The organism is Pseudomonas putida (genome assembly GCF_050989985.1).
Lineage (GTDB): Bacteria > Pseudomonadota > Gammaproteobacteria > Pseudomonadales > Pseudomonadaceae > Aquipseudomonas > Aquipseudomonas putida_AI.
Window position 1 is genome coordinate 6,080,001 of record NZ_CP158815.1, and the last position, 55,754, is coordinate 6,135,754.

At 62.2% G+C, this 55,754-nt stretch carries 51 protein-coding genes and 1 pseudogene (1 of these 52 only partly in view); 29 read left to right on the top strand and 23 right to left on the bottom strand.

The window, feature by feature from the left end:
- Positions 1–51 precede the first annotated feature (51 nt).
- Together ABTV29_RS27810 and ABTV29_RS27815 are read right to left on the bottom strand one after the other, a co-directional pair.
- Positions 52–1,545, bottom strand: a complete 1,494-nt coding sequence (locus tag ABTV29_RS27810; protein WP_110966209.1) for a CoA-acylating methylmalonate-semialdehyde dehydrogenase — start codon at positions 1,543–1,545, stop codon at positions 52–54.
- 73 nt (positions 1,546–1,618) lie between these two features.
- A complete protein-coding gene (locus ABTV29_RS27815; RefSeq protein ID WP_433767741.1) occupies positions 1,619–2,968 on the bottom strand; it encodes an aspartate aminotransferase family protein in 1,350 nt (449 codons plus the stop codon).
- 139 nt (positions 2,969–3,107) lie between these two features.
- Here ABTV29_RS27815 and ABTV29_RS27820 point away from each other — a divergent pair, with 139 nt between their 5' ends.
- The 5 genes from ABTV29_RS27820 to ABTV29_RS27840 all read left to right on the top strand — a co-directional run bounded on the left by ABTV29_RS27820 (position 3,108) and on the right by ABTV29_RS27840 (position 8,247).
- Positions 3,108–4,028: a LysR family transcriptional regulator gene (locus ABTV29_RS27820; protein WP_433767742.1), complete on the top strand. Its 921-nt coding sequence runs from the start codon at positions 3,108–3,110 to the stop codon at positions 4,026–4,028.
- Positions 4,029–4,215: 187 nt separating this feature from the next.
- A complete protein-coding gene (locus tag ABTV29_RS27825; protein WP_433767743.1) occupies positions 4,216–4,866 on the top strand; it encodes a TetR/AcrR family transcriptional regulator in 651 nt (216 codons plus the stop codon).
- A gap of 7 nt (positions 4,867–4,873) precedes the next feature.
- The gene (locus ABTV29_RS27830; protein WP_433767744.1) at positions 4,874–5,455 is read left to right on the top strand and encodes an IMPACT family protein; all 582 of its coding nucleotides are present in this window, start codon (positions 4,874–4,876) and stop codon (positions 5,453–5,455) included.
- Positions 5,456–5,930: 475 nt separating this feature from the next.
- A complete protein-coding gene (locus tag ABTV29_RS27835) occupies positions 5,931–6,629 on the top strand; it encodes an SDR family oxidoreductase (protein ID WP_433767745.1) in 699 nt (232 codons plus the stop codon).
- 259 nt (positions 6,630–6,888) lie between these two features.
- Positions 6,889–8,247 carry an 8-oxoguanine deaminase gene (locus ABTV29_RS27840; RefSeq protein ID WP_433767746.1) on the top strand — a complete coding sequence of 453 codons (1,359 nt, stop codon included), beginning with the start codon at positions 6,889–6,891 and terminating at the stop codon, positions 8,245–8,247.
- A gap of 118 nt (positions 8,248–8,365) precedes the next feature.
- On the opposite strand, the gene ABTV29_RS27845 is transcribed toward ABTV29_RS27840, so the two are convergent.
- Positions 8,366–9,457, bottom strand: a complete 1,092-nt coding sequence (locus ABTV29_RS27845) for a calcium:proton antiporter (protein WP_433767747.1) — start codon at positions 9,455–9,457, stop codon at positions 8,366–8,368.
- Between the two features lie 199 nt (positions 9,458–9,656).
- Here ABTV29_RS27845 and ABTV29_RS27850 point away from each other — a divergent pair, with 199 nt between their 5' ends.
- Positions 9,657–10,610: an adenosine deaminase gene (locus ABTV29_RS27850; protein ID WP_433767748.1), complete on the top strand. Its 954-nt coding sequence runs from the start codon at positions 9,657–9,659 to the stop codon at positions 10,608–10,610.
- Between the two features lie 124 nt (positions 10,611–10,734).
- Here ABTV29_RS27850 and ABTV29_RS27855 read toward each other — a convergent pair whose 3' ends face one another.
- Both ABTV29_RS27855 and ABTV29_RS27860 read right to left on the bottom strand, forming a co-directional pair.
- Positions 10,735–11,469 (bottom strand): ArsR/SmtB family transcription factor, encoded by a 735-nt coding sequence (locus ABTV29_RS27855; protein ID WP_433767749.1) that lies wholly within the window; start codon positions 11,467–11,469, stop codon positions 10,735–10,737.
- Positions 11,470–11,783: 314 nt separating this feature from the next.
- Positions 11,784–12,713, bottom strand: coding sequence for a LysR family transcriptional regulator (locus ABTV29_RS27860; RefSeq protein ID WP_433767750.1), 930 nt, complete (start codon positions 12,711–12,713; stop codon positions 11,784–11,786).
- Positions 12,714–12,828: 115 nt separating this feature from the next.
- Between ABTV29_RS27860 and ABTV29_RS27865 the strand changes: the two genes are divergently transcribed.
- Together ABTV29_RS27865 and ABTV29_RS27870 are read left to right on the top strand one after the other, a co-directional pair.
- Positions 12,829–13,842 carry a zinc-binding alcohol dehydrogenase family protein gene (locus tag ABTV29_RS27865; protein ID WP_433767751.1) on the top strand — a complete coding sequence of 338 codons (1,014 nt, stop codon included), beginning with the start codon at positions 12,829–12,831 and terminating at the stop codon, positions 13,840–13,842.
- A 146-nt stretch (positions 13,843–13,988) separates the two neighbouring features.
- Positions 13,989–14,159 carry a hypothetical protein gene (locus tag ABTV29_RS27870; RefSeq protein ID WP_433767752.1) on the top strand — a complete coding sequence of 57 codons (171 nt, stop codon included), beginning with the start codon at positions 13,989–13,991 and terminating at the stop codon, positions 14,157–14,159.
- Positions 14,160–14,167: 8 nt separating this feature from the next.
- Here the strand turns inward: ABTV29_RS27870 and ABTV29_RS27875 are convergent, their stop codons facing one another.
- Positions 14,168–15,364, bottom strand: coding sequence for a multidrug effflux MFS transporter (locus ABTV29_RS27875; RefSeq protein ID WP_433767753.1), 1,197 nt, complete (start codon positions 15,362–15,364; stop codon positions 14,168–14,170).
- Positions 15,365–15,586: 222 nt separating this feature from the next.
- The gene (locus tag ABTV29_RS27880) at positions 15,587–15,784 is read right to left on the bottom strand and encodes a cation transporter (RefSeq protein WP_433767754.1); all 198 of its coding nucleotides are present in this window, start codon (positions 15,782–15,784) and stop codon (positions 15,587–15,589) included.
- Positions 15,785–15,943: 159 nt separating this feature from the next.
- Between ABTV29_RS27880 and ABTV29_RS27885 the strand changes: the two genes are divergently transcribed.
- The 3 genes from ABTV29_RS27885 (at position 15,944) to cueR (ending at position 19,318) form a co-directional block, all read left to right on the top strand.
- Positions 15,944–16,327, top strand: coding sequence for a hypothetical protein (locus tag ABTV29_RS27885; protein ID WP_433767755.1), 384 nt, complete (start codon positions 15,944–15,946; stop codon positions 16,325–16,327).
- Between the two features lie 187 nt (positions 16,328–16,514).
- Positions 16,515–18,908, top strand: a complete 2,394-nt coding sequence (locus ABTV29_RS27890; protein WP_433767756.1) for a heavy metal translocating P-type ATPase — start codon at positions 16,515–16,517, stop codon at positions 18,906–18,908.
- Positions 18,905–19,318, top strand: coding sequence for a Cu(I)-responsive transcriptional regulator (cueR, locus tag ABTV29_RS27895; RefSeq protein WP_433767757.1), 414 nt, complete (start codon positions 18,905–18,907; stop codon positions 19,316–19,318). Before ABTV29_RS27890 ends, cueR begins: the two co-directional genes overlap by 4 nt.
- Before the next feature lie 198 nt (positions 19,319–19,516).
- On the opposite strand, the gene ABTV29_RS27900 is transcribed toward cueR, so the two are convergent.
- Both ABTV29_RS27900 and ABTV29_RS27905 read right to left on the bottom strand, forming a co-directional pair.
- Positions 19,517–20,410 (bottom strand): PA4780 family RIO1-like protein kinase, encoded by an 894-nt coding sequence (locus tag ABTV29_RS27900; RefSeq protein ID WP_433767758.1) that lies wholly within the window; start codon positions 20,408–20,410, stop codon positions 19,517–19,519.
- Positions 20,411–20,451: 41 nt separating this feature from the next.
- Positions 20,452–20,769 carry a hypothetical protein gene (locus ABTV29_RS27905; protein ID WP_433767759.1) on the bottom strand — a complete coding sequence of 106 codons (318 nt, stop codon included), beginning with the start codon at positions 20,767–20,769 and terminating at the stop codon, positions 20,452–20,454.
- A gap of 228 nt (positions 20,770–20,997) precedes the next feature.
- Between ABTV29_RS27905 and ABTV29_RS27910 the strand changes: the two are divergent.
- A pseudogene (locus ABTV29_RS27910) lies at positions 20,998–21,882 on the top strand (HAMP domain-containing protein); the annotation flags it as partial.
- A 201-nt stretch (positions 21,883–22,083) separates the two neighbouring features.
- Positions 22,084–22,788 carry a methyl-accepting chemotaxis protein gene (locus tag ABTV29_RS27915; protein ID WP_433772048.1) on the top strand — a complete coding sequence of 235 codons (705 nt, stop codon included), beginning with the start codon at positions 22,084–22,086 and terminating at the stop codon, positions 22,786–22,788.
- A 102-nt stretch (positions 22,789–22,890) separates the two neighbouring features.
- Here ABTV29_RS27915 and ABTV29_RS27920 read toward each other — a convergent pair whose 3' ends face one another.
- Together ABTV29_RS27920 and ABTV29_RS27925 are read right to left on the bottom strand one after the other, a co-directional pair.
- Positions 22,891–23,682: an AraC family transcriptional regulator gene (locus tag ABTV29_RS27920; protein WP_433767760.1), complete on the bottom strand. Its 792-nt coding sequence runs from the start codon at positions 23,680–23,682 to the stop codon at positions 22,891–22,893.
- Positions 23,683–23,878: 196 nt separating this feature from the next.
- Positions 23,879–25,156, bottom strand: coding sequence for an acetyl-CoA C-acetyltransferase (locus ABTV29_RS27925; protein WP_433767761.1), 1,278 nt, complete (start codon positions 25,154–25,156; stop codon positions 23,879–23,881).
- A 262-nt stretch (positions 25,157–25,418) separates the two neighbouring features.
- Between ABTV29_RS27925 and ABTV29_RS27930 the strand changes: the two genes are divergently transcribed.
- The 4 genes from ABTV29_RS27930 (at position 25,419) to ABTV29_RS27945 (ending at position 31,344) form a co-directional block, all read left to right on the top strand.
- Positions 25,419–26,771: a 3-oxoacyl-ACP reductase gene (locus ABTV29_RS27930; protein WP_433767762.1), complete on the top strand. Its 1,353-nt coding sequence runs from the start codon at positions 25,419–25,421 to the stop codon at positions 26,769–26,771.
- A gap of 2 nt (positions 26,772–26,773) precedes the next feature.
- On the top strand, positions 26,774–27,628 hold the full coding sequence (locus ABTV29_RS27935) for a MaoC family dehydratase (protein ID WP_433767763.1): 855 nt from the start codon (positions 26,774–26,776) through the stop codon (positions 27,626–27,628).
- Between the two features lie 366 nt (positions 27,629–27,994).
- Positions 27,995–29,539 (top strand): collagen-like triple helix repeat-containing protein, encoded by a 1,545-nt coding sequence (locus ABTV29_RS27940; RefSeq protein ID WP_433767764.1) that lies wholly within the window; start codon positions 27,995–27,997, stop codon positions 29,537–29,539.
- Positions 29,540–29,676: 137 nt separating this feature from the next.
- Positions 29,677–31,344, top strand: coding sequence for a ShlB/FhaC/HecB family hemolysin secretion/activation protein (locus tag ABTV29_RS27945; protein ID WP_433767765.1), 1,668 nt, complete (start codon positions 29,677–29,679; stop codon positions 31,342–31,344).
- 688 nt (positions 31,345–32,032) lie between these two features.
- Here the strand turns inward: ABTV29_RS27945 and ABTV29_RS27950 are convergent.
- Entirely contained in the window at positions 32,033–32,446 is a 414-nt protein-coding gene (locus ABTV29_RS27950; RefSeq protein WP_433767766.1) for a response regulator, read from the bottom strand.
- 87 nt (positions 32,447–32,533) lie between these two features.
- Positions 32,534–32,761 (bottom strand): Flp family type IVb pilin, encoded by a 228-nt coding sequence (locus ABTV29_RS27955; RefSeq protein WP_433767767.1) that lies wholly within the window; start codon positions 32,759–32,761, stop codon positions 32,534–32,536.
- Between the two features lie 324 nt (positions 32,762–33,085).
- Here ABTV29_RS27955 and cpaB point away from each other — a divergent pair, with 324 nt between their 5' ends.
- From cpaB to ABTV29_RS27995, 8 genes are read left to right on the top strand one after another with little or no spacing between them, the layout of a single operon-like run.
- A complete protein-coding gene (gene cpaB / locus ABTV29_RS27960; protein ID WP_433767768.1) occupies positions 33,086–34,039 on the top strand; it encodes a Flp pilus assembly protein CpaB in 954 nt (317 codons plus the stop codon).
- A gap of 21 nt (positions 34,040–34,060) precedes the next feature.
- A complete protein-coding gene (locus ABTV29_RS27965; RefSeq protein WP_433767769.1) occupies positions 34,061–35,323 on the top strand; it encodes a type II and III secretion system protein family protein in 1,263 nt (420 codons plus the stop codon).
- Positions 35,320–36,507, top strand: coding sequence for an AAA family ATPase (locus ABTV29_RS27970; RefSeq protein WP_433767770.1), 1,188 nt, complete (start codon positions 35,320–35,322; stop codon positions 36,505–36,507). The genes ABTV29_RS27965 and ABTV29_RS27970 overlap by 4 nt, the downstream gene beginning before the upstream one ends.
- A complete protein-coding gene (locus ABTV29_RS27975; RefSeq protein ID WP_433767771.1) occupies positions 36,504–37,784 on the top strand; it encodes a CpaF family protein in 1,281 nt (426 codons plus the stop codon). The genes ABTV29_RS27970 and ABTV29_RS27975 overlap by 4 nt, the downstream gene beginning before the upstream one ends.
- 10 nt (positions 37,785–37,794) lie before the next feature.
- Positions 37,795–38,679, top strand: coding sequence for a type II secretion system F family protein (locus tag ABTV29_RS27980; RefSeq protein ID WP_433767772.1), 885 nt, complete (start codon positions 37,795–37,797; stop codon positions 38,677–38,679).
- A gap of 8 nt (positions 38,680–38,687) precedes the next feature.
- Entirely contained in the window at positions 38,688–39,566 is an 879-nt protein-coding gene (locus ABTV29_RS27985; protein ID WP_433767773.1) for a type II secretion system F family protein, read from the top strand.
- Positions 39,567–39,576: 10 nt separating this feature from the next.
- Positions 39,577–40,290, top strand: coding sequence for a hypothetical protein (locus ABTV29_RS27990; RefSeq protein ID WP_433767774.1), 714 nt, complete (start codon positions 39,577–39,579; stop codon positions 40,288–40,290).
- Positions 40,291–40,301: 11 nt separating this feature from the next.
- Positions 40,302–40,577, top strand: coding sequence for a DUF3613 domain-containing protein (locus ABTV29_RS27995; RefSeq protein ID WP_433767775.1), 276 nt, complete (start codon positions 40,302–40,304; stop codon positions 40,575–40,577).
- A 627-nt stretch (positions 40,578–41,204) separates the two neighbouring features.
- On the opposite strand, the gene ABTV29_RS28000 is transcribed toward ABTV29_RS27995, so the two are convergent.
- Both ABTV29_RS28000 and ABTV29_RS28005 read right to left on the bottom strand, forming a co-directional pair.
- Positions 41,205–41,987, bottom strand: a complete 783-nt coding sequence (locus ABTV29_RS28000; protein WP_433767776.1) for a response regulator transcription factor — start codon at positions 41,985–41,987, stop codon at positions 41,205–41,207.
- A gap of 93 nt (positions 41,988–42,080) precedes the next feature.
- Entirely contained in the window at positions 42,081–42,557 is a 477-nt protein-coding gene (locus tag ABTV29_RS28005; RefSeq protein WP_433767777.1) for a prepilin peptidase, read from the bottom strand.
- Between the two features lie 75 nt (positions 42,558–42,632).
- Between ABTV29_RS28005 and ABTV29_RS28010 the strand changes: the two genes are divergently transcribed.
- Both ABTV29_RS28010 and ABTV29_RS28015 read left to right on the top strand, forming a co-directional pair.
- Positions 42,633–43,073 carry a TadE/TadG family type IV pilus assembly protein gene (locus ABTV29_RS28010; protein ID WP_433767778.1) on the top strand — a complete coding sequence of 147 codons (441 nt, stop codon included), beginning with the start codon at positions 42,633–42,635 and terminating at the stop codon, positions 43,071–43,073.
- Entirely contained in the window at positions 43,070–45,811 is a 2,742-nt protein-coding gene (locus ABTV29_RS28015) for an ATP-binding protein (protein ID WP_433767779.1), read from the top strand. Before ABTV29_RS28010 ends, ABTV29_RS28015 begins: the two co-directional genes overlap by 4 nt.
- On the opposite strand, the gene ABTV29_RS28020 is transcribed toward ABTV29_RS28015, so the two are convergent.
- The 5 genes from ABTV29_RS28020 to ABTV29_RS28040 form a co-directional block, all read right to left on the bottom strand.
- A complete protein-coding gene (locus ABTV29_RS28020) occupies positions 45,808–47,799 on the bottom strand; it encodes a pilus assembly protein TadG-related protein (RefSeq protein ID WP_433767780.1) in 1,992 nt (663 codons plus the stop codon). The two genes, ABTV29_RS28015 and ABTV29_RS28020, sit on opposite strands and share 4 nt — an antisense overlap.
- A gap of 212 nt (positions 47,800–48,011) precedes the next feature.
- On the bottom strand, positions 48,012–48,572 hold the full coding sequence (locus ABTV29_RS28025; protein WP_433767781.1) for a DUF4136 domain-containing protein: 561 nt from the start codon (positions 48,570–48,572) through the stop codon (positions 48,012–48,014).
- Between the two features lie 55 nt (positions 48,573–48,627).
- Entirely contained in the window at positions 48,628–49,236 is a 609-nt protein-coding gene (locus ABTV29_RS28030) for a DUF4136 domain-containing protein (RefSeq protein ID WP_433767782.1), read from the bottom strand.
- Positions 49,237–49,248: 12 nt separating this feature from the next.
- Positions 49,249–49,998 carry a methyltransferase domain-containing protein gene (locus tag ABTV29_RS28035; protein ID WP_433767783.1) on the bottom strand — a complete coding sequence of 250 codons (750 nt, stop codon included), beginning with the start codon at positions 49,996–49,998 and terminating at the stop codon, positions 49,249–49,251.
- Positions 49,998–50,300 (bottom strand): MazG-like family protein, encoded by a 303-nt coding sequence (locus ABTV29_RS28040; protein ID WP_110966167.1) that lies wholly within the window; start codon positions 50,298–50,300, stop codon positions 49,998–50,000. The genes ABTV29_RS28035 and ABTV29_RS28040 overlap by 1 nt, the downstream gene beginning before the upstream one ends.
- A 268-nt stretch (positions 50,301–50,568) precedes the next feature.
- Here ABTV29_RS28040 and ABTV29_RS28045 point away from each other — a divergent pair, with 268 nt between their 5' ends.
- Together ABTV29_RS28045 and ABTV29_RS28050 are read left to right on the top strand one after the other, a co-directional pair.
- Entirely contained in the window at positions 50,569–50,862 is a 294-nt protein-coding gene (locus tag ABTV29_RS28045; protein WP_110966166.1) for a hypothetical protein, read from the top strand.
- Between the two features lie 166 nt (positions 50,863–51,028).
- On the top strand, positions 51,029–52,375 hold the full coding sequence (locus tag ABTV29_RS28050) for an MATE family efflux transporter (protein ID WP_433767784.1): 1,347 nt from the start codon (positions 51,029–51,031) through the stop codon (positions 52,373–52,375).
- Between the two features lie 11 nt (positions 52,376–52,386).
- On the opposite strand, the gene ABTV29_RS28055 is transcribed toward ABTV29_RS28050, so the two are convergent.
- The 3 genes from ABTV29_RS28055 to speA form a co-directional block, all read right to left on the bottom strand.
- Positions 52,387–53,181: a DUF4123 domain-containing protein gene (locus ABTV29_RS28055; RefSeq protein ID WP_433772050.1), complete on the bottom strand. Its 795-nt coding sequence runs from the start codon at positions 53,179–53,181 to the stop codon at positions 52,387–52,389.
- On the bottom strand, positions 53,178–54,497 hold the full coding sequence (locus ABTV29_RS28060) for a type VI secretion system Vgr family protein (protein ID WP_433767785.1): 1,320 nt from the start codon (positions 54,495–54,497) through the stop codon (positions 53,178–53,180). Before ABTV29_RS28060 ends, ABTV29_RS28055 begins: the two co-directional genes overlap by 4 nt.
- Positions 54,498–54,728: 231 nt before the next feature.
- Positions 54,729–55,754, bottom strand: the 3' portion of a protein-coding gene (speA, locus tag ABTV29_RS28065; RefSeq protein ID WP_433767786.1) for an arginine decarboxylase. 888 nt of this gene lie beyond the right edge of the window; 1,026 of the gene's 1,914 nt are visible here — the last part of the coding sequence; its start codon lies off the right edge, out of view; its stop codon occupies positions 54,729–54,731.

Here is a 55,754-nt window from a genome sequence, read left to right on the forward strand (position 1 = left end):
AAACGCGAAGGCCGGCCCCCTCATGACAAAGGGGCCGGCCTCCTCTTCTACTTACAAGCTAGGAAAAGCGAACTGCGACGCTTCATGGCTAGCGCGCTGCGGCCAGCGCTGGGTGATGGCCTTGCGGCGAGTGTAGAAACGCACGCCATCCGGACCATAGGCATGAAGATCGCCAAACAGCGAGCGCTTCCAACCACCAAAGCTGTGGTAAGCCACAGGCACCGGCAACGGTACGTTCACGCCCACCATGCCGACTTCGATCTCATCGCAGAACAACCGCGCCGCTTCCCCATCACGGGTGAAGATGCAGGTGCCGTTGCCATACTCGTGATCGTTGATCAGTTGCATCGCCTCTTCCAGGCTGTTGACGCGGACAACGCAAAGCACCGGGCCGAAGATCTCTTCTTTATAGATACGCATTTCCGGGGTGACGTTGTCGAACAGGCAGCCACCGAGGAAGAAACCTTCTTCATGACCCGGCACGCTCAGACCACGGCCGTCGACCACCAGGGTCGCGCCCGCCGCTACACCGTCCTCGACATAACCGCTGACCTTGTCTCGTGCCTGACCGGTGACCAGCGGCCCCATGTCCAGGCCGCACGAAGTACCTGCGCCGATTTTCAGCGCCTTGATCTGCGGAGTCAGTTTGGCCACCAGTGCATCGGCAACCTGATCGCCCACGCAGACAGCCACGGAAATCGCCATGCAGCGCTCACCGCACGAACCGTAGGCAGCGCCCATCAGTGCGCTGACGGCGTTGTCCAGATCCGCATCCGGCATCAGCACCGCATGGTTCTTGGCCCCGCCCAATGCCTGGACGCGTTTGCCGCGCTTGGTGCCTTCGGCGTAGATGTATTCGGCAATCGGCGTTGAACCAACGAAGCTCAGTGCTTTGACTTCAGGCGCTTCGATCAGCGCGTCTACTGCAGCCTTGTCACCATGGACCACGCTCAGCACGCCTTTTGGCAGACCCGCTTCCAGCAGCAGTTGTGCGATCAGCAGTGTCGAGCTCGGATCACGCTCGGATGGCTTGAGGATGAAGCAGTTGCCGCAGACGATCGCCAGTGGGTACATCCACAGTGGCACCATGGCCGGGAAGTTGAACGGCGTAATGCCGGCCACTACGCCCAGCGGCTGGAAGTCCGACCAGGCATCGATGTTCGGGCCGACGTTGCGGCTGTACTCGCCCTTGAGGATTTCCGGTGCCGCACAGGCGAACTCGACGTTCTCGATGCCGCGCTTCAATTCACCGGCAGCGTCTTCCAGGGTCTTGCCATGTTCTTCGCTGATCAGTTGGGCGATGCGCGCCTCGTTCTGCTCCAGCAGTTGCTTGAAGCGGAACATCACCTGGGCACGTTTGGCCGCCGGGGTGTTGCGCCAGGCCGGGAAGGCAGCCTTGGCCGCGTCGATAGCCTGTTGGATGGTTTCACGGCTGGCCAGTGGCAGCTTGTGGATCGCCTGACCGGTGGACGGGTTGAACACGTCGGTGCTACGGCCGGTTTCGGTGATCAGCTCACCGTTGATCAAATGCGGAATAACGCTCATGAAAGCTCCTGGAAATGTGTCCACGGGCACCCTCTGAAGGGCGCCTTCTATATAGATGTGCTGTTGCGTCAAATCAGTCGAGTTTGCTCAGCACTTCGCCAACCGCGTCGAACAGGCGATCCAGATCCTGCGGCTTGCTGTTGAAGGTTGGGCCGAACTGCAGGGTGTCGCCGCCGAAGCGTACGTAGAAGCCGGCTTTCCACAGCGCCATGCCCGCCTCGAATGGACGCACGATGGCATCGCCGTCACGCGGTGCGATCTGGATGGCACCGGCCAGGCCGTAGTTGCGGATGTCGATGATGTTTTTCGTGCCTTTCAGGCCGTGCAGTGCATTTTCGAAATGCGGCGCGACTTCGGCCACGCTCTGCACCAGGTTTTCCTTTTGCAGCAGGTCGAGTGCAGCCAGGCCCGCGGCGCAAGCTACCGGGTGAGCGGAATAGGTGTAGCCGTGCGGGAATTCCACAGCGTATTCAGGCGTGGCCTGGTTCATGAAGGTCTGGTAGATCTCGGAGCTGGCAATCACCGCGCCCATCGGGATCGCGCCATTGGTGACTTGCTTGGCGATGCACATCAGGTCCGGGGTCACGCCAAAGGTGGTGGCGCCGAACATGGTGCCGGTACGACCGAAACCAGTGATCACTTCGTCGAACACCAGCAGGATGCTGTGCTGATCGCAAATCTCACGCAGACGCTTGAGGTAACCCTGAGGTGGCACCAGTACGCCAGCGGAACCGGCCAATGGCTCGACGAACACGGCGGCGATGTTCGAGGCATCGTGCAGCTCGATCAGTTTCAGCAGCTCATCGGCCAGAGCGATACCGCCCTGCTCCGGCATGCCGCGCGAGAAGGCATTGCTCGCCAGCAACGTGTGCGGCAGGTGGTCGACGTCCATCATCGCCTGACCGAACAGTTTGCGGTTGCCGTTGACGCCGCCCAGGCTGGTGCCGGCGATGTTTACGCCGTGATAGCCACGGGCGCGACCGATCATTTTGGTCTTGGCCGGCTGGCCCTTCAGGCGCCAGTAGGCGCGCACCATCTTCACCGCGGTGTCGGCACATTCGGAGCCGGAGTCGGTGAAGAACACATGGTTCAGGTTGCCAGGCGTCAGGTCGGTGATTTTTTCCGCCAGCTGGAACGACAGCGGGTGGCCGTACTGAAAGCCTGGGGAGTAATCGAGGGTGCCCAGTTGCTTGGCGACCGCTTCCTGAATCTCCTTGCGGGTGTGACCGGCACCACAGGTCCACAGGCCCGACAGCGAGTCATAGACCTTGCGGCCCTTGTCGTCGATCAGCCAGCTGCCTTCGGCGCCCACGATCAGGCGCGGGTCACGCTGGAAGTTACGGTTGGCGGTGTACGGCATCCAGTGCGCATCGAGCTTCAGTTGGCTGGCCAGAGAAGTCGGTGCGTTTTCAGGCAAATTCATGGGTGGAACCTCGCAAGGCAATAAGCGGCGCAGGGATTGAAAAGCGTTGTTGCAGCTAAATTGACACGAGGATAAAGTCGGTGAAATCCAACTTTTCTAACCTTTAGTCAGCCACTGGCTAAACTATCGAGCCATCCCCATGAGCAGCCGCCGTCCCGACCCACTGGCGCAAGTCAGCGACTTTGATATTCGCCTGTTGCGGATCTTTCGCAGCGTGGTTGAGTCCGGTGGGTTCTCTGCCGCCGAGAGCGTGCTCGGCATTGGTCGCTCGGCCATTAGCCAGCAAATGAGCGATCTGGAACAGCGCCTCGGCCTGCGCCTGTGCCAGCGCGGCCGTGCAGGATTTTCCCTGACCGAAGAAGGCCGCGAGGTCTACCAATCGGCATTGCAGCTATTAAGTGCGCTGGAAAGCTTTCGCACCGAGGTCAACGGCCTGCACCAGCACTTGCGCGGCGAGTTGACCATCGGCCTGACCGACAACCTGGTCACCCTGCCTCACATGCGCATCACCCATGCGCTGGCCCAGTTGAAGGAGCGCGGGCCGGATGTGCAGATCCAGATCCGCATGATCCCGCCCAATGAGGTGGAGCAAGGCGTGCTCGACGGCCGCTTGCATGTCGGCGTGGTACCGCAAGCCAGCGCATTGTCGGGGCTGGAATATCAACCGCTCTACAGCGAGCGCTCGCTGCTGTATTGCGCAGTGGGCCATCCGCTGTTCTACGTCGACGACAAACAGCTGGACGATGCGCGCCTCAATCAACAGGACGCCATCGCCCCGACCTTTCGCTTGCCGGTGGAAATCCAGGCGCATTACCAGGCGCTCAATTGCACCGCCAGCGCCTCCGACCGCGAAGGCATGGCCTTCCTGATTCTAACCGGGCGCTACATCGGTTACCTGCCGGATCACTACGCCAGCCTTTGGGTTCAGCAAGGCCGCCTGCGCGCACTGAAACCCAAAGCGCGCTTCTATGACCTGAGCCTCGCCTCGGTCACCCGCAAGGGGCGTCGCCCGCACCTGGTGCTGGAGAGTTTTCTGGAGAGTCTGGCCGCGACACGTTGAACACCACCGTCCCTGCAGGAGCCGAGCTTGCTCGCGATAGCGGACTGACATTCAACATTCATGGTGACTGAACTGGCGCAATCGCGAGCAAGCTCGGCTCCTACAGGGGTTGCGGTAGACTTGTCTGCAGCTTGTGGGTGCGCTATCAACGCACTCGCCGCCCACATCCACCTGACCGGAAGTGCCTATGACCTTTGAAGTCCCAGCTCACGGCGGCAAACCCGCCAGCCGCATTCGTCAGAAGAACGAAGAGACCATCATCAAAGCCGCCGAAGACGAGTTCGCCCGTCACGGGTTCAAAGGCACCAGCATGAACACCATCGCCCAGAATGCCGGCTTGCCCAAGGCGAACCTGCATTATTACTTCACCAACAAACTCGGTTTGTACGTGGCGGTGTTGAGCAACATCCTTCAGCTGTGGGATAGCACTTTCAATACACTGACCGCCGAAGACGATCCGGCAGAGGCCCTGACCCGCTACATCCGCGCGAAAATGGAGTTTTCCCGGCGCCAGCCGCAAGCTTCACGGGTTTTCGCCATGGAGGTCATCAGTGGTGGCGAATGCCTGACCGAGTATTTCAACCAGGACTACCGCGCCTGGTTCCAGGGTCGGGCCGCGGTGTTCCAGGCCTGGATCGACGCCGGCAAAATGGACCCGGTCGATCCGGTCAATCTGATTTTCCTGTTGTGGGGCAGCACCCAGCACTACGCCGATTTCGCCACCCAGATCTGCCGTGTCAGCGGGCGCAGCAAGTTGACCAAACAGGATATGGAAGACGCTGGCAACAACCTGATCCGCATCATTCTCAAGGGCTGCGGCCTGAAGCCAAGCATTTAAGACACCTATGCCATTTACCCTCAGCGGCTTTTGCGAATACCGCGAAGAAATTCGCAAAAGCCGTTTCATTACCTTCGCCTCCCCCATCGCCAGCCCTGCCGACGCGCAGACGTTTATCGAGCAGCACAGCGATCTGAACGCCACGCACAACTGCTGGGCGTGGAAGCTCGGCGATCAATACCGCAGCACCGATGACGGCGAACCCGGCGGCACCGCTGGCCGGCCCATTCTGGCGGCGATCGAGGCGCAGGATTGCGATCAGGTCGCGGTGCTGGTGATTCGCTGGTACGGCGGCATTCAACTGGGCACAGGTGGACTCGCCCGAGCCTATGGCGGTGGCGCCAATAAATGCCTGCAGGCAGCGCCGAAGATCGAGCTGATCAGCCGGGTACCCCTGCGTTGTGCCTGCGCGTTTAGCGAGTTGGCGCTGGTGAAGTTGAGGGTCGCGGAACTCGGCGGGCTGGTGGTGCAGGAAGATTTCACCGCCAATGGTGTCGAACTGCAGCTGGCGGTAGGCGAAGCGCAGATTGAAACGCTGCAGAAACTGCTGGCCGATTTGAGCCGCGGGCGCATTCTGCTGCAGCGTTGAAGGCTGCGATTTTTTAGAACCTTCTGGTTATCCCCAGCCTCGAATATTTGCCCACATCTGCTGTGCACCCGGCTGTGGATAACCTGAGCACATACCGCTGTAACCCTTCTGTCATAAGGGTTTGCGGGATTTGTTCACTTTTCGTCCAATTTGCCATCAGAAAATACAAATTCAATTAAAAACAGATACTTAGGTTGGTTTATCACTTTTGGAAGATAGCCAACTCGCGCTTATGCCCGACCTTTGAGCTTGCGCACAAATACTGTGGAGCAATCTGTGGATAACCCGTTCATTCCCGTCGCCGCCCCATGCCGGACATGGCTTGCACGCGACTGATCATTTTTTGAGCAAAACCTCCAGCACACAGGCCTGCCAGCCAACAATCAACTCGACGCCTCGCATCAGGCGTTGCAGCATAGGTCCAGCCATCGCTGTCTATTGAATCCGTGACCCTCATTTATCCAGGAAGCCACTCATGTCCAAGGCAAAAACCGCACTCATCATCGGTGCCTCCCGGGGGCTGGGCCTCGGTCTGGTGAAAACCCTGCTGGCCGATGGCTGGCAAGTCACCGCCACCGTGCGCAACCCACAGAATGCCGAGGCCCTGAAAGCATTGGGCAAAGTACGGATCGAGAAACTCGACATGGACGATCAGCAAGCGGTGATCGCCCTGAGCCAGCAACTCAAGGGCGAAGTGTTCGATCTGCTGTTCGTCAATGCCGGCGTCAAAGGCCCGGACGTGCAAACGCCGGGCGGCGCAACGCTGGCCGAAGTCGGCCAGCTGTTTTTCACCAACGCCGTGGCGCCGATCAACCTCGCCCAGCACTTCGTGGGCCAGATCCGCCCGGACACCGGCGTGCTGGCGTTCATGAGTTCGGTGCTCGGCAGCGTGACCATGCCCGATGCACCGGAACTGGCGCTGTACAAGGCCAGCAAGGCCGCGCTGAACTCCATGACCAACAGCTTTGTCACGCAATTGAACCAGCAATCGGGCGAACAGAACCTCACGGTGCTGTCCCTGCACCCGGGCTGGGTGAAAACCGACATGGGCGGTGAAGGTGCCGACATTGATGTGCAAACCAGCACCCGAGGACTGGTCGATCAGGTGAACGCCTATGTCGGCAAGGGCGGGCATCATTTTGTGAACTACCGGGGTGAGACGATTCCCTGGTAATCACCACGGCCTTGCTTTTGCAGGAGCCGAGCTTGCTCGCGATGGCGGTGTGCCAGTCAAAAACAATGGACCAGACCCACCGCCATCGCGAGCAAGCTCGGCTCCTACAGGGTGCTTCGTTGTTCTGTCGGTCCGGGCTTGCCCATTGAGATCTTTTGATCGACACTTCGCACCTCGCCTCCCCGGCGACCCTGGATCAGCAGACAGGGCAACACTGAGCTGGCAACCCTGAACCCAACTTTCAGAGGAGCCGGCCAACATGCCTGCGACCCGTACCTGGTTAAAAAATCCCCTCGCCATTTTCACGGCCAACGGTCTCGATGCCCGTGGCGGCCTGGTGCTACAAGACGGTGTGATCGTCGAAGTGCTCGGCGCCGGCCAGCAACCGTCCGTACCCTGTGGACAAGTATTCGATGCCCGCGAACATGTGATCCTGCCGGGGCTGATCAACACCCATCACCACTTCTATCAAACCCTGACCCGCGCCTGGGCGCCGGTGGTCAACCAGCCGCTGTTCCCGTGGCTGAAAACCCTGTATCCGGTCTGGGCGCGCCTGACACCTGAAAAGCTCGCGCTGGCCAGCAAAGTCGCGCTGGCCGAGCTGCTGTTGTCCGGCTGCACCACGGCCGCCGACCACCACTACCTGTTCCCGGACGGACTGGAGAACGCCATCGACGTGCAAGTCGAGAGCGTGCGCGAACTTGGCATGCGCGCCATGCTGACGCGCGGTTCCATGAGCCTGGGCGAGAAGGATGGCGGCCTGCCACCGCAGCAGACCGTGCAAGAAGGCCAGGTGATTCTCGACGACAGCCAGCGCCTGATCGCCGAATACCACGAACGCGAAGACGGCGCGCAAATCCAGATCGCCCTGGCACCCTGCTCGCCGTTCTCGGTGACCCCGGAAATCATGTCCGCCAGCGCCGAACTGGCGAACAAGCTCGATGTGCGCCTGCACACACATCTGGCGGAAACCCTCGACGAAGAAGATTTCTGCCTGCAACGCTTCGGCCTGCGCACCGTGGATTATCTGGACAGCGTCGGCTGGCTCGGCCCACGCACCTGGCTGGCCCACGGCATCCACTTCAACCCGGATGAAATCACCCGCCTCGGCGCCGCCGGCACCGGCATCTGCCATTGCCCTAGCTCGAACATGCGCCTGGCTTCCGGCATCTGCCCGAGCATCGAATTGACCGACGCCGGGGCGCCGTTGGGCCTGGGCGTGGACGGCTCGGCCTCCAACGATGCGTCGAACATGATCCTCGAAGCGCGTCAGGCGCTGTACATCCAGCGCCTGCGTTACGGCGCGGAGAAGATCACTCCGGAACGCGTGCTGGGCTGGGCCACCAAAGGCTCGGCACAGCTGCTCGGCCGCAGCGATATCGGTGAACTGGCCGTCGGCAAACAGGCTGACCTGGCACTGTTCAAGCTGGATGAACTGCGCTTCTCCGGCAGCCACGATCCGGTGTCGGCGCTGCTGCTGTGCGGCGCGGACCGGGCGGATCGGGTGATGGTCGGTGGTAAGTGGCGAGTGATTGACGGACAGGTCGAGGGGCTGGATTTGAAGGGGTTGATTGCCGATCACAGCCAGGCGGCGCGGCAACTGATCGCCGGTTCCTGATACCCCGGTAAAACCTGTGGGAGCGAGCCTGCTCGCGATAGCGGTCTGTCAGTCATTTGTGGGTCGACTGATGATCCGTCATCGCGAGCAGGCTCGCTCCCACAGTGGTTTTTGGGGCTCAAAGGCCGAGCAGCGACAACATGATGAACGTCGCAAACAGCACAAAGTGCGTCATGCCTTCGATGGCATTGGTCTCTCCGTCATTGAGGTTGATCGCGCTGACGATCAGGGTGATGAAGATCATCACGGTCTGCACCGGGGTCATCGCCATCTGGAAGGGCTGGCCGGTGTAGAGCGCCATCGCTTCCATCACCGGCACCGTCAGGATCACCGTCGACAGCGACGCACCCAACGCGATGTTGACCACCGACTGCATGCGGTTGGCCAGCGCCGCGCGCAACGCCGTCAGAATCTCAGGCGCCGCAGAGATCGTCGCCACCAGGATCGCCGTGACCACCGGCGGTGCCCCCGTCCCCTCCAGGCCCAGATCGAGGGTCTTGGACATCACCTCCGCCAGGGCGCCGATCACCACCACGCCGAACACCAGGATGCCAATGGACAGCGCCAGGCTGACCGGCTTCGGCTCTTGCTCCAACGGCTCTTTCCTGCGGCGTTTGTCCGGGTAGCTGTAGCTGAAAAAGTAACTGTGGGGCCCGACCTGCATGCGCAGGAACAGGGCGTAGAGCACCACCATCGCGCCAATGGTGAACGCCGAATACAGCTTCCAGCGCGCTTCGGGAATGAACTCCGGGACCACCATCGACACGCCCATGGCGGTGAGAATCATCACGCTGTAGCTGCGTGCCGAATCATCGTTGTAGGACTGTTCGCCATGCTTGAGCCCGCCCATCAACGCCGCCAGGCCGAGGATGCCGTTGATGTCGAGCATCACCGCCGAATAAATCGTGTCGCGCACCAAAGTCGCCGAGGCTTCGTTGCTCATCATGATCGCCAGGATCACCACTTCCACCAGCACAGCGGCCAGGGTCAGGATCATGGTGCCGTAGGGATCACCGACTTTTTCCGCGAGCAATTCGGCCTGATGGGCCACGCGCATCGAGGCGGCAATGATGAACGCGATCAACACCAGCCCGGCGCTCAGCGCGACCGCCTGCCCGCTGTGCAGCAGCCAATGCTCCAGCGGGAACGCAACCATGGCGGCGAGCACCGCCAGCAGCAGAAAGCTTTCCTGTTTGAGGATCGTGAGCATGGCGAGCCTTTTGCTACTGCGCTTGCAATAGCGAAGTTGATAAGCGACTGACTGCGCAGCGCTGCTAATGTTTCGTTAGACCTTAGCCCATTGATGTTTCAAGTCGGGCCGGGCTTATGAACCTTTCGGTCAGGTTTTACCGATTGTTTCTGCTGGCGCCTGTAGAATGCCCACCATCTGCACCTGATGAGAAAAGAATATGTACGACTGGCTCAACGCCCTGCCCAAGGCAGAACTGCACTTGCATCTGGAGGGTTCGCTGGAGCCCGAGCTGCTGTTCGCCCTGGCCGAACGCAACAAGATCGCCCTGCCGTGGAGCGATGTCGAAACCCTGCGCAAGGCCTACGCCTTCAACAACCTGCAAGAGTTTCTCGACCTGTACTACCAGGGCGCCGGCGTGCTGCAAACGTCCCAGGATTTCTACGACCTGACCTGGGCCTACCTGCTGCGCTGCAAAGAGCAGAACGTGATTCACACCGAACCGTTCTTCGATCCCCAGACCCACACTGACCGTGGCATCCCGTTCGAGGTGGTGCTGAACGGTATCGCCGCCGCACTGAAGGACGGTGAGCAACAACTGGGCATCACCAGCGGTTTGATCCTGAGCTTCCTGCGCCACCTGAGCGAAGAGCAAGCCGAGAAAACCCTCGACCAGGCGCTGCCGTTCCGTGAGGCCTTTGTCGCCGTTGGCCTGGACAGCTCCGAGATGGGCCACCCGCCGAGCAAGTTCCAGCGCGTGTTCGACCGTGCCCGTGGCGAAGGCTTCCTGACTGTCGCTCACGCCGGTGAAGAAGGTCCGCCCGAGTACATCTGGGAAGCCCTCGACCTGCTGAAAATCCAGCGCATCGACCATGGCGTGCGCGCTATCGAAGACGAGCGCCTGATGCAGCGGATTATCGACGAACAGATCCCGTTGACCGTGTGCCCGCTGTCCAACACCAAGCTCTGCGTGTTCGATCACATGTCGCAGCACAACATTCTCGACATGCTGGAACGTGGCGTGAAAGTGACGGTGAACTCGGATGATCCGGCGTACTTCGGCGGCTACGTCACCGAGAACTTCCATGCGCTGCACACCCATCTGGGCATGACCCAGGCCCAGGCAAAGCGCCTGGCGCAGAACAGCCTGGATGCGCGGTTGGTGAAACCGTAAGACCACCACAAACCAATGTGGGAGCGAGCCTGCTCGCGAAGAGGGAGTGTCAGTCGACATCATCGGTGACTGACACACCGCCATCGCGAGCAGGCTCGCTCCCACATTTACATTCGCGTCCCTCCTACAACGCCATTTCCATCTCGGTTTCCCTGGCGAAGCGGTGGATTTCGCGCTGCCCGGCAACGGTCAGCTGCAAAGCCCGTGAATCACCCGGCAGGCTCAGCCAGCCAGACTGCATGAACAGCTGCAACAACGCCGCCCCGAGCGAGCCGCCCATGTGCGGGCGTCTTTCGCTCCAGTCAGGACAGGCACACGCCGACTTGCCGTTACGGTGGGCCAGTGCCTGGATGAACACGCCCCGCGCGGCCAACTCCGTCGAGCCCTTGAGCGTGATGGTCACCCGCTGATCGAACTGTTCGATCCAGCCCGCCTCCAGCAGCCTCTGATACAGATCCGCAGCCAGCGTGCCGCCCAGATGATCGTCGCACAGCCGCGCGCGCAACAACGACGAGCGCCTGGCCTGGGGTTTGGCCAGGGGCGTGGCGTGTCTGAAAATACTTGGAATGTCCTGGGGGGAACTGGCCAGCGTCGCACTGGCCAGCGCCTCGATCGCGGCACCGACTTCAGGCGTCGCAAGGCGGAAGAAGCGCTTTCGTCCACGGGTTTCGACTTTCAACAGTCCACCTGTGGACAAGCGCCCCAGGTGGGCACTGGCCGAAGACGGTGACAGGCCGGCCAGCAGGGCCAACTCCTCGGCCTGTCGCGCTGTGCCGTCCATCAAGGCCCACATCATTGCGCTGCGCTTGGGGTCAGCCAGCAAGGTGGCTATCTGGCTGATGCAAGGTGCATGTTCCATGAATTCACTCCCTGTTGAATCGTTCGTCTGCTGCTCGGAGGCATCTTGACCACAAATGCACCGTCGTCCAATCCGTGGAAAACGCTAAAAGCCGCGCAAAGTCTTCGCCCAACCCGGCCATCTCCGGGCTGGCTTCGAGACGGCCTCGCGAAAGGGTGTGGAGCAAGCTGGAAGCCTGTGGAAGGGCCTCGCAACTGTGTCCGACGGTGCGTACGTGAGAGGCGCTAGTATAGGCGGGCCGAACGCGGGTTCCTGCCCTTTGCAAATCCATGATGCTGATAGTCCCTGAGGGAAATTTCGCTTTTTTCCTGCGATTAATGACCGATTCCCGTTAACCCCGGAAAACGACTGCTCAATGCAGCGCATCGGCTGGCAAGCATTTCCCGCAGCAGGTTCACAGGCTTACTCAATTGTGCGCGATGGGCGCACAACAAATTCAGCGGAGCGCGCTCGCAGAGCAGTTCCGGCATCAGCACCTTCAAGCGGCCCGCCAAGACATCGGCGGCCACATCGAGCCAGGATTTATAGGCAATCCCGGCGCCCGCCACGGCCCACAACCGCACCACATCGGCATCGTCACTGAAACGGTCACCGCTGACGGTCAGGCCGACCTCGCGTTTACCGTCGTGAAAACTCCAGTGGTCGTGTACCCGACTGCCAAGCATGTACAGCAGGCAATTGTGCTGCGCCAATTGCTCGAGCTGGCGTGGCTCGCCATGCCGCGCGAGATAGCTCGGCGCGGCACAGAGCACGCGCCGGTTGTGCGCGGCGACAGGTAGCGCCACCAGGCTGGAATCTTCCGGCTCGCCGTAGCGCAGGGCGATGTCCACCGGCTGGCGGAACAGATCGGCGATGCGGTCGCCCAGCAATAGACGCACAGTCAGCCTCGGGTGCTCGCGCTGGAACTCGTCCAGCCAGGGCAGCAGCAGGTTGCGGCCGAAGTCCGACGGTGCCGACAGCTGCAACACGCCACTGACCTGGTCCTGGCCACTGGCCAATAACCGCCGCCCCTCATCGAGGTTGCTAAGGGCCGCCCGGGCATATTCCAGAAAGCCCTCACCTTCGGCGGTCAGGCGCAGGCTGCGGGTCGACCGGGTGAGCAAGCGTGCGCCGAGCTGTTGCTCGATGCGCTTGAGCGCCGCACTGGCCACCGCCGCCGACATATCCATGCCCCGTGCGGCCGCCGACAGGCTGCCCAGATCCGCGGCCCGGACGAACAACTGCAAATCATCGAAACGCAGCATGCGAAATCCATTATCAAAAAAATATTGAAAGAGACTGCTCTTTTAGCGGGTTTTTTCTTCGGCAGAAATAACCAATCATCTCCCCATCGAAATCACCCCGTTTCAGGAGCCCCTGATGAAAGCCATTGCCTACTACGCGTCCCTGCCGATCAGCGACGAAAAATCCCTGCAAGACATCGAACTGCCGGAGCCGGTCGCCGGGCCCCGTGACCTGTTGGTGGAAGTCAAAGCCATTTCGGTCAACCCGGTGGACACCAAGGTCCGTCAGAACGTGCAGCCTGAAGGCGGCGCAGCGAAGGTGCTGGGTTGGGATGTGGCCGGCGTGGTCAAGGCCGTGGGCAGTGACGTGACCCTGTTCAAGGCCGGCGACAAAGTGTTTTACGCCGGCTCCATCGCCCGTGCCGGCGGCAACAGCGAGCTGCATGTGGTGGATGAGCGGATCGTCGGCCATATGCCGAAAACCCTCGGTTTCGCTGAAGCGGCCGCCCTGCCCCTGACCGCGATCACCGCATGGGAATTGCTATTCGAGCGCCTGCAAATTCGCGAAGGCAAAAACGATGAAGGCCAGAGCCTGCTGATCGTCGGTGCCGCCGGCGGTGTCGGCTCGATCCTCACCCAACTGGCGAAACAACTTACCGGCCTGAACGTGATCGGCACCGCATCGCGTCCACAGACCCAGAGCTGGGTGAAGGAGCTGGGCGCCGACCGGGTGATCGATCACAGCCAGCCACTGAGCGAAGCGCTGAAACAGGCCGGCATTGCTCAGGTGACCCACGTTGCCAGCCTGACCCAGACCGATCATCACCTCGATCAATTGATCGAAGCGTTGACGCCACAGGGCAAACTGGCATTGATCGATGACCCCAAATCCCTGGATGTGACCAAGCTCAAGCGCAAGAGCCTGTCCCTGCACTGGGAGTTCATGTACACCCGCTCGCTGTTCGAAACCCCGGACATGATCGAGCAGCACAAACTGCTCAATCGCGTGGCGCAATTGATCGATGCCGGAACGTTGAAAACCACGGTCGGCGAGCACTTTGGAACCATCAATGCGGCCAATCTGCGGCGTGCCCATGCCCTGCTGGAAAGCGGTAAATCCAAGGGCAAGATCGTGTTGGAAGGGTTCTGAAAAAGGATCCAAAAATCGCCACCTGCGGCCGCGGGTGGCGATCATTTGCCGTCAGTCCGACAGTTGATCCTTGTCACAATGTTGATCGTTTTCAGGTCTACACTCGAGATCTCTGCGAGACAATCTTTTAGTTGAGGAGGTCAGTAATGAAGATCCTGATAAAAGAATTGGCAAAGTCCCAGTGGCAGGTACGCCTGGACCAACACGCCGTGACATTCCGCAGTGAAGCCGAAGCACGCGCCTTCACCACGACCCTCGAAGCGCGCCTGCAAGCGCCCCATCAGATACCCAATCGTCAGCAACGCGCTGTCGGCTGAGGCCCTACTCAGACCTGAGCTTGCGCCAACGCCCGGGCATTCTGTAGACGCCGGGTGAGCATGGCTGCGCTCACCACCAATGCTCCACACAGGCTGATGACCATGGCCATCGGCATGGCGCTGCCGTCGTGTAAAACACCCACCAGCGCGGCGGCGCCGGCTGCAACACTGAATTGCAGGCAGCCGAGCATCGCCGACGCGCTGCCCGCCCGCGCGCCCTGGCCGTTCATTGCACAGGCCGAGGCATTGGGAATGATGCAGCCCAGGCTGGCGATGCAGATAAACAATGGAATCAACAGCGGCCACAGTTTCTCGGTGTGCAAGGCACTGACCGCCAACAGGGTCAGTCCGGCGCCGAAGTAAACCCAAACTGCGCGAGCGAGGAGGAACGCCGGCCCACGCTTGGACAGCAACCGCGCATTGACTTGCGCCACCAGGATGAAGCCCGCGGCGTTGGTGCCGAACAGCCAGCCGAAATGCTCGGCCGGCACGCCATAGAGCTTGATGAAGACGAACGGCGAGCCGGCGATGTACGCAAACATGCCGGCAATGGCGATACCGCCGGTCAGGGCGTGGCCGAGGAACACCGAATCGGTGAGCAGGCGGCCGTACTGGCGCAACGCCCCGGACAGCGGCTGACGCGGAACATGGGCCGGCAGGCTTTCCGGCAAACCGAGGGCCACGGCCAATCCGGCCAAGGCGCTGAAACCGGTCAGCACCAGAAAGATCGACTGCCAGCCGCTGGTGTTGACCAGCAGGCCGCCCAGCATCGGCGCGAGAATCGGCGCCAGGCCCATCACCAGCATCAGCTGCGAAAAGACCTTGGCTGCCCCTACCGCATCACACTTGTCGCTGACCACCGCCCGGGAAATCACCATCCCCGCGCAGCCGCCCAATGCCTGGATAAACCGCGCGCCAATCAGCCATTCCAGATTCGGCGCATAGGCGCATGCCAACGAAGCCAGGGTAAACAGCGCGACACCGGCCAACAGCGGAATGCGCCGGCCGAACCGATCCGCCACCGGCCCGTAACCCAGTTGCCCGATGGACAACCCCAGGAAGTACGCCGCAAGCGTCAACTGAACGTGTTTTTCGTCCGTGCCGAAGGCCTGCGCCATGGCCGGGAACGCCGGCAGATAGAAATCGATCGCCAGCGGACCGAAAGCGCTCAAGGCGCCAAGAATAAGGATCGTGCGGAAATTCATCAGGCATCCAGTTGGGCAGAAGTCGGCAGCCCGACAGTCTAGCCGCGCATGGACGCCTTGAACATTCCGATAGCTCGCTAACTATTAAAAACTCATGGGTGAACGCAAAAAAATACTGCAGGAGCGAGCCTGCTCGCGATAGCGGTGTGCCAGGCAACATCAATGTTGAATGTTAAGCCGCTATCGCGAGCAGGCTCGCTCCTACAAGGGGCGCGCCACTCTTCAGGCAATTTTGATTTCGTAGCCTTCTTCACTGATCGCTGCGATCACCTGCTCCGCCGTCAAGGCCGACTCGACGCCGACTTCCCTGGCCGCCAGGTCGACACGCACGCTGGCCGCTGGGTCCCTGGCCTGGACCGCTTCGGTGATGGCCTTGACGCAGTGACCGCAGGACATGCCTTCGACATTGAACACTTGCATGGACAACTCCTTTTATAAGGCTGTTGAGTGAGATTGCCGCCAGTGTCGAGCTTGCCACCATGGCAAGGTCAAGTTCTGAAGTGATCTGCCGGGCTGGCAATTGGCGCCGCGCTCGGCCAAGCTGCGTCCATTCATGTTTCGAACTCAGGAGATTCAGCGATGCGCTGGTCAGCTTTCAGCCTGTTTGGCCTGCTCGGCCTTATTGCCGCCATGCCTTCGGCCCATGCCGCCGGGGAAGACTATGGCGTGCTGATCATTTCCCGCGAGCGACTGGAAGTCGCGACCAGTTGCGAAATTGGCGTGTACATCCACGACCAGTTGTCCGCGCGGCTGTTCCAGGAGCAAAGCACCTCGTTCAACCTGCCGCCGGGCAATGTCTCCCTGCGCCTCAAGTTGCTGCCGGGCCAGGTACCGGGTTGCAATCCGGGCATGCTGGCGCCGGGTTCGCAGGACATCACGCTGCGCGCGGGTGAAGTGCAGAAGTACCGGATTGCGATGACGCAGGAAGGGATGTACCTCAAGCGCGCAGGCCTCGGGTACTGACATAAATCCCTGTGGGAGCGAGCCTGCTCGCGATAGCGGTGTATCAGCCAACATCTGCACAACTGACAGATCGCCATCGCGAGCAAGCTCGCTCCCACAAGGATTGAAGTGAACTTCAGATTGGTGCTTGACCTTGCCAACATGGCAAGGTTGATCCTGTAGACATCTTCTACAGGGAGCGTGCCCCATGTCCGAATCCACCACTTTCGATCTGCCGATTGCCGGCATGACCTGCGCCAGTTGCGCCGGGCGTGTCGAGCGCGCCTTGAGCAAAGTCATCGGTGCCAGTGCCGTCAGTGTCAACCTGGCCACTGAACAGGCGCGGGTTCAAGCGCCGGCGGGCAGCCTCCCGGCGCTGATGGAGGCCGTGCACAAAGCCGGCTACAGCGTCCCGCAACAAAGCCTGGAATTGAGCATCGACGGCATGACCTGCGCGTCCTGCGTCGGCCGTGTCGAAAGGGCCTTGAGCAAGGTGCCGGGGGTCAAGAGCGTCAGCGTCAACCTGGCCAACGAACGTGCGCATCTGGAGCTGCTGGGGCAGATCGATGCGCAAACCCTGATCGGCGCCGTGACCAGGGCCGGTTACGCCGCCAGCGTCTGGCAAGCCGATCACCCGGCCACCGATACCCAACAAAGCCGCCTGCACCGCGAACGCTGGGCCTTGATCGCGGCCATCGTTCTCGCCTTGCCGCTGGTCTTGCCGATGCTGCTGCAACCGTTCGGCGTGCACTGGATGCTCCCCGCCTGGGCGCAATTCGCGCTGGCCACACCGGTGCAATTCATCTTCGGTGCGCGGTTTTATGTCGCCGCCTGGAAAGCCGTGCGCGCCGGTGCCGGCAACATGGATTTGCTGGTCGCCCTGGGCACCAGCGCCGGCTACGGCTTGAGCGTCTACGAATGGGCCACCGCCACCGGGCGCATGCCGCATCTTTATTTCGAAGCGTCGGCCGTGGTCATCGCGCTGGTGCTGCTGGGCAAATACCTGGAAAGCCGCGCCAAACGCCAGACCGCCAGCGCCATTCGCGCCTTGGAGGCGCTGCGTCCGGAGCGGGCGATTCAGGTGATCGACGGCCGCGAACAGGACGTCGCCATCAGCGCCCTGCGCGTCAATGATCTGGTGCTGGTCAAACCCGGCGAGCGCTTCCCGGTGGACGGTGAAGTCGTCGACGGCCAGAGCCATGCCGACGAAGCGCTGATCAGCGGCGAGAGCCTGCCGGTGCCCAAGCAGCCCGGCGATAAAGTCACCGGTGGTGCCATCAATGGCGAAGGCCGGCTGCTGGTGCGCACTCAGGCGCTCGGCGCCGAAACGGTGCTGGCGCGGATCATTCGGCTGGTGGAAGACGCCCAGGCTGCCAAAGCGCCGATCCAGAAACTTGTGGATAAAGTCAGCCAGATCTTTGTCCCGGTGGTGCTGTTGCTGGCCCTGGCGACCCTGATCGGCTGGTGGTTGTACGGCGCGCCCCTGGAAACTGCGCTGATCAATGCCGTCGCCGTACTGGTGATCGCCTGCCCTTGTGCGCTGGGGCTGGCCACGCCGACGGCGATCATGGCCGGTACCGGGGTGGCGGCGCGCCACGGGATTCTGATCAAGGACGCCGAAGCCCTGGAGCGTGCCCACGAAGTCAGCGCGGTGGTGTTCGACAAGACCGGCACCCTGACTTCCGGCACCCCGCGCATCGCACATTTGCAGGCCCTCGAGGGTGACGAAGCCAGGCTGCTGCAACTGGCCGGCGCCCTGCAACGCGGCAGCGAGCATCCGCTGGCCAGGGCCGTGCTGGATGAATGTGCGCAACGCGGCCTCAACGTGGCAGACGTCAGCGACAGCCAATCCCTGACCGGACGCGGCATCGCCGGAAGCCTCGATGGCCGGCGGCTGGCCTTGGGTAATCGGCGTCTGTTGGAGGAAAGCGGATTGAGCGCCCCGCCCCTGGCCGATCTGGCCAGCGCCTGGGAAACCGAAGGCCGGACCCTGTCCTGGCTGATCGAGCAAAGCCCCGCACCACAGGTGTTGGGACTGTTCGCTTTCGGTGACACCTTGAAACCCGGTGCGCTGCAGGCCGTCCAACAACTCAACGCGCGGCACATCGGCAGCCACCTGCTGACCGGCGACAATCGCGGCAGCGCTAAAGTGGTTGCCGATGCGCTGGGCATCACCAGCGTGCACGCCGAAGTGCTGCCCGCGGACAAAGCGGCCGAAGTCGCGGCCCTGAAGAAATCCGGGGTGGTGGCGATGGTCGGCGACGGAATCAACGATGCGCCGGCACTGGCGGCGGCCGATATCGGCATTGCCATGGGCGGCGGCACCGACGTCGCCATGCACGCCGCCGGGATCACCCTGATGCGCGGCGACCCGCGCCTGGTGCCCGCGGCCCTGGAGATCAGCCGCAAGACCTACGCGAAGATCCGGCAAAATCTGTTCTGGGCGTTCGTCTATAACCTGATCGGCATTCCGCTGGCGGCTTTCGGCTTCCTCAACCCGGTGCTGGCGGGCGCGGCCATGGCGTTGTCGAGTGTGAGCGTGGTGAGCAATGCGCTACTGTTGAAAACCTGGAAACCCGAGGATCTGGAGGACAACCGATGAACATCGGCCAAGCGGCCCGCCAAAGCGGTCTGAGCGCAAAGATGATCCGTTATTACGAATCCATCGGCCTGCTCAAGGCGGCCCATCGCACCGACAGCGGCTACCGGCTCTATGGCAACGACGACCTGCACACCCTGGCGTTCATCAAGCGCTCCCGGGACCTGGGTTTTTCCCTGGAAGAGGTCGGCAAGCTGCTGACCCTCTGGCAGGACCGCCAGCGCGCCAGTGCCGATGTGAAGGCCCTGGCTCGACAGCACATCGACGAGTTGAACCAGAAAATCCGCGAGCTGGGGCAGTTGCGCGATACCTTGCAGGATCTGGTGGAGCATTGTCAGGGGGACCATCGGCCGGATTGTCCGATTCTCAAGAATCTGGAGTCGGGGTGTTGTGCTGAAGCGGTTCGTGCCTGACGCATTGAGGCTGGACATACCGACGCCATCGCGGGCAAGCCCGCTCCCACAGGGATCTCGGGTGTGAATGCTATCTATGCCACACAACGGAACACTGTGGGAGCGAGCTTGCTCGCGATGGCGGATTCATGGGCGACATGAATGTCGAATTGATGCCCACAAAAAAACCGGCCAAAGCCGGTTTTTTGTTTTAACCGATCACTGCATCCACGGTGGTGGCGGTTCTTCGGTCTTGCCAGGTGGTGCATCGTCCGCGGCGCGGGCCGCTTGCTTGCGCTCCTCGTCCCGGCGTGCCGCCTCGATCTCGCGCAAGACACCGCCGACGTCGGCCAGGTCTTCCGGATCATCAAACTCACCGGTCAGGACGCTGCCCGGGTGCAAGGTGCCAGCCTCGTACAAGGCCCACATTTCCTTGGCGTAGCGAGTCTTCTTCAACTCCGGCGCAAACCGTCCGAAGTAGGACGCCATGTTGCCCACGTCCCGCTCCAGCATGCTGAAGGCGTGGTTGTTGCCCGCCGCGTCCACCGCTTGCGGCAAGTCGATGATCACAGGGCCAGTCGGGGTCAGCAGCACGTTGAACTCCGACAGGTCACCGTGCACCAGGCCGGTACACAGCATCAGCACGATCTGCGAAATCAGATAGGCGTGATATTCGCGCGCCTGGTCCGGCTCCAGCACCACGTCGTTCAGACGCGGCGCGGCATCGCCGTATTCGTCGGCCACCAGCTCCATCAGCAGTACGCCTTCGAGGAAGTCATACGGCTTGGGCACCCGCACGCCGGCATTGGCCAGGCGGAACAGCGCCGCCACTTCGGCGTTCTGCCAGGCGTCTTCGGCCTCCTTGCGGCCGAACTTGGAACCCTTGGCCATGGCCCGGGCCTGACGGCTGTTGCGTACCTTGCGGCCTTCCTGATACTCGGCCGCCTGGCGAAAACTGCGTTTGTTCGCCTCCTTGTAGACTTTCGCGCAGCGCAACTGATTGCCGCAGCGCACCACATAAACAGCTGCTTCTTTACCACTCATGAGTGGGCGCAGCACCTCGTCGACCAGACCGTCCTCGATCAGGGGTTCAATGCGTTTTGGAGTCTTCATCAGCTTTTATTCTGGGTCCTTTATTACCAAACACGCGAAAGTCACTCGTTATACGGCAATCCTCCCCTGGCGGGGAGGGGGTGCCGACCTGTGAACATGACCGATGCACACAATGTGCCGGTTTTATCACGAAAACCGGCGGCCAATCCGCGGCTTTGCAGGATCAAGACCGGGCCTTGTCCGTAGGCACCAAGGGCATTTACGACAGAAATCGCCATCAAATAGCCACTACTCAAGGTTTTTTCCAAACGGTCCTCAATTTCCTCGGACAACAGCCGAAGCCCTGAGTGACAAAATGATTTGTCCGACAATCGTTGCCTTGCACTGGCGATGTCGCCCTCAAGGAAGCGGTTGAACAAAAACGTTTACGGCTGCCAATAAACCCCGAGTCATCTGCACTGCGTGGGCCTACAAGAAAATCTGGAGCGCGGATGAACATTAAACAGAAGTTGACCTGGGCGTTTGCAATCATCGCCTGCTTGCCCGTGGTGCTGGTCGCCACCCTCGTTGTGCTGAACTTGCGCAGTGATGCCCAGGATGGATTCGTCGACAGCAGCGGTCGTGAAATCCGCCAGGTCAGCAATGCCATGCAACTGTTTTTCGACGGCATCAGCCAGAACGTCGAGTACCTGGCCAAGCAACCGCTGATCACGAACTCCGACGACAGCCTGAAGACCTACATGGCTTCCAACGCCGCCAGCGTTCCCCAGGGCGAGATGGACAAAAAAGTCTTCGGCTTCCTGCAGGAACTGGGCAACGCTCATCCGTCCTACGCCTATGCCATCCTCGGTACCGCGGCCGGCGGTTACGTGTCGTGGCCGGACGATGCCAAGCTGGCAAACTACGACCCACGTCAGCGCCCATGGTACAAGGCGGCCCAGGCCAAACCGGGCAAGCCGTTCCGCACCGAGGCCTACTACTGGGCTGAAAATGACACGTCCTATGTCAGTACCGTTCGCACTGTTGATAACAAGCTGGGCACCAACGGCGGCGTGGTCAGCATCGACGTGTCGCTCAAGCAGCTGACCGAGCTGGTCAAGCAGATCAAGCTGGGGGAAAGCGGCTACCTGATGCTGCTGGAAAACACCGGCACCGTGCTGGTCGATCCGAAGAAGCCGGAGCACAACTTCAAGGCCCTGAACAGCCTCGGCGACGGCTATGCGCAACTGGCCAAGGCCGGCAAAGGCGTGCTCGAAGTCGAACTCGACGGCGAGCACTACATGGCCAACGTCTGGCCGTCGGAGCAACTGGGCTGGACCTTCATCGGCCTGATCAAAAAGAACGACGTGATGAGCACCGCGACCCAACTGACCTGGTTGATCGCGATCATCGCTGCCGTACTGGCGGTGATCTTCGCCATCGTCGGCGCCAGTTTCGCCAGCGTCATCGTGCGGCCGATCCGTGGTGTGGCCGATGGCCTGGAAGGTATCGCCCAGGGTGAAGGCGACCTGACCAAGAGCCTGGAAATCCGCGGCCGCGACGAAACCGCGCAACTGGCCAACTGGTTCAACCAGTTCCTGGCCGCGATCCGCAACCTGATCCAGAACATTGGCGGCGCCGCGAGCAAGATCCTCGCGACCTCCAAGAGCTCGACCCAGGTGTCCAGCGACATGGCCGAAGCGGCCGGGCGCCAGCGTGAAGCGGTGGATATGGTGTCCACGGCGTTCCACGAAATGGTCGCCACCGCCAACGAAGTCGCGCGCTCGTGCAGCCAGGCTGCCGAATCCGCCGACAGCGGCCAGCGCCAGGCCCGCGAAGGCCAGCAGCAGATCGACGCCGCAGTCAGCAGCGTGGATCGCCTGAGCCAGGAAATCGAGCAGTCGGCCGAGTCGATGCAACAGCTGGAACGCGACAGCAACGACATTCAGTCGATCCTCGGCACCATCCGTTCGATCGCCGAACAGACCAACCTGCTGGCGCTGAACGCGGCCATCGAGGCGGCGCGTGCCGGTGAACAGGGTCGCGGTTTTGCAGTGGTGGCAGACGAAGTGCGGGCACTGGCCAAGCGCACCGCCGACTCCACGGCGGAGATCGACGGGCTGCTGGGCAACCTGGCCAAACGCACCAGCCAGGTGACGCAACAGATGCACGCCAGCCTGGAAGTGTCGCAGCAATCAGTCGCGCGCATCGGCGAAGCGCGCAGCAGCTTCGGGCAGATCCGCGAATCGGTGGACGTGATCCGCGACATGAACACCCAGATCGCCACGGCGGCGGAACAGCAGCACCAGGTGGCCGAAGACATCAACCGCCACATCAGCCAGATCCATGGCGATGCGCAGCTGGTGGCGGAACTGGCCAACTCGGCACGACTGGACTCCCAGAGCCTGGCCGGGTTGTCGAATGAGCTGGATGGGTTGGTGCGTCGGTTCCGTACCTGATCCGAAATCCCGGTGGCCGCTTCGCGGCCAATCGCGAGCAGGCTCGCTCCTACAAGGACACTGCAAATCCCTGTGGGAGCTGGCTTGCCAGCGATGAGGCCGTCACTGTTTGAACAACTCCCCCGGGGTAAACCCGAACAACGACTTGAACGCCGCAATAAACGCCGACGTGGAATCATATCCACAGGCCAGCGCGGTATTGGTCACGCTGTCCCCCTCCTCCAGCAAACTCAGCGACGACAGCAAGCGCATGCGCTGGCGCCAGCCTCGAAAGCTCAACCCGGTCTCGCGCTGGAACAGGCGCATCAGGGTCTTCTCCGACATGCCCAGACACTCGGCCCACTCCTGCAGGGTCACGTTGTGCTCGGGGTTTTCGATCAGCTCGTTGCACAGCCCCAGCAATCGTTCATGGCGGGGTAACGGCAGGGAGAACCCGACTTCCGGCAAGGTCGCCAGCTGATCCAGCAGCACGCTCACCAGCCGCGCTTCCTGGCTGTCGCCCTGTGGATATTCCACCGGCAGCAGGCAAAAACTCTTGATCAGCTCACGGGCCAGCGGCGTCACTTCCAGCACCCGGCAACGCCCGTCCGCCCATTGGCAATCCTCGCGACGCACATAGAGGCTGCGCATCTCGGCGCGCATCGAGGTCACCACCTGATGCTCGAGATCCGCGGGAATCCAGATCCCCCACTGCGGCGGCGCAAAGAAACTTCCTTCGGCGGTATGCACCCCGAGAACACCGCTGATGGCATAGGAAAACTGCACCCAGTCGTGGCGATGGGCCGGGGTCCATGAGCCGGCATTGAGGCTCTCGACCCGGGCATACAACGGGCGCGGCAGTGAGGTGATGGGCGGGATGCTGCGTTCGAGGGACACTTGTCCGTTGGTCGGCATTGACGGGCCTTGTGTTGCGGGACGGCGGATAGGGCGACGCTAAGCCATGTCACAAATCTATTCAACACCGGTGATCCCCCTGTAGGAGCGAGCCTGCTCGCGATAGCGGTGTATCAGCCAGCCCATGTGTGACTGACACGCCGCTATCGCGAGCAGGCTCGCTCCCACAGGATTGGGTTTCACTTCAATTCAGTTTTCAGCGTTCGATGATGGCAGTGACCCCCTGCCCACCCGCCGCACAAATCGACACCAACCCCCGCCCCTTCCCCGCCGCATCCAGCAACTTCGCCAGATTCGCCACGATCCGCCCGCCCGTGGCGGCAAACGGATGCCCCGCCGCCAGCGAGCTGCCTTTGACATTCAGCCGGTTGCGGTCGATCGACCCCAACGGCGCATCGAGGCCGAGGCGCGTCTTGCAGTAGTCCGCATCCTCCCAGGCCTTCAGCGTACAGAGCACCTGCGCGGCGAAGGCTTCGTGGATTTCGTAGTAGTCGAAGTCCTGCAAGGTCAAACCGTTGCGCGCCAGCAATCGCAGTACGGCATACACCGGCGCCATCAACAGGCCTTCGGCACCGTTGACGAAATCCACCGCCGCCGCCTCGCCGTCACGCAGGTAGGCGAGGATCGGCAAGCCGCGTTCTTTCGCCCACTCTTCACTGCCCAGCAGCACCAGCGACGCACCATCAGTCAGCGGCGTGGAATTGCCGGCGGTCAGCGTCCCCTTGGCGCTTTTCTCATAGGCGGGCTTGAGGGCGGCGAGCTTTTCCAGTGTCGAATCCGGGCGCAAGTTGTTGTCGCGGGTCAGGCCCAGGTACGGCGTCATCAGATCGTTGTGCCAACCTTCGGCGTAGGACGCGGCCAGTTTGTGGTGACTTTCCAGCGCCAACCGATCCTGATCCTCACGGGAAATGCTCCAGGTCTGCGCCATCAACTCGCAGTGCTGGCCCATGGACAAACCGGTGCGCGGCTCACCATTGCGCGGGAACTCGGGAATCAGGTGCCGGGGACGCAATTGCAGGAAGGTTTTCAGTTTGTCGCCCGTGGTTTTGGCGCGGTTGGCTTGCAGGAGGATTTTGCGCAGACCTTCGCCGACGCTGATCGGCGCATCGGAGGTGGTATCGACGCCGCCGGCAATGCCGCAGTCGATCTGCCCCAGGGCAATCTTGTTCGCCACCAGTAACGCTGCTTCCAGCCCGGTTCCGCAGGCCTGCTGGATGTCGTAGGCCGGCGTCGTGGGCGACAGTCGCGAGCCGAGCACGCACTCGCGGGTCAGGTTCATGTCCCGCGAATGCTTGAGTACCGCGCCCGCGACCACTTCGCCGATACGCAGGCCATGCAGGTTGTAGCGTTCGATCAAGCCTTCGAGCGCCGCCGTGAGCATGTCCTGGTTGCTGGCCGTGGCGAACGGCCCGTTGGAGCGGGCGAAAGGAATCCGGTTACCACCGATGATCGCGACGCGGCGCAGTTGGGTCATGAAAAGCTCCTGGTGAACACCTGAAAGTTGAGCCGATCCCTGTGGGAGCGAGCCTGCTCGCGAAATCGGTGGGTCAGTCAACTCGTTGCCGGATGTGCCGACGCCTTCGCGAGCAGGCTCGCTCCCACAGGGTCTGTGTTCTCCTGAAAATCCAGGGACAAACTAATCTGCTGTGATCAAGCGTAGGCCTTATCTCGCGGATCGAACGACTGATTGCCAATCATGGTCCACACTTTGAACCCCAGCTTGCGGAGCGCGTTCCATGTCTGACCGCTATATCGAATTCGCCAATTCCTCCATCGGCCATCGCCTGGTCGGGGCCCTGGGGCTGCCAACGCCTGTGCGTCTGGAACGTTGGCAAGCCGGTCGGCTGCGGCCGGTCGAGGGTGCGCTGCTGATCGGCGGCGGGCCATTGGCGCAGCACGTCAACGCCTTTGCCAACCGCCTGACCGATGCGATCTACGGCTACGGCACCGAGCCTTCGATGGCGACCGAGTGGATTCCCGGTCACGGTCCGAAACTCAAGGCCGTGGTGTTCGATGCCAGCGATCTGCTGCAAACCGCGCAGCTCAAACAACTGCGCGAGTTCTTCCAGCCGCTGATGAAAAACCTCGAGCATTGCGCGCACCTGGTGATCCTCGGACGCGACCCGCAGACCCTGAGCGATCCGTTCGCCGCCAGCGCCCAGCGTGCCCTGGAGGGGTTCAGCCGTTCGCTGGCCAAGGAACTGCGCAGCGGCGGCACCCTGCAACTGATCTACGTCGGTGAAGGTGCCGAAGACCAGCTCGAAGGTCCGCTGCGGTTTTTCCTCTCGCCGAAAAGCGCCTTCGTCTCCGGGCAAGTCATTCGCCTCAAGGCTTGCGACTCCCAGGTCAGCGACTGGACCCGCCCCTTGGCCGGGCGCAAGGCGCTGGTTACCGGTGCGGCCCGCGGCATCGGCGCGTCCATCGCCGAAACCCTGGCCCGTGACGGCGCCGACGTCATCCTGCTTGACGTGCCCCCGGCGAAAAACGATCTCGATGCCCTCGCCGCACGTCTCGGCGGGCGCAGCATCACCCTGGATATCTGTGCAGAAGATGCCGCCGCCCAGTTGATCGAGCACCTGCCCGACGGCGTCGATATCGTGGTGCACAACGCCGGCATCACCCGGGATAAAACCCTGGCCAACATGACCCCGGATTTCTGGGACGCCGTGCTCGCGGTCAACCTCAATGCGCCGCAAGTGCTGACCCAGGCGCTGCTCGACAACGGCACGCTGCGCGACAACGCCCGGGTGATTCTGCTGGCTTCGATCAGCGGCATCGCCGGCAACCGCGGGCAAACCAATTACGCGGCGAGCAAGGCCGGTTTGATCGGCCTGGCCCAGGCCTGGGCGCCTTCGCTGCAGGAACGAGGTATCAGCATTAACGCGGTGGCTCCCGGCTTTATCGAAACCCAGATGACCGCACGCGTCCCCTTCGGCCTGCGCGAGGCCGGGCGGCGCATGAGTTCCCTGGGCCAGGGTGGCTTGCCCCAGGACGTGGCCGAAGCGGTTGCATGGCTGGCACAGCCGGGCACTGGCGCGTTCACCGGTCAGGCCTTGCGTGTGTGCGGGCAAAGCGTTCTGGGGGCCTAGCCATGACCACTGACTGGCACCTGCTCAATCGCGAACCCGGCTTGCCGGCGCTCTATGCAAAAGCCGCGACGCGACGAAAAATCACCGGCACCACCCTGCCCGACACCGGCTTGCGTTGCTGGGTGGACATCGACCCCGAACGCCTGGCGGCCTATCGCAAGGTCTGCGGGTTTACTGACAACAGTCTGCTGCCACCGACTTATCCACACATCCTCGCTTTCGCGCTGCAGATGCAGTTGCTCACCGCCAGGGAGTTTCCGTTTCCATTGCTGGGGCTGATTCACCTGAGTAACCGCATTCGCGTGCTGCGGCCCATGGGCGGTCTCCACCGGGCGCAGGTCAGTGTGAGCGTGCAGAACCTGCAACCCCACGCCAAGGGCGCGACCTTCGATTTGCTGACCACCCTGGATGACCAGCTCGGCACGCTGTGGCAGGCGCAGAGCCAGATGTTGTGTCGCGGGGTCAAGCTTGAAGGGGAGCCCGTGGATGAAGTGTTGGCATCGACACTGCCGCTGACCCAGGTCGCGCAATGGAAAGCGCCCGCGGACATCGGCCGGCGCTATGCAAAAGTCTCCGGCGACTACAACCCGATTCACCTCAGCGCGGCCAGCGCGAAGCTGTTCGGGTTTCCTTCGGCCATCGCCCACGGGTTATGGAACAAGGCCCGCACGCTGGCGGCGCTGGAAGAGCATTTACCGACGGCGAACTACGAGATCCTGGTGCAGTTCAAGAAACCGGTGCGCCTGCCCAGTGAGGTGGCGCTGCTGGCCAGTGCCGCGGGGTCGAGCGGGGAGTTGCAGTTGATCGGCAATGGCGATCTGGAGCACATGATCGGCCATTGGCAACCGGTGGCTTGACGCCTGCCTACCTGTAGGAGCGAGCATGCTCGCGATGGTCGCCAACGATAACGCTGGCTGCCTGACACCCAGTGGCGTTCTCGGGCTCATCGCGAGCATGCTCGCTCCTACAGGGGGCGCACCCACGATCAATTGTGTATATCACTTAAGTATCCAATCCTCCCGTGCCCCTCGCTGCCCCATTGATTCAAAACAGTTTTTCTCCGCGCCCGAACAAGCCCCCCATCGCATTAATACCAATTCAATAATGGCGCGACGCTGCCCTTGGGACTGTCATGTGATCAACGGACGAAGGAAATGGCCGGCGAAAGAACCGGCCAGCCGTCGATCTCAACGAGGTTGGTACAGGTGCAGGGAATCACGGCCATGGACACACAGGTGTGGTGCAAATCGGCAATCGCAATGGCGCTCGCGCTTTCTCTCGGTCTGGCCGGTTGCAGCAGTGGCGGTGGCGGTCATCACAGCAGCCCGGACAGCTCTTCATCGGACGCGGGCACGGCGGGTACAGGTGGCACGGCAGGTACGGGTGGTACCAGCGGCGGAGCGGGCGGTTCTGATGGCACCGCGGGCACGGGCGGCGGCACCACCACTCCAACCAACCCCACGAACCCGACCGACCCGACGAATCCAACCAACCCGACCGATCCCACCAACCCGACCAATCCAGGCGCTACGCCGTTGGTGATGACGACCCTGGTGCAGGATGTCGGCAACACCGTCGGCGGCGTCGGCACAGGTGTGGGGCAGATCGGCGATTCGCTGGGTTCGGTGCCTGTCGCCGGCGGTGTCGTGCAAAGCGTGGCCAACACCACGGGCAACGTGGTTAGCACCCTGGGCGATGGCGTGGCCAATGGCCTGGGCAAACTCGACAGCGATCCCAACGGATTGGGCGTCACGGCGTCGGCGGTAGGTGGTGTGGTGCAGGATGTCGGCAACGGCGTTTCGGATGTCAGCGGCAAACTGGCCACGGCCACCAGCAGCGTTCCGGTGGTCGGCGGTGTCGTCACCCGAGTCGCCCCGGTACTCGATGGCGTCGGCGAAAGAGTCACCATGCTCGGCGATACCCTGAGCACGGCCACCACCACCGGCCCACTGGGCACCGTCACACAGGAAGTGGGCAGCAAACTGGTGCCGGTGATCGCCATGGTCGAGAGCACCACTGACAAGGTCGGCAGCACCACCGGGCTCGGCGATCCGCTCAAGGGTGTGGTGAAACAGGTCGGTGATGCCGTCAATGGCGTGGGCAACAACGTTACCGCTGCCGGCAACGGCAATGCCCTGACCAACACCGTTGGCGGTGCCCTGAGCAACACCGGGACTGCGGTCGGCAAGGCCGGGGGGCTGGTGTCCAACGGCACCGGCTCGGGCACCGGTGCACCCGGCACCAATGGCCTGCTGGAAACCGTCGGCGGTGCGGTGGTCAACGTCGGCAGTGGCCTGAATATCGGCAACAGCAGTGGCGTGGTCAGTGCGGCGGGCGTGAACGCCGTGGCCGGCGGCAATCTGGTCGCCAGCGTTGGGGGAGCACTGGGCGGCAGCGGTGTGGCCAATACCACCCCGACCGCGGCGCTCGGCACGCTCGGGACCAACGTCGGCGCCGCGGTCAACCCGGTCACGACAGCGGTGACCGGGCTTACGCAAAACGTCGGTGCCGCCACCGGTATCGGCGCCCCGGTCGCCAGCCTCACCAGCCAGACCGGTGGAGCAGTGGCCAGCCTCGGCACTGCAATAACGGGCAGTAATGCCAACCCGGTGGTCACGGCCCTTGGTAATACCGTGACCACCGTGGGGGGCACCGTCGGCGCGGTCGGCGGTCTGGTCGATGGTGCTACCACAGGTACCGGCACAACAGGCGGGCTGGGTGGTGTCATCGGCGGACTCACCGGCGCCCTGGGCGGCAACAGACGCTGATTTGCACCGTGCCGTTCACGCGGCTCGACCTACAGCGCCTGGGCTTGGTTGAGGGCGGAAGATGTTGCTCAGTCTTCCGCCTTTTCTTTGGATCAAGGAGATCCGGGTGCTACAGCGGATTGAACAGGGAGTGCCTTATGCGCGTCATGGCCTTTTTGCTGTCGTTGTCCCTCAGCTCCACCCTCCTCGCCGATACCCTGCCCAGCTTCCTCAACAGCAACGAAACCATCCGCAACCTGCCGGTGCCGAACCTGCCCGCCGATGCGTATCGCCCGACAGCCACACCGCTGCAAGTGCCCGAACCCGGCGCCCCCCAGGAGCCGCTGATGATGGGCACCAAAGTGCACATCAACACTGTGCAGATCGAAGGCGGCACAATCTACCCGCTCAAGGAACTGGCGGCGCTCTATCAACCCTTGCTGGGCCACGAAACCAGCCTCGCCGAGCTGATCGAGGCGACCCGCAACATCACCCGTCGCTATCAACAGGATGGCTACCTGCTGTCCTACGCCTTCCTGCCCCAACAGAATTTCGACAATGGCGTTGCCCGCGTGGTGTTGGTGGAGGGATACATCAAGGACTACCAGTTGCAGGGCGACGTCGGCAGGGTCAAGACCTTGCTCGATGAACTGGTGGCCAAACTCCAGGCCGAACGACCACTGACCCGCAAGACTTTCGAACGCTACACCACCCTGATGAGCCGCATCCCCGGCGTCACCTTGCAAGCCCAGGTGCCGCCACCGGGCACCACCGACGGCGCGACCCGACTGATCGCCCAGGCCAGCCGCAAACCCTTCACCAGCACCCTGAGCACCACCGAAGACAACCGCAATGGCACCCAGGCCTTGCTTGGCGTGAGTAGCAATTCCCAGACGGCCATGGGCGAACAGCTGACCCTCAGCGGCCTGTTTCCACCGGGCGACGATCACGAGCATTACTACCGCCTGGACTACAACCAGTTCCTCAATACCGAAGGCACGCAACTGGCCCTATCCGCCTCCCGCTACCGCGCCGACCTGGGCACCAATGTGCGTCTGGACAACGGCATCGAGCTGGAACCGCATCGGGAAAACGATCGCTATTCCATCGGCTTCAGTCATCCACTGATTGCTTCGCCCAACGAGCTGCTCAGCGCCGGCGCGCGCCTCTATGCGGTCGACGACAAGACCCGCTACAAGGTGGTCGGTTTCCCCCTCAGCGTCGAACAACGCACCGACATCCGCGCCCTGGCGTTCGAAAGCGACTGGCGCAAGGCCGATACCCGGCAACTGCGCATCCTCAGCGGCGGGCTGTACCAGGGCATCGATGGCATGGGCGCAAACACCAACAACAGCGTCCTCGACCTGGACTTCTTCCGGCTGCGTCTGTCGGGGGTGCAAAGCGACAAGTTCTTCGACAACTGGCAAGGCGTCCTGTCCGCCGCGCTCTACTGGAGCGACGATACCCTGCCCGACAGCGAACGCGCAGTGTTCGGCGGCCAGAACTTCGGCCGCGGCTACCCCGACGACCAGGCCTCCGGCGACAAGGGCTGGGGCGCGGCGTACGAGGTGAACTACAGCTTCAATCGCGAGGGCAACTGGGTGCGCATCCTGCAACCCTACGTAGTGCTGGACCGCGCCAGGACCTGGTTCAACAAACTGCCGGTGCAGGGCAACGACATGTCATCGGCGGCAGTGGGTTTGAGATTTGGCGATGCCAGGTACTACAACATCGCGCTGGAAGCGGCCAGGCCGATGTCGGAGAAGGCGCTGGATACGTTTAACCGGCGGGCGCGGTACAGCATCAGCTTCAGCTACCAACTGTAGGAGCGAGCTTGCTCGCGATGGACGACGGAACACCGTGGGGTGTCAGGCAGCCAGCATTATCGTTGACGACCATCGCGAGCAGGCTCGCTCCTACAGGGGATGGGGTACATCCGCGCAAATCGGGTCGTCTGTCAGGCCGCCTTCGCGAGCAAGCCCGCTCCCACAGGAGATGGGGTACATCCGCGCGAATCAGGTCGGCTGTGAGGGCGTCTTCGCGAGCAGGCTCGCTCCCACAGGGGACTGAGTAAGTCCGTCCAATCAGGTCGGCTGTCAGGCCGCCATCGCTGGCAAGCCAGCTCCCACAGGAATTGGGGATGCTCTCGAAATTCAGGCCGAGCGTTAGCTCGCCTCGGCGGCCTTTGATTTTGATTCACCCGCCCCTTCGGGAGGCTGAGTGGAGGTGTTCATCCGGGGGTAAGGCGCGTAGCGCCGTGCGGCGCAGCCGCACACATCGAGAGGAGGTGCAGCGAAGCAAACCGGAGGCGATGCCCCCGGATGAATGCCGGAGCGAAGGAACGCCGAGCCTCAGCGAGGGGCCGGACGCCGGGGCAAGCGTTTTTGGTTACTTTTAAGGCGTTTGTTAAAAGTGACTCGCCGTAAGGGCGAAACCATAAGTCGCCGTTACCGAAGCAACGGATATGTACACGATCAAAAAAGCCTTCGCGAGCAAGCCCGCTCCCACAAAAAATCAGGAACCCTTCACCCGCACACTAGGCAAGGGAAACAGATTATTCAGCGTCTCCAACAACCTCACGTGATAAATCGGCTTGCGAAACAAATCCAGCACCTGCAAGCGCAACATGTCGCTCACATCCTCCATATCCGCATGCCCGGACGTCACGATCACCGGCAAATGCTGGCGCGAGGTGTGCTCGCGCAAACGCTTGATTAACGACATGCCACTCTCCTCCGGCATGCGCAGGTCAGTGATGACCAGCGCAATGTCCGGATGACGGGTCAGATGATGAAGTGCCAGCTTGACCGAAGTCGCGGTGAAAACATTGAAGCCCTCCCCCTCCAGCAATTCCGCCAACTCGATCAAGGCATCTTCTTCATCATCGACCAGAAGCAACTGTTGGCGTGAAAGCGCGGGAGAACTCATAGGCGACACCGGCAATAAAGTAAGCACTGACATTAGTACCCGCCTTCAGCTATGGCAAATGACCTTACCCTCAGACCTCAAGTCTCATTAACTTGAACCTGCGGGCTTGGGAACCAGCGCACCCGAAATTTTGCCGAATACTGTCCCGATGTCACCGGCGATACCCGAGCTGAGCCCGGCAATCACCACCGCCACCATCGCCGCCACAATCGCGTACTCGATACCCGAAGCGCCTTCGGTATCCCTGACCAACTTTCTGCAATGAGCAAAAATGAGTTCCGATTTGACCTTCTGAACCAGCTTGGAAAAAGACATGACCGCTCTCCTGGAGCACCCGGGTGTTGCATGAGCGCAACATGATTCCCCTATGCCAGCATCAGCATTGTCGGCATTCATCGAGCCAACAACTGTAACAACGGATTAATCACAAAGTATTAGTCGTTTAGTTGGCGCCAAAAAACCGGGCCTTTCGTCGTAATCATTTACTTTTACTGCTTTTTCCTCGTTCCGTAATGGCGTTTTGCTCTAGCTGCGCTACGGTCAAATAGCGAAATAGTTTCATGTTCATTGCTGCCTGATTGCGAAGTTGTCTCGTTGGATAAAGCGAGTTTTTAGAGCAGCAGGAAAGGGAGAGCCGTCATGAACAGCCGTATCACTCTGGGCCTTGCCGGACTGTCACTGGTGGGCGCTGTCATTGCCGGTTACTGGGGGCTGACGCTGAGCCGTCCACCGGCCCCCGCCCCCATTGCACAAATCACCGACACTTCATCGCCCACTCCGCCCCAGGCACCCGTGCCGCAAGCAGAAGACACCACTCGCCATCCCGTGGTGGTGTTGCAGCGTGACATTGCCCCCTTTGCGCAAATCACCGCCGACGACGTGGCCCTGGAAAATCTCCGAACCGTCCCGGCCGGCAGCCTGACCCGCCTCGATCAAGCCATTGGCCGCACACCCTGGCGCACCCTCAAAGCCGGCAGCTGGCTGAGCGATGAAAGCTTCGAAGCCGGCGGCAGCCTGGCGCGCATGATTCGCCCCGATGAGCGCGCGCTGGCCGTGGCCGTGGACGAAGTGGTCAACGCCGGCGGGCAGCTGTCGCCGGGGGATTATGTCGATGTGCTGCTGTTTCTGCGCATGGACACCAACAACCCCCAGGCCTCGTCCCAACTGGTGATCCCGGCCTTGCGCGTACTGGGCGTGGGCGAGCAGATGGGCCTGACCAATGACGGCCAGCCCGCAAGCCCCACCCACAGCAACGACGACAAACTGCGCCAGGAACAACAGCGCGCCAGCGCCCGCACCGTTCTGCTCGCCGTGCCCGAACCCTTGCTGAGCCGCCTGATGCTCGCCGCCCAGGCCGGGGTGTTGCGCCTGGCCGTGCGCAGCGCCGAGGAAAAACGCCTGGCCCGCTACTGGGCCGGTGAAAGCGATTCGGCGGCCAACCTGGCCAACGCCGACCGTGAACTGATCCAGTTCAACGAACTGGCCATGACCCCACCGCCGAAAAATGTCGTGGCCATTGGCGCCTCCACACCTGTGCGCAAAGCGGGTGTGGAGGTGATCCGCGGCAATGAAATCACGCAAAAGACCCCCTGAATCGAGCAAGGATGCCCTTAGATGCGCAGACGTTTTACGCCGTTGTTCAACGGTTTGATCTGGGCCACCTTGATGAGCGGCATGCCGGTGACGGCGGCCTTGGCGGCAAGCGGCAATTGCGCCGCGCTGGGCCCGATGCCGGCCGCGATGGAAGTCGGCGAGGGCCTGCAACAGGAAGTCCAGTCGCCGGTGGCGATTACCCGGATCGCCGTGGGCGACCCGAAAATCGCTGACGTGCGGGTCAACGGCAATCAGGCCTTTCTGCTAACCGGCATGGCCCCCGGCGCCACCAGCCTGATGGTCTGGACGCCCTGCTCCAGCACACCGCGTCAAAGCATGGTGTTCGTGAAGGGCCGTGCCACGGCGGCCATGACCACCGCCACCCGACTACCCTCCGATGAGGCGGCGCTGCCCGCGCAGGTGCAGACCGACATCCGCTTCGTCGAGGTCAGCCGCACCAAACTCAAGGAAGCCAGCACGTCAATTTACGGCAAGACGTCGAACTTCCTGTTCGGCTCCCCCGGCACCGTGCCCAACACCGCCGTGACGCCACGGGTGCTGCCGCTGCGCGACCTCGATCCGCGCATCGCCGTGCCCAGCATTCCCCTGGCCAACGACATGTACAACATCGTCGCCGGCGGCGGTAATTTCCTGGCGATCATCAATGCCATGGAAGGCAGCGGCTTTGCCTACACCCTGGCGCGTCCGAGCCTGGTGGCCTTGAGCGGACAGAGCGCCAGCTTCCTCGCCGGCGGGGAAATCCCCATCCCGATCCCCAGTGCCAACAGCAACAGCTATTCCATCGAATACAAGGAATTCGGTATCCGCCTGACGCTCACGCCCACGGTGGTCAGCAACGACCACATCGCGATCAAGGTCGCACCCGAAGTCAGCGAACTGGATTACACCAACGCCGTCACCATCAGCGGCACCACCGTGCCGGCGTTCACCATTCGCCGCACCGACACCAGCATTTCCCTGGCCGATGGCGAGAGCTTCGTCATCAGCGGCTTGATCAGCACCCAGAACACTTCGCAGGTGAACAAGTTTCCAGGCCTGGGCGACATTCCGATTCTCGGCGCGTTTTTCCGCAGCTCCTCGATCAACCGCGAAGAACGCGAACTGCTGATGATCGTCACGCCGCACCTGGTCCAGCCGCTGGCGGTCAACGCACAACTGCCGACGTTGCCGGGCGAAAAACTGCGCAACTACGACCCCAACTGGTATCGCCTGTACTTCCTCGAAAACGGCGACTTCGATAAACGCAGCGGGTTATCGCAATGAGCCAGAACCTGAGCCAGACCTTCCTCGCGATCACGCGCAACAGCACCGACCTTGAATGGTTACAGGGCGCCCTCGCCTCCATGGGCCAGGTGGTCAGCGTCGCCGGCGACAGCCTCGACGAACTGCTGGCGCTGGTGGACGTGACCTTCGCCAGCCTGGTGTTCGTGAGCCTCGATCGTGAACATCTGGTGGCCCAGTGCGCGCTGATCGAGGGCGCCTTGGAAGCCAAGCCGATGCTCGCCATCGTCGCGTTGGGCGACGGCATGGACAACCAACTCGTGCTCAATGCCATGCGTGCCGGTGCGCGGGATTTCGTCGCCTATGGTTCGCGCGCCAGTGAAGTCGCCGGCCTGGTGCGACGCCTGGGCAAACGTCTGCCGCCGGTGGCACCGAACACCCAGCTTGGCGGGCTGACGGTGCTTTACGGTGTGCAGAGCAATGCCGATGGCGCGCTGCTGGCCAACCACATGGCGCAGGTGGTGCAGAAGAGCGGCCAGCAAACCCTGTTGCTGGATCTGGGGCTGCCGCGCGGCGACAGCCTGGCCTTGCTGGGCCTTGAGAGTTCGTTCTATTTCAGTGATGCGCTGCGCCACGTGCGCCGCCTCGACTCGACCCTGATCGACAGCGCCTTCACCCGTTGCGAAGTCGGCCTGCGCATCCTCGCCTACGCCAGCAACGACGAGCCGCTGGAACACACCAGCGCCGCCGAGTTGTACATGTTGCTCAGCGCCCTGCGCCAGCACTTCCAGCACATCGTGGTGAACCTCACCGGGCAGCCGGACAGCGAGGCCTTGCGCACCCTGGTCAGCCATTGCGACAAGCTGCTGTGGTACACCGACCAGAACGTGATCGACTGCCGGCGCAACCTCGCGGTGCTCAACCTGTGGCGCGAAAAGGGGATCAAGCTCGATCACGCCAAACTGCTGGTCGATCGTTACTTGCGCAGCGTCGCGCCCGACTCCGATGCCCTGGGCAAAAGCTTCGGCATGGAAATCATCGCCACCCTCGCCTACAGCCCCGAGATTCGCCTCAACGCCAAGAATCAGGGCATCACCCTGTTCGAACTGGCGCCCCGGGAAGTGCTCACCCAGAGTTTGCGCACCCTCGGCGAACGCCTGGCCAAGCGCTCCGAAGGCCTGGCCAAACCCAAGTCCTGGTTCAGTCGCTTGAGAGGTACGCAATGAGCGCTGAAAAACTCTTCGGCGGACCCCAGCGCGGGGTGGCCGGCAATACAGACCACGAAGGCCTGAAGCTGGTGTTGCACCGCTACATCATCGACGCCATCGAGGAGTCCGGCAAAAACCTGCTGGAGGGCTCGCGGCAGGTGCTGTCGCAGTTCGTCATCGACAAGGTCGCCGAGTACATCGCCCGCCTGCACCTGGCGATTTCCCGCTACGAAATGGAGCGGCTGGCCGAAGAGATCGTCGACGAACTCACCGGTTTCGGCCCGCTGGAGGTGCTGCTGCGCGACCCGGCGGTGACCGAGATTCTGGTCAACGGCCCGCACCGGGTGTTCATCGAGCGCGACGGCTTGCTGCATCAGAGCGATTTGCGTTTTATCGATGCCCATCACGTCGAACGGGTGATCCAGCGCATTCTCGCGCCGCTCGGGCGCAGGCTCGATGAGTCCTCGCCAATGGTCGATGCGCGCCTGCCCGACGGCAGCCGGGTCAACGCGATCATTCCGCCGATCGCCCTCGATGGCCCGTGCCTGTCGATCCGCAAATTCCGCCGGGACATGCTCAAAAGCACCGATCTGATGGCCATGCAAACCATCGATCAGGCGATCTATGAATTCCTTCAGGAAGCCGTGGGCAAGCGCTGCAACATCCTGATCAGCGGCGGCACCGGGACCGGCAAGACCACGCTGCTGAACATCCTCAGCCAGTTGATCAACCCCCACGAACGACTGGTGACCATCGAGGACGTCGCCGAATTGCAACTGGGCCACCCCCATGTCGTGCGCCTGGAAACCCGTCCGCCGAATGCCGAAGGCCATGGCGAGGTCAAGGCCAGCGACCTGATTCGCAACGCCCTGCGGATGCGTCCGGACCGGATCATCCTCGGCGAGATCCGTGGCGTCGAAGTGGTCGATGTGCTGACCGCCATGAACACCGGCCACGACGGTTCCATGAGTACGGTGCACGCCAACAACGCCCAGGATGCGCTGCTGCGCCTGGAAACCCTGGTCGGCCTGACGGGGCGCAGCATCGCCGAACGCACGTTGCGCCAGATGATCTGCGCGGCGCTGGATGTGGTGATCCAGCTGACGCGCCTGCCCGATGGCCGCCGTTGCGTCAGCGAAGTGGTGGAGGTGATTGGCGTGCGCGAGGACGTGTATGTCACCAATACCCTGTTCCGTCTCGACCGACGCAGCGGTTTCGGTTTCCTGCGCGAGGCGATCAACCCCGCCGGCGACAAGCTGCGCCGTGACTCGGCGTTTTCTCCCTCGACGTACTGAAGGCCACGGCATGCTCAAACCGTTGCTGCTGATACTCGTTTGCCTGGCGTTGGTCGGGCTGTCGGTGCGCCTGTTTCAACGCGGGCGACGCCAGCCCGGCACCGAACGCGCACTGGAGCGCCTGACCCGGGGGCAACCGCAGCCCGTGGCACAGAAGACCTCATGGGTGGCCGTGGAGCGCGCCTTCCTGCGGGCGGGCCTGGGTCGGCCCACGGAACGCCTGGGGTTGTGGCTCACGTTGTGGGGCTTGGGTGCCCTGCTCGGTTTGTTGCTGGGCGGCTGGCTGGGCTTGCTGATCCTGGCATTGCTGCCGCCGATGCTGGTGCGGATCTTTGTCCAGTGGCGTTATCAGCGCCGGCTCAGGCGCATGATCGAACAACTGCCACCGCTGCTCGATCACACCGTGCGCAGCCTGAAGTCCGGACGCACCTTGGCTGACGCAGTGCTCAATGCCATTAACGCCGCCGAAGACCCGCTCAAGGATGCCCTGGGCCGGGTGCAGCGCAGCGTGCAACTGGGCGTGAGCCTGCCGGAGGCCGCCGCGGACTTTGCCGAGCTGTACGACAAGGACGAGTTACGCCTGTTTGCCCTGGGTTTGAAGGTCAACCACCGCTATGGCGGCAACGCCAGTGAGCTGCTGGAAAACCTGATGAAGATGATTCGCGAACGCGAACAGGCGGCTCGCCAGTTGCGCGCCATGACCGGCGAAACCCGGGTCACGGCGGCGGTGCTGGCGCTGTTGCCGGTGTCCGTCGCCGGCTACTTCCTGATCACCAATCCGAAATACCTGTTGAGCATGTGGAACGACAGCTCGGGGCAAATGATGCTGGTGAGCGCGCTCGGCTTGCAGGTGTTCGGCTGTCTGGCGCTGTGGCGGATGTTGCGAAGCCTATGAACCCCTCGATGCTGCTGAGCTCGCTGCTGTTTCTGACCGCGTCCCTGCTGTTTGTCAGCGTGGTCTTCGAATGGCGCCGCCGCGCCCGCCAGGTGGTGCAACGCCTGGACGGCAAAGCGCCCAGCGAAACCCGATTGAGCCAGTGGCTGCATGCGCTGGGCACCAGCCGGATCGGCCAGCGGACGGTCAGCCTGGATAACGAAACCCAAACGCTGCTCAACTGCCTGGGCTGGCGCACCGCGCGCAAACGCGCGTATTTCGCCGCCCTTCAGGTAGGGACTCCGTTCGCGGCGCTGGCCCTGAGCCTGCTGCTCCAGGCGCTGTTTTTTCCACAGGCCGGCAACCACTGGATCGCCCCGGCGTTCGCTCTCGGCATCGGCTATCTGTTGCCCAAGCGCCTGCTGGCGGCGGCCGCGCACCATCGTCAAAAGCAGCTGGCGATCGAGATTTCCACCTTCATTCCGCTGCTGCGCATCCTGTTCGAATCGGGCATGGCGGTGGAGCAATCCCTAAGGGTCCTGAGCAACGATGGCAAACAACTGTTGCCGATCCTGACCCATGAATTGCGCCTTGTACTGGCGCGGGTCGATTCAGGCCTGGAGCTGGGCGAAGAACTGCACAAGGCCAGCCGCTTGATGGCGGTGGATGAATTTACCGACACCTGCGTGATCCTTCAGCAGTTGCTGCATCAGGGCGGCGGCGCCATGAAGTCGCTGCTGTCGCTCAAGCAATTGCTCGATGACCGGCGCATGACGCGCCTGCAGGAATACATCTCCAAGATGTCCGCGAAAATGTCCGTCGTGATGATGCTGTTCCTCTTCCCGGCGTTGTTGATCGTACTGGCCGGCCCGGGCTTCACCGCCCTGGCCCGGGCCTTTGCTTCCTAGAGGGAATTAGATGAAAGCACTGATAGCCGGTTTGAGTCTGTTGATGCTGGGCGGCTGCGCAAGCAACGGCCAGCCCCCCTGGAGCGCCCTGACCGATTCGGCCAGTTGCGGCAAATTGAGCTCCGACCAACAACTGGTGCTGAACCTCGCCGACGACATGGCCCGGGACGGCAAACTGCACGCCAGCCTGGCCAACCTGGAAAACCTGCCGGACAACATGGCCGACGTGCGCCTGCGCAAGGCCAAGGTCTATCGCCTGCTGGGCCGCAGCGAAGCCGAACCCCTGTACCGCGGCCTGCTCGGCGGCTGCATGGCCGCCGAAGCCGAACACGGCCTGGGCCAGCTCGCCGCCGCTCGCGGTGACAACGGCCAGGCTCAGGCCCACTTGCAACGGGCCGCGCGCTTGGCGCCCACCGACGAAAAAATCCGTAACGACCTGGGCGTCGTGTACCTCAATCAACTGCGCCTAGAAGACGCCCGCTTCGAATTCCTCACCGCCATGGAACTCAAGCAGAGCGACTCACTGGCCGCGCTGAACCTGGTGACGCTGCTGATCTATCAGGACGACTGGAGCCGCGCCGCCGAACTGGTCAGCCGCCTCGGCCTGAGCCCGACCGATGTCACCGAAGCCCAGGCCCGCGCGGAAAAACTCAAGTCCCCGGCCCGAACCGCCCCGACCGCCACCGCACAAGTCGCCGCCGTGACCAACCCGGCCCTTCAGTAGGGAGCACACCGATGAAAACCTCCACCCTCTACTGCATCACCCTGCTGGCCCTGCCCCTCACCAGCCACGCCATCGACCCCGGCCCCTCCTCGCCGCAACAGCAGGAAACCGAAGGCTGGCTGCAACTGCAACGCAGCAACACCGCCGCCTCCCCCAAACTGCAAACCGCCACCGCCACCGAACGCGAACTGGCGATGCAGCGCTGGTTGAAGAGCTACGAACATGAGATCCCGCAGTTCTTTGATCAGTATGAGGGGGGCAAAGTAGACAGTGGGTCGGGGCAATAGAGAGAGGCAGATCAAGATTATCCAGCCAATGACCATCTTCGCCTGACAGTCCGCCATCGCTGGCAAGCCAGCTCCCACAGTGGACGGTGGTGTTGCCAAATGTCGTGATCGACACAAAACGGTGTAGGAGCTGTCGAGTGAAACGAGGCTGCGATCTTTTGATTTTTAGAAGCAAGATCAAAAGATCGCAGCCTGCGGCAGCTCCTACAGGGGACAGCGCAAACCATCAGGTCGAGCGTTAGCTCGCCTCGGCGGCTTTTGATCTTGATCCACCCGCCCTTCGGGAGGCTGAGTGGAGGCGTTCATCCGGGGGCAGGCGCGTAGCGCCGTGCGGCGAAGCCGCACACATCGAGAGGAGGTGCAGCGAAGCAAACCGGAGGCGATGCCCCCGGATGAATGCCGCAGCGAAGGAACGCCGAGCCTCAGCGAGGGGCCGGACGCCGGGGCGAGACCTTTGCTTCCTTTGGGGCGTTTGCCAAAGGGAGTCGACCGTCAGGTCGAAACCATGAGTGGCCGTTACCGAAGAAATGGATATGTACTCAGTCAGCAAGAGTCAGGTCGGCTGCCAGGCCGCCATCGCGAGCAGGCTCGCTCCCACAGAAGTCCAACTACAAAAAGAAACCCGGGTCAGTGCGCCGTAACCCGCTGCCGCAACCCCGAATTACTCGGCGACAACGCCAGCGCCAACTGCGTGCGGTTATGCATATGGGTCAACCGCAACACCTGCGACACATACAACTTCACCGTGTTCTCGGTAATCCCCAACTCACAGGCAATCTGGTAATTGGTCTGCCCCTTGCCCACCAGCCGCGCCACTTCCAGCTGCCGTGGCGAGAGCTGATTGAAAATGGTCGGGATCTCGACCCGATCGGCTTCACTGACGTCACCCTCGCCCGCCTCCGACGCATAGGGCGCCCGCCGGACCTTGTCCAGGTCCTGGTAAAGATCATCGATCGACTCGGACAGGTACTGCAGCTTCTGATTCAGATGCCCCAACTGCATCGCCTTGTTGCGCTCCAGCAAAGCCGCCTCCTGGCGCTGCAAGCCTTCAAGCAATTCTTTGGGCTCGACGGGTTTCTGGAAGTAATCGGCGAAGCCTGCGCGCAGGGCCTTGATCACATCCTGCTTGTCCGCGCGCCCGGTCAGCATGATCGCCTCGAACGCACGGTGTTTGCCGCTCAGCCGTTGCAGTTCCTGAACCAGTTGAATGCCATCCATCCTGGGCATGTGCAAATCGCAAAGCACCAGGCCAATGGCCGGATCTTCGTTGAACAGTGCAATGGCTTTTTGGCTGGAATCACAAGGCACAGCACGATAACCGCTGTCCTCGAGAAACTCGCAAATGGATTCGACGATCGATGACTCATCGTCGACCACCATGATTTTTACAGCGGAGGTAAGCTTGTTCACGTGCGACTCCCTGCCTGGTCAGACCCTGACCGTTCCTCTACCCAAAGCCCAGGTTGTACAACTATTGTTGAAAGTAGACCCACTCCGGACGCTCTACAAATAATGGATCCAAGACAGGGTCAGCAAAAAACCCACCAGCAGAAAGGGTGCGAAGGGTTGTTTATTTGACGTTCCAGGCTGCAAATAGCGCAGATGCTCGCTAAGCCATTGACCTGCATGCAGCCAGACTCTTGGCGCCAGCAGCAGCCACAGCACACTGGCCACGCCGGCACCGATAAACACGCCCAATACATACCGACCGTCGGTCGCCAGGCCCAGGGCGGTCAACAGTTTCACATCCCCGGCGCCCAGCCGACGAAGGGCATAGCCGGGCAAGGTGAAGGCCAGCGCCAGCAAAGCCGCCCAACCACCCTGCGCGGCCGTCGCGCCCAGCCAGGTGGTGCCGCTCCACAACAGCCAGGCCAGGGCCAGCGCCCCGACACCCAGGGTCAGGCCATTGGCGATGTGGCGCTGCCGCGCGTCCTGCGCGGCACACAGCGTCAGCCAGATCAACACGACAATGCTCTGCATCCGGTAAAAAACGTCCCTTTTGGCTGAATGATTCTATGCTGATATTACGTAGTGACAGTCAGGGTAGACGCACTCATGAAAACCAACCTCCCCCGCAAGCAAAAAGGCGCCGCCGCGATTGAATTTGCCTTGGTGTTCGTCATCTTTTTCGGCGTTTTCTACGCGATCGTCACCTACAGCCTGCCGCTGCTGCTGATGCAATCGTTCAATCAATCCACCGCCGAAGCCGTGCGTCGCAGTGTCGCCCTGGACCCGGCCACCCCCGGATACGACACCGCGCTGAAAACCGTGGTCAAGGACGAGTTGAAACGGCAGCTGGCGTGGATTCCCGCCGGGCTCAACTTCGATGTCGACACCGATGTGACCACCACCTTTGTCGCCGGCTTGCTGAAGGTCAGCATCAGCTACCCCACCAATAAATTGAGTGCGGTCATTCCGTTCCTGAACCTGCCGGGCATCGGCCCGGTGCCGAATTTGCCGGCCACGCTCAACGCCAGTTCGAGCCTGCAACTTTGAGTGCCGGCGACAAACTCTTCGGGCGTTTGCTCAACCGCCACCCGTCACCGCCGCAGCACGCCCTGGAGCCGCCGAGCGTACGCAGTGTCGGTTTGCAGATGCATCTCGACGCGCAAGGCCGGGTGCTGCGCCTGACCGGCCCGTTGCGGCATCAACTGGCGCAGCAGATACCCGGCGCCCAGGAACCGCACCTGCTCGACTTTCTCTTGCCCCACAACAGCCTTGCGCTTGAAGGATCACCCGCGGACTGGCAAGGGCAACTGCTCGATCTGGATTTCTACAGCCTCAGTGGCCAGCCCCTGCATTTGCGTGGCTGGGTCCAGCCCCTGAACGATGCCTGGCTGTTGCAGTTGCTGGATATCGGCGACCTGTTGCTCGAACGCCGGCAGTCGCGCCTGCGCGAGCAATGCCAGATGCTGACGGTGCAGATCGGCGAGCAATTGCGCCTGTGCAGCCTCTCGCGCTTGCCCGATGTGCTGAGCGAGCAAATGCAATGCCTGGCCCAGCGCTTTCAGATCCCGTGCATTGCCTTGGCGTTGCTCGATGAAGAGGGCCAGGGTTGGCAGATTCACCAACAATATGCCGGACCCGATGCGCCCCAACTGTGGCAAAACGGCCAGCGCCTGGGCACCGGCCTCGACAGCCTCAGCGGCTCGGCGCCCCAGCAACTGAACCTGTTGCAACACCCGCGCCTGCAAGACACCTTCGGCAATACCGAGGCTCTTGTCGTGCCCTATCACGACGCGCAAGGCGTGGTGGCCTGGTTGCTCTTCGCAAGTTTCAACGTGCAGCAACGGGCCCCGGACATCAGCGAGCGGGACTGGCTGCAATTCGCCGCCGCGCTTGCCAGCCCCGTGCTGGAGCGCTTGCGCGAACACCGGCACCAGCTGCAACTGGAGCGCCTTGAATCGCTGCAAACCCTGCTCGGCACGGGCTGGTGGGAAGTGTTCAGCGACAGTGCCCAGGTGCAATTGGCGCCGTCACTGGCAACGGCCCTGAACCTTGGCAGCGCCCGTTTGCCCTTGTCCGATTGGCTCGAACAGGTGCACCCCGCCGACCGCGAAGAATTGCGCAGCCGCCTGCAAGCCTTGCAGGACGAAGGCACTGCGCTGCTGCTGTGCGTGCGCCTGTATCACCCCGACACCGGTGCACCGCCAGACTGGTATCGCTTGCAAGGCCAGGCTTTGGGTATTGGTAAAAACCGGCGTCTCGTCGGCTTCATGCTCGACATCAGCGACATCAAGAATCAGGAACAACAGGCGGCAGCCGCCCATGCGCGACTGGACAATCTGATCGCCCGCTCCCCCGCCGTGATTTACGTACAACGCTATGTCGAAGGCGCGTTGCAGCCGACGTTTTTCAGCGACAGCCTCACGCCGCTGCTCGGCTGGACACTCGATGACTGCGCCGGCGCGGCGTTGATCGAACGCCTGCACCCCGATGACCGCGATCGCTATTTCGAGCGCACCCGCCAGCTGCTGCGCGAGGGTTCGGCCAGCGCCCTTTATCGTCTGCGGGACAGTCGTGGCGATTACCACTGGCTGCTCGATGAAGCCAAGTTGCTGCGCGATGACCTGGGCCTGCCGGTCGAGGCCGTGGGGCTGTGGCTGGATGTCACCGAAGCGACCCTGGCCGCCGAGCGGGTCAAACAGAGCGAAGAGCGCTACCGGATCCTGGTGGAAGACTCGCCGGCGATGATTTGCCGCTACCGCCCGGACCTGACGCTGACGTTCGGCAACCAGCCGCTGGCGACTTATCTGGAGTGCTCGCCGGACCAACTGCCGGGGATCAACCTGGGCAGCTGGATGTCCGCGGAACAGCGCGACGAATTCAACCGTCGCGTGGGCCAGTTGAGCCCGCAATGCCCGGTCAGCACCGCCGAGATCAACCTGCAACTGCCCGGCCGCGAACACGCCTGGTGGGTCTGGTCGGACCGCGGGGTGTTCGATCAGCAAGGCCGTTTGCTGGAAATTCAGGCCGTGGGCCGCGACAACACCGAACTGCGCCGCTCCCAGATGCAGCTCACGCAAAGCGCCAAGATGGCCACCCTCGGCGAAATGGCCACGGGTCTCGCCCACGAAATCAACCAGCCGCTGAACGTGATGCGCATGGCCATCGTCAATGTGCTCAAGCGCCTGGAAAGAGGTGATGCGCAGATCGACTACCTGACCGACAAACTCAAGCGCATCGACGCCCAGGTGCAGCGCGCGGCGCGGGTGGTGGATCACATGCGGGTATTCGGCCGGCGCTCGGAAATCGAACAGCACCCGTTCAATCCGGCCCAGGCCATCGAAGGCACGCTGTCGTTGCTGGCCGATGGCATGCGCGGCAAAGGCGTTGAGTTGCGGGTCAGCGAGCCCGGATTCGAGGTGCAAGTGCTGGGGTACGTCGATCAGCTGGAACAGGTACTGATCAACCTGATGGTCAACGCCCGGGATGCGCTGCTCGGCAAGTGCCAGAAAGATCCGGATTTCGAACCGTGGATTTCAGTGCATGCCGAACGGGACCAGCAGTCGGTGCGGTTGTGGGTCGAGGACAACGGCGGTGGCATCGACCCGCGCCTGCTGGAACGGATTTTCGAGCCGTTTTTCACCACCAAGCCGGTGGGCGTCGGCACCGGCCTGGGGCTGTCGGTGAGTTACGGCATCGTCGAGAACATGGGCGGCAAGCTCAGTGTGCGCAACTCGACCGAAGGCGCGCAGTTCTGCATCGAACTGCCGATTGTGCCGGCCGATTAGATCGCCAGTGTCGGGCGGCCCGGCGGCTTACAACTCAGGTTGGCGCCGACATCGACCTTGTCCAGGGTGATGCCGAGGTTGGCCAGCAAGCCGTCGAGAAGGGGGTCGACCACGGGCGCCAATAACAGCGCAATGGTGCTGCCCAACGTGGCGTTGACGTCATTGAGCGTCCCGCTGGTGGTGACCAGCAAATCCCCCAGCAAGCTCGACCCGGTGGGTTTGTAGGCTTGCACTTGAACGCCACTCAAGGTGGTTTTCAGGCTGTTGACGATGCCCTGCGTGGGGAGGCTGTAGTACATCGGCGGCTTCTTGATTTCCGGTGGCTGGCTGTAGACGTGGCTGCTTTGCGTGCTGGCGATCGAGGTGTCGATTTTCACCCCCAGCCCTCCGCCGTAGAACGGTTTGCGGGTGGCGGGATCGCAGGTGGGTGAGCCGAGCCCCAGCAGCGGAATGGTGCAGGTGATCACGCCGACATCGATCAGCGCCAACGGCTGCACGGTGACATCGGCCGAAGACGAAAACGCGTTGACGGTATCGATCTTGCCGACCTTCAGTTTGACCAGAGATGTGTTGGTCTGGGTGGTCAGGGTTTTGGTGGCGGCGCTGGCGCAGTTGTAGGCCGTGACATGGCTGTCGGCACTGGCCACTTCCAGCACCACATCGATCGAAGAAGTGGGAAGAATTTTCAGGTCGGTGCGCTGGCAGGTCCCGCCCAGCGTACAAAAGATCGAGTTCAGCGCACCGGCAATGTTCAGGTGCAACACATTGTTCAAGGTATCGGTAAGCCCGCCCACCAGCGTGTTGCTGGTGATGGCGTTGGAAAGGCCGCTGATCGTGGCCAGCACCGGCAGGTTGAGCGACAGGACCGTGCGCACTTGAGCGGTGCGCACGAAGATCCGGTTCGGGTCATTGAGCTGCCCGTTGATCAATGCCGGGTTGCCGATGGCCGACAATTGCGGCGGCTCGATGACTTTGACCTTGACCACGCCATTGGCCAGGCCCGGGATGTTCAGGGGAATATTGGCGATGGCGGCGTTCTTGCTGTTGGCCAGTTGCACGAAGGCTTCGATCAGCTGGAACACCTGCAGATTGGTATTGAGCCCCGATGAAGCCGTGCCGCTCTGCAATTGCAGCAACTGACCCAGGGTAATCGAGGTGCTGCCGGCCGCCGCCTTGAGACCGGTCAGGCCATTGACCGCCACGCTGGCGGTCGGGCCGCCGGCTTGCAGCACGGTGATCGCCGTATCCAGCAATTGGGTCAGCGCGATGTTCTTGCTCAACAATTCGCTGTAGTTGCCGGCGGTGACATGTACGTCGACGGCCAGTTGGTTGAGGTAGCCCAGCAGATTGATCTGCGAATCCACCAGCCCCTGCCAGCTCGCGATGCTCAAGTTGAGGCTGCCGCCGAGCATCTGCCCCAGCAACAGATTGAGGGTGGCGGATTTGCTGGCATCGACCACCAGCGCCGTGCTGCCGATGGTCAGGCTGGCCAGGGGCGGCAGGACCGCTGGCGCGCTGACGGCGGTGGCCGAGAGTTGCGTGGTCAGGCTGGCCGGCCCCGGGCTCAACAACGCCTGGACGCCCGCGGCAATGCTGGTGGTGACGGTATGGGTCACCACCACCCGAATCGCCTCGGTCTTGCTGGCATCAACCACAAAGGCCCGCAGGTTGTTGGCCCCGGTCTGCAACGAGCCGCAGGTGGTGTTCAGGGTCATGCCATCGGCGGCCTTGTAGCCGTTGCGGGTGGCACTTTCGAGGGCATAGCCCGCGGCAGTGAGACTCGGTGACTGGCAGTCGCCATTGCGGCTGACGGCCTCCAGCGCGGCCACATCGGCGATGCGCTGCAAACTGCGCTTTTCCAGGTAAAGCCTGCCGGAGTCGACCGCCAGCAGCGTGAACCCCAGGGCCAGCGCCAGGGTTCCGGCCGCCATCAGTCCGATCGCTCCCCGTTGCCGGACCGGGCCGCGAAACTGCGTGCGGGGCGACATCGTGCACTCCTTGTCCGGCTCACTGCCGAGCACTGCTTCCATTGGTGTGAAGCAGTGTAGTCAAGGGTGGGAGGGACTGCTGGCAACTCGCCAGCGCAGGCGACAAAAAACCTGCTCGCGATGGGCGCATGGACAACGCGTTCTTTCAGACAGGGCGCGTTATCGTTGACGTCCATCGCGAGCAGGCTCGCTCCTACAGGGGGATGGGCGAGCTATCTGTGAGGGGGATAGTTGGCCAGGATGTGGGTGACCGTATCGTGTATCGCGGTGCTGCGATCATTGGGGTTCGGCGAGCGGCTGAGGATCTGCTCGTCACTGCCGCGCCACACCAGTTTGCCGTCTTTGCCGTCGAGCATGTCGATCTGGATGGTCGCCACCTTGTAGGACACCAGGCGCGTTTCGTTGTACATCGGCGCCCCCCAATAGCCGTACCAGGGGTTGCCCCAACCGCCGCCGTAGTTGGTGGTCACCTGCTGCTGGCGTTCCTCGACGATCAGATAGGTCTGCACGCTCAAGTCGCCCTTGGCGCCCGCAGCGGCCGGGCGCAGCCCACGCTGGTCCAGTTGTTCGGTGACCGACTGGCGAATGCGCTGCTCGGTCAGGTCGCTCTTGATCCGGGGGTCGTCGGGGCGGTATTGCAGGGCGGGTTCTTTCCAGCTCCAACTGCGATAAGCGGCGAAGTCGCGGCTGGCATCGTAGTCGTGATTGATCTGGTTGGCGGCGCAGGCACTGAGCAGCGCAGCCACGACCAGTAAAGCGAAACGGCGGAACATGATGATTCTCCGGATGAAGACATGAACCAGCGAAATGCTTCTAATTTACAAGAAGCTAACTGGGAGGATACGCCGACATCGCCTTTTCCACAGCCTCCCGAATGGCATCCACTTGCTGGCTCTGGGTGCCGCGATGACCGGTCTCTGCACTGGAACTCCACACCGGCTGACCGCTTTTGGCGTCGAACAGGTTCACGTGCACCACCACGACCTGTTCCGAATAGGTGCGCACGATCGGCACCGAGCCGTACATGCCGTAGCCAGGACCATAGCCGTTGTAGCCGCCATAGCCGTAGGCACCATAGTCGTCCTGAACCTGGCGCAGGCGGGTTTCCACGCGCAGGTCGGCGCTGACAAACAGATCGGCCGGACGGTTGTCATGCAGCGGGCGCAAACCCCGCTGGTCGAGGGCACTGCTGACCGCTTCGGCGACCTGTTCCGAGTCCGCCCAGCTGGTGCCCGGCGGCAGGTGTCCATCGAGCCACGCCCAGCTGCGATAGCGTCCATAGTCCCGTGGCGCAGCCGGGTAAGCGCTGCGGTCGAAGGTGGTGGCAGCCTGCGGCGGTGCCGGGGGAATCGGGTTGGAGGACGCCACGTACGGGTTGGTGCCCTCACAGGCCGCCAGTCCCAGGCAGATCAGCAGCAACCCTGAACGACTCTTCATTTCAAACTCCGATCAGACCGGCCGACAGATCCAGTGCAAGTAACGCCCAAGCCCGGCAAAGCTTGGGTGGCGGCGGTGCGCCAGTTCCATTTCGAGCAAGTCCAGCAACTCGGCTCGGGCCTGGAATTCCACGGGCATGTAATCGTGAAAAACCCGCACGCCACTCTGTATTTCGACCTGCCACAGGCCCTCAAGTTGCGCCGCCAACTCCCGTGGATCAAGCGGTTGCTGCGGGGTCAGGCTCTGCTTTTCCCCCGCCATGTCGTTCTTGCGCAGCTTGCGGAAGTGGCCCTTGAGCAAGTTGCGATAAATCAGCGCATCACGGTTGTAGAACGCCAGGGACAGCCAGCCGCCGGGCTTGGTCAGTTGATGCAGGACCGGCAGGATCGCGTGGGGTTCGGCCAGCCATTCCAGCACGGCGTGGCACAGCACCAGGTCGTAGGGTTCGCTGAGCTGGCCGAGCAGCTCCTGCCAGGGTGCCTGTATGAAGGTTGCGCTTTGCCCTGCTTCGGCGAAACGCTGGCGTGCGCCTTCGAGCATGGGTTCGGCCGGCTCGGCCAGTGTCACCTGATGCCCGCGTTCGGCCAGCCACAGCGACATATGGCCAAGGCCCGCGCCGATATCCAGCACCCGCAGCGGGCGATCCGGCAGGGTTTCGGCCAGGTCGGCCTGCAGCACCGCCAGACGGATCGCGCCTTTGGCGCCGCCGTAGATTTTTTCCGCGAAGCGCGTCGCCAGTTGATCGAAATGACGGTCGCTCATCAGCTGAACCTCCGTTCACTGTCGGCCAGTTTGCTGCGCACCACTTCATTCATGTCCAGGCCCAACTCGCTGCACAGCAACAATAGATAGAGCACGATATCGCCGATTTCCTGCCCGGCATGGGCCAGTTTTTCGGCAGGCAATTGCTTGGACTGGTCTTCGGTCAGCCACTGGAAAATCTCCACCAGCTCGGCCATTTCGACACTCGCGGCCATGGCCAGGTTTTTCGGGCTGTGAAATTGCCGCCAGTCATTGCGGTCACGGATGGCGTGCAGGCGTTCGGTCAGTTCAACAAGGTTCATCGGGCTCTCCTGAAGACGTATAGCTTCGGGGGGATGGCGGGGGATGGCAAGTGACAAAGATTGGGCGGACGGCATTGTTTTTTGTGGGGTGTTTTTGTGGGAGCGAGCCTGCTCGCGATGGCGGCAGAACATTCAACACATATTTATCTGATCCACTGCTTTCGCGAGCAGGCTCGCTCCTACAGGTTCTGCGCAACCTTCTATGCTGTGGGGAACTCGGCAGCGCCCATAATGGCCCAACACTCACATTTCTCAGGACGCTCATTCCATGCAGGTAGAAGGTTTTTTCGAATGGCTCGGTCAGGCGCTTGGCACAGTCATCCGGTTCATCGTTGACGCCCTCAGCGGCCTGTTCCAGATGGTGAGTCGTGCCAGCAGCAACTTTGTCGACGGCCTGTCCCGTGCACTGGGCATGGACACCTCGATCATCAGCATCGCTGTCCTGATCCTCGGCCTGGTGTTGCTGTGGTCGGCCATCCGCGCGTTCATGAATGCGTCGATCATCATGGGGCTCATCTGGTTGATGCTGGGGTTGTGGCTGCTGAGCTGGATCATGCACTGACACCACAACACCCTTGTGGGAGCGGGCTTGCTCGCGAATGCGGTATATCAGTCGAAGTTGATGTCGCCTGACACTCCGCATTCGCGAGCAAGCCCGCTCCCACAGGTTTTTGTGGTGTTTGGAAGACTGTGTCACCGCTACAATGCCCGCTCCCCAAGGAGCCCGCATGTCCAACCTGATTGCCGACTGGCGCGACCGCCCTACCCACCGTCGGGTCTGGGCGCTGGCGGCGCCGATGATTCTTTCCAACATTTCCGTGCCGCTGGTGGCGCTGGTCGACAGCACCGTCATCGGCCACCTGCCCCATGCCCATCAGCTCGGCGCCGTCGCGGTCGGGGCCAGCCTCTATACCTTTCTGGCCTGGGCGATGGGCTTCTTGCGCATGGGCTCCACCGGTTTTGCCGCCCAGGCCGCCGGGCGCGGGGATGGCGCGGCGTTGCGACAGATTCTGCTGCAAGGGCTGCTGCTGGCCATGGGGCTGGCGATTGTGCTGGGCGCATTGGGCGTGCCGTTGAGCGGTGTGGCGCTGCACTTCATGCAGCCCTCGGCGGAACTGGACCAGATGACTCGCGAGTTCTTCCATACGCGGTTGTTCGGCCTGCCCGCGGCGCTGGCCAGTTATGCGCTGGTCGGCTGGTTTCTCGGTACGCAAAACGCCCGCGCGCCGCTGGTGATCCTGCTCACGACCAACCTGGTCAACATCGCGCTGAACCTGTGGTTTGTCCTCGGCCTGGAATGGGGCGTGGTGGGTGCGGCGCGGGCCTCGGTGATTGCCGAATGGACCGGCGCCCTGATCGGCCTGCTGATGACTCGCCAGGCCCTGCGCGCCTACCCGGGCCACATCGCCTGGGCGGCGTTACGCCAGTGGCAAAGCTGGCGGCCGTTGCTGGCGGTCAATCGCGATATTTTCCTGCGCAGCCTGGCCCTGCAATCGGTGTTTTTCCTGATCACCGTACAGGGCGCGCGACTGGGTGATGCCACCGTCGCCGCCAACGCCCTGCTGCTCAATGGCCTGCTGCTTACCGCCCATGCACTCGATGGCCTGGCCCACGCCGTGGAAGCGCTGTGCGGGCATGCCATTGGCGCTCGCGACCGTGATGCCCTGCGCCGCTCCCTGGTGGTGGCTTGCGGCTGGTCGTTACTGGCGAGCCTGGGATTTGCCGTGTTTTTCCTGCTTGCCGGGCACCTGTTCATCGCGATGCAGACCGACATTGCCAGCGTGCGCGATACCGCGTTCATCTACCTGCCCTACCTCGCCGCGCTGCCGCTGATTGCGGTCTGGAGCTACCTGCTGGACGGGTTGTTCATCGGCGCCACCCGCGCCCGGGAAATGCGCAACGGCATGCTGCTGACGGTGGCGCTGCTGGTGCCATTCGCCTGGGCGCTGCAAGGTTTGGGCAACCATGGCCTGTGGATAACATTCCTGCTGTTCATGGTGCTGCGCAGCCTGACCCTCGGCATCATTGCCTGGCGCCTGCGTCGCAATGACGGCTGGTTCACGGGCGTGCACTGAGTCGCCAGCGCTCAAGGCTGATCGCTGCGCCAGCGATTGCGCAAACTGTCGAGCCGTTCCTGCTGGGTGCGCCCCGACGGTCGCGCAGGCTCCATGTCGGGGTGTTGCAGTCGCAGCCACAACCAACCATCGAGCACCGGGCGTTCGCTGAAACCCAGCGCCAGGCCCTCCTGCAAATGGGCCCACAATCGGGCGTACTCGGTCCCGGTGGATCGACTCCACTGCCAGGCATAGTGCTCCAGCAGACAGGTTTGCAGTTTTTCCCGCTGCCGGGGGCTGAGGGCTTCTTCGACGGCCAGGGGACTGACCGCCAGCCCCGGATTGAGCAACATCTGCCAGCCCTGATAACCCGCCGCCAGGTCGGCCCAGGTACCGCCAAACCAGCGCATCTGCTTGATCGGCCCCATCCAGCGGCTCAGTTGCACGGCATCGCAGGCATCGAAAAAGTAACTGGCGGTCTGTGGGCTGTAGTAACTGAGCAAGGTCCGATGATGCAGATCGAAACTGACGGTGAGCATGCGTCGCAAGTGCGCCAGCAACACCGACGGCGACGCTTCGCTGATCAGCAGCAGGCCACGCCAGTGCTGCGCATCCCGCTGGCAGGCGTCGGCCAGCATCGGACAGGTAAGCAGGTTGACCAGCACCGGCCCCTGTTCACGCAGGGCATGCCATTCGGTGTCTTCGAACAACCGGTACCAATGGGCCGGGTCGACCCCTTGTTTCAACGTTGCACCCGCTTGCGCTGCGCCCGGCACATCCAGCAGCAACCAGCGTGGCGGCACATCGGCCGCGTACACCGCCATCAGGCTGCACCGCTCTGGGCAAGGCGCATCGCCACACGGCAGGTGCAGATCGCCTGCTTGCAGTGTTTGAGGCTGCCCCCGCCCGGCAGCAGGCACAACATCAGCAACGGCTCCCCCGAATGCAGCCAGTCCTGCACCGCTTCGGGTGGGCATTGTTCCGTCGGCGGCGGCTGCGTATCCACCTCTTCAAGCGGCGCCGGCGGGTGAAGAATCCCGGTGATCAACGGCTGGTCCGGGTCGCCGCCGATAAAGCTCACCACCACTTCCGTGCCTTCGCGCAACAGTGCGGCGCCTGCTGTTTGCAGTGTCGGCGCCAGCGGCAACCAGCAGTGACTCGGCGTCGCGCCCTCGCCCTGATACAGCCAGTCGAACTGCACGGCGACCGGTCGCGACGGGGCCGGTTGAGGCTCGTCAACGCTTACCACCCACGCCCGTTGCAGGCTGTGCATGGCCGGCCGCGCCGGGCTTGGGCGCGATGCAAACGGTGCTGCCCCCTGCACCGCTCGCACCTGATTGCAGTAAGGGACCAACAGATCCTGGCCGCCCTGATGTTCAACACGGGTCAGCAGCCACGGCCGGTTCCACGCGGCCAGCGGATGCCCGGTCAAGGCCAGCGACTGGCCGCTGCGCAAGGTCGCCAGATCCGTGTGACCGTCCGCCTGCGGGTGCTCATTGCCGGCACAGTGTCGAACTTCGAAACGACGTACCGCCGACTGCTCACCCTCGGGCCGAAATAGCGTCATGTCAGCCACTCGAAACGGCCCCCATCGATCGGTGAAAACCACGCAGTGCCCCGCGGCGCGATGTTCAAAATGGAAGTCAATCCGCTCCTGGGCACATAGGCGCTGAACAAAATGCAGATCGGATTCGCGGTATTGCGTGCAGAAGTCCTGCGGGGGGTAATCACCGCCCAATTCGAACCGCCGCTCGTGGCCGGCAATGCCGTGCTGCCTGAGTACCCTGTCGAGGATTTGCGGTACCGAACAGCCGCTGAAGATGCGCTGACTGAAACGCTGGGCCAGGCACGCCAGTTTCGGTGCCAGGCGCACATGGCAAAGCCTGAGGGTCGAGTCGTGGTCACGCTGAAACAGCTCGTGCAGTTGTCCGTGGACAGTGTTTCCCGCCGGCCCGAAATGCAGGCTGGCCGAGCGGTAAAGCAGGCTGGCGAGGTCGAGCGCGGGGTCGTCGATCAACAGATCCACTTCAAATGCAAAGGGCTCGCTGATCGCTTCTCTACCGGTAAAGGCCAGGACCTCGAAGGCGTCGGACAGGCCTGCTACGTCCAGACGAAATGGCGGTTCGTTGGCTGGATCGAACATGGGCGATTCTCTACGGGAGGGGCGGCCGGGGATTCTCGCCGAGAGGCATGGCCGAGTAGAGAGGCGAAATACAACTTGGGAAATGACCTACGAGAAAAGAGGACGAATAGCTGAAATCGCCGAGGACGCAGATTATTTCGCTGGAAAAAAGAGAGATGCCTCACCAGATCATCTGAAAATTCCGAGGTGTTCGGTACATTTTCAGACAACCTGATGGGAGCAGGACTTACCTCAGGAAGACAGGTAAGAAGAGCGGGTCAGACCCAGACGCAGGGCATCGAGGAACTGCGTGCGCTCGTTGGCGCTGATGCGGGCACTGGCGCACTTGTCGCGGTAGTGGGTCATCAGCTCTTCTGGCGACAGGTGCACGTAGCGCAGCATGTCTTCGATGGTGTCGTGGGTTTCGATGCCGGCGTGGTACACGCTGCCATCGGCGTTCTGGTAGATGTTCACCGAATCGGTGTCGCCGAACAGGTTGTGCATGTCACCGAGAATTTCCTGGTAGGCACCGACCAGGAACACACCCAGCAGGTAATCCTCACCTTCGTTCAGCGCGTGCACCGGCAGGCTGGTTTCGATGCTCTGCTCATCGACGTACTGATTGATCTTGCCGTCGGAGTCGCAGGTCAGGTCCTGCAGCACAGCGCGGCGCAGCGGCTCTTCGTCCAGGCGATGCAGCGGGATGATCGGCAGTACCTGATCGATGGCCCAGGTGTCCGGCAGGCTCTGGAATACCGAGAAGTTGCAGATGTACTTGTCGGCCAGCTTGTCGTTGAGTTCGTCCAGCACCTGGCGGTGGGAACGCTGGCGCGCCTTCAGCGAGTTGTGCAGGCGACGGCACACGGCGAAGTAGCACTGCTCGGCCAGGGCTTTTTCGGCCAGGGTCAGCTTGCCGTCGGCGTACTGGGCGGCGACATCGCTCATGTAGTGCGTGGCGCGCCAGTAGGTTTCGGTGACCATCTCGATATCGGTCGGGCCCAGCAGATCCACCAGCCACTGCACGGTTTCCGGCAGCGCGTCCTTGTTCTCGATCTGCGGCACTTCGTCGTTATGTTTCTCGACGTCTGTCACCTGCACCACCAGCATCGCGTGGTGCGCGGTCAGGGAACGGCCGCTTTCGGAGAAGATGTTCGGGTGCGGCAGGCTCTGCGCGTCGCAGAACTCCTTGAGCATCCCGACCACGACACCGGCGTAATCGTCCATGTCGTAGTTGATCGAACTGGCGTTACGCGAATGGGTGCCGTCGTAGTCCACACC

What these genes read in the sequence shown, in the direction of transcription:
- ABTV29_RS27810 (WP_110966209.1), bottom strand. Translation starts at nt 1,545, where the DNA reads ATGAGCGTTATTCCGCATTTGATCAACGGTGAGCTGATCACCGAAACC.
- ABTV29_RS27815 (WP_433767741.1), bottom strand. Translation starts at nt 2,968, where the DNA reads ATGAATTTGCCTGAAAACGCACCGACTTCTCTGGCCAGCCAACTGAAG.
- ABTV29_RS27820 (WP_433767742.1), top strand. Translation starts at nt 3,108, where the DNA reads ATGAGCAGCCGCCGTCCCGACCCACTGGCGCAAGTCAGCGACTTTGAT.
- ABTV29_RS27825 (WP_433767743.1), top strand. Translation starts at nt 4,216, where the DNA reads ATGACCTTTGAAGTCCCAGCTCACGGCGGCAAACCCGCCAGCCGCATT.
- ABTV29_RS27830 (WP_433767744.1), top strand. Translation starts at nt 4,874, where the DNA reads ATGCCATTTACCCTCAGCGGCTTTTGCGAATACCGCGAAGAAATTCGC.
- ABTV29_RS27835 (WP_433767745.1), top strand. Translation starts at nt 5,931, where the DNA reads ATGTCCAAGGCAAAAACCGCACTCATCATCGGTGCCTCCCGGGGGCTG.
- ABTV29_RS27840 (WP_433767746.1), top strand. Translation starts at nt 6,889, where the DNA reads ATGCCTGCGACCCGTACCTGGTTAAAAAATCCCCTCGCCATTTTCACG.
- ABTV29_RS27845 (WP_433767747.1), bottom strand. Translation starts at nt 9,457, where the DNA reads ATGCTCACGATCCTCAAACAGGAAAGCTTTCTGCTGCTGGCGGTGCTC.
- ABTV29_RS27850 (WP_433767748.1), top strand. Translation starts at nt 9,657, where the DNA reads ATGTACGACTGGCTCAACGCCCTGCCCAAGGCAGAACTGCACTTGCAT.
- ABTV29_RS27855 (WP_433767749.1), bottom strand. Translation starts at nt 11,469, where the DNA reads ATGGAACATGCACCTTGCATCAGCCAGATAGCCACCTTGCTGGCTGAC.
- ABTV29_RS27860 (WP_433767750.1), bottom strand. Translation starts at nt 12,713, where the DNA reads ATGCTGCGTTTCGATGATTTGCAGTTGTTCGTCCGGGCCGCGGATCTG.
- ABTV29_RS27865 (WP_433767751.1), top strand. Translation starts at nt 12,829, where the DNA reads ATGAAAGCCATTGCCTACTACGCGTCCCTGCCGATCAGCGACGAAAAA.
- ABTV29_RS27870 (WP_433767752.1), top strand. Translation starts at nt 13,989, where the DNA reads ATGAAGATCCTGATAAAAGAATTGGCAAAGTCCCAGTGGCAGGTACGC.
- ABTV29_RS27875 (WP_433767753.1), bottom strand. Translation starts at nt 15,364, where the DNA reads ATGAATTTCCGCACGATCCTTATTCTTGGCGCCTTGAGCGCTTTCGGT.
- ABTV29_RS27880 (WP_433767754.1), bottom strand. Translation starts at nt 15,784, where the DNA reads ATGCAAGTGTTCAATGTCGAAGGCATGTCCTGCGGTCACTGCGTCAAG.
- ABTV29_RS27885 (WP_433767755.1), top strand. Translation starts at nt 15,944, where the DNA reads ATGCGCTGGTCAGCTTTCAGCCTGTTTGGCCTGCTCGGCCTTATTGCC.
- ABTV29_RS27890 (WP_433767756.1), top strand. Translation starts at nt 16,515, where the DNA reads ATGTCCGAATCCACCACTTTCGATCTGCCGATTGCCGGCATGACCTGC.
- cueR (WP_433767757.1), top strand. Translation starts at nt 18,905, where the DNA reads ATGAACATCGGCCAAGCGGCCCGCCAAAGCGGTCTGAGCGCAAAGATG.
- ABTV29_RS27900 (WP_433767758.1), bottom strand. Translation starts at nt 20,410, where the DNA reads ATGAAGACTCCAAAACGCATTGAACCCCTGATCGAGGACGGTCTGGTC.
- ABTV29_RS27915 (WP_433772048.1), top strand. Translation starts at nt 22,084, where the DNA reads ATGGTCGCCACCGCCAACGAAGTCGCGCGCTCGTGCAGCCAGGCTGCC.
- ABTV29_RS27920 (WP_433767760.1), bottom strand. Translation starts at nt 23,682, where the DNA reads ATGCCGACCAACGGACAAGTGTCCCTCGAACGCAGCATCCCGCCCATC.
- ABTV29_RS27925 (WP_433767761.1), bottom strand. Translation starts at nt 25,156, where the DNA reads ATGACCCAACTGCGCCGCGTCGCGATCATCGGTGGTAACCGGATTCCT.
- ABTV29_RS27930 (WP_433767762.1), top strand. Translation starts at nt 25,419, where the DNA reads ATGTCTGACCGCTATATCGAATTCGCCAATTCCTCCATCGGCCATCGC.
- ABTV29_RS27935 (WP_433767763.1), top strand. Translation starts at nt 26,774, where the DNA reads ATGACCACTGACTGGCACCTGCTCAATCGCGAACCCGGCTTGCCGGCG.
- ABTV29_RS27940 (WP_433767764.1), top strand. Translation starts at nt 27,995, where the DNA reads ATGGACACACAGGTGTGGTGCAAATCGGCAATCGCAATGGCGCTCGCG.
- ABTV29_RS27945 (WP_433767765.1), top strand. Translation starts at nt 29,677, where the DNA reads ATGCGCGTCATGGCCTTTTTGCTGTCGTTGTCCCTCAGCTCCACCCTC.
- ABTV29_RS27950 (WP_433767766.1), bottom strand. Translation starts at nt 32,446, where the DNA reads ATGAGTTCTCCCGCGCTTTCACGCCAACAGTTGCTTCTGGTCGATGAT.
- ABTV29_RS27955 (WP_433767767.1), bottom strand. Translation starts at nt 32,761, where the DNA reads ATGTCTTTTTCCAAGCTGGTTCAGAAGGTCAAATCGGAACTCATTTTT.
- cpaB (WP_433767768.1), top strand. Translation starts at nt 33,086, where the DNA reads ATGAACAGCCGTATCACTCTGGGCCTTGCCGGACTGTCACTGGTGGGC.
- ABTV29_RS27965 (WP_433767769.1), top strand. Translation starts at nt 34,061, where the DNA reads ATGCGCAGACGTTTTACGCCGTTGTTCAACGGTTTGATCTGGGCCACC.
- ABTV29_RS27970 (WP_433767770.1), top strand. Translation starts at nt 35,320, where the DNA reads ATGAGCCAGAACCTGAGCCAGACCTTCCTCGCGATCACGCGCAACAGC.
- ABTV29_RS27975 (WP_433767771.1), top strand. Translation starts at nt 36,504, where the DNA reads ATGAGCGCTGAAAAACTCTTCGGCGGACCCCAGCGCGGGGTGGCCGGC.
- ABTV29_RS27980 (WP_433767772.1), top strand. Translation starts at nt 37,795, where the DNA reads ATGCTCAAACCGTTGCTGCTGATACTCGTTTGCCTGGCGTTGGTCGGG.
- ABTV29_RS27985 (WP_433767773.1), top strand. Translation starts at nt 38,688, where the DNA reads ATGCTGCTGAGCTCGCTGCTGTTTCTGACCGCGTCCCTGCTGTTTGTC.
- ABTV29_RS27990 (WP_433767774.1), top strand. Translation starts at nt 39,577, where the DNA reads ATGAAAGCACTGATAGCCGGTTTGAGTCTGTTGATGCTGGGCGGCTGC.
- ABTV29_RS27995 (WP_433767775.1), top strand. Translation starts at nt 40,302, where the DNA reads ATGAAAACCTCCACCCTCTACTGCATCACCCTGCTGGCCCTGCCCCTC.
- ABTV29_RS28005 (WP_433767777.1), bottom strand. Translation starts at nt 42,557, where the DNA reads ATGCAGAGCATTGTCGTGTTGATCTGGCTGACGCTGTGTGCCGCGCAG.
- ABTV29_RS28010 (WP_433767778.1), top strand. Translation starts at nt 42,633, where the DNA reads ATGAAAACCAACCTCCCCCGCAAGCAAAAAGGCGCCGCCGCGATTGAA.
- ABTV29_RS28020 (WP_433767780.1), bottom strand. Translation starts at nt 47,799, where the DNA reads ATGTCGCCCCGCACGCAGTTTCGCGGCCCGGTCCGGCAACGGGGAGCG.
- ABTV29_RS28025 (WP_433767781.1), bottom strand. Translation starts at nt 48,572, where the DNA reads ATGTTCCGCCGTTTCGCTTTACTGGTCGTGGCTGCGCTGCTCAGTGCC.
- ABTV29_RS28030 (WP_433767782.1), bottom strand. Translation starts at nt 49,236, where the DNA reads ATGAAGAGTCGTTCAGGGTTGCTGCTGATCTGCCTGGGACTGGCGGCC.
- ABTV29_RS28035 (WP_433767783.1), bottom strand. Translation starts at nt 49,998, where the DNA reads ATGAGCGACCGTCATTTCGATCAACTGGCGACGCGCTTCGCGGAAAAA.
- ABTV29_RS28040 (WP_110966167.1), bottom strand. Translation starts at nt 50,300, where the DNA reads ATGAACCTTGTTGAACTGACCGAACGCCTGCACGCCATCCGTGACCGC.
- ABTV29_RS28045 (WP_110966166.1), top strand. Translation starts at nt 50,569, where the DNA reads ATGCAGGTAGAAGGTTTTTTCGAATGGCTCGGTCAGGCGCTTGGCACA.
- ABTV29_RS28050 (WP_433767784.1), top strand. Translation starts at nt 51,029, where the DNA reads ATGTCCAACCTGATTGCCGACTGGCGCGACCGCCCTACCCACCGTCGG.
- ABTV29_RS28060 (WP_433767785.1), bottom strand. Translation starts at nt 54,497, where the DNA reads ATGTTCGATCCAGCCAACGAACCGCCATTTCGTCTGGACGTAGCAGGC.